The 57,159-nt window shown below is 54.1% G+C and carries 53 protein-coding genes and 6 pseudogenes (1 of these 59 only partly in view); 39 read left to right on the top strand and 20 right to left on the bottom strand.

Annotated features, from left to right (window positions below):
* A protein-coding gene (locus ACR0FE_RS18310) for an SDR family oxidoreductase (RefSeq protein WP_480914461.1) crosses the window boundary here: on the top strand, positions 1-230 show its 3' portion. 463 nt of this gene lie to the left of the window's left edge; the window shows 230 of its 693 coding nt (coding positions 464-693); the start codon falls outside the window, past its left edge; its stop codon occupies positions 228-230.
* A gap of 2 nt (positions 231-232) precedes the next feature.
* Here the strand turns inward: ACR0FE_RS18310 and ACR0FE_RS18305 are convergent, their stop codons facing one another.
* On the bottom strand, positions 233-1,069 hold the full coding sequence (locus ACR0FE_RS18305) for a LysR family transcriptional regulator (RefSeq protein WP_170613871.1): 837 nt from the start codon (positions 1,067-1,069) through the stop codon (positions 233-235).
* Positions 1,070-1,160: 91 nt separating this feature from the next.
* Here ACR0FE_RS18305 and ACR0FE_RS18300 point away from each other — a divergent pair, with 91 nt between their 5' ends.
* Together ACR0FE_RS18300 and ACR0FE_RS18295 are read left to right on the top strand one after the other, a co-directional pair.
* On the top strand, positions 1,161-2,156 hold the full coding sequence (locus ACR0FE_RS18300) for a quinone oxidoreductase family protein (RefSeq protein ID WP_480914459.1): 996 nt from the start codon (positions 1,161-1,163) through the stop codon (positions 2,154-2,156).
* 31 nt (positions 2,157-2,187) lie between these two features.
* Positions 2,188-2,928 carry an SDR family oxidoreductase gene (locus tag ACR0FE_RS18295; protein WP_480914458.1) on the top strand — a complete coding sequence of 247 codons (741 nt, stop codon included), beginning with the start codon at positions 2,188-2,190 and terminating at the stop codon, positions 2,926-2,928.
* A gap of 404 nt (positions 2,929-3,332) precedes the next feature.
* Here the strand turns inward: ACR0FE_RS18295 and ACR0FE_RS18290 are convergent, their stop codons facing one another.
* The 4 genes from ACR0FE_RS18290 to ACR0FE_RS18275 form a co-directional block, all read right to left on the bottom strand.
* Positions 3,333-4,001: a hypothetical protein gene (locus tag ACR0FE_RS18290; RefSeq protein ID WP_480914456.1), complete on the bottom strand. Its 669-nt coding sequence runs from the start codon at positions 3,999-4,001 to the stop codon at positions 3,333-3,335.
* 354 nt (positions 4,002-4,355) lie between these two features.
* Positions 4,356-5,336 carry a CobW family GTP-binding protein gene (locus tag ACR0FE_RS18285; RefSeq protein WP_170381941.1) on the bottom strand — a complete coding sequence of 327 codons (981 nt, stop codon included), beginning with the start codon at positions 5,334-5,336 and terminating at the stop codon, positions 4,356-4,358.
* 4 nt (positions 5,337-5,340) lie between these two features.
* Positions 5,341-6,813 carry a guanitoxin biosynthesis MBL fold metallo-hydrolase GntH gene (gntH, locus tag ACR0FE_RS18280; RefSeq protein ID WP_480914454.1) on the bottom strand — a complete coding sequence of 491 codons (1,473 nt, stop codon included), beginning with the start codon at positions 6,811-6,813 and terminating at the stop codon, positions 5,341-5,343.
* A gap of 10 nt (positions 6,814-6,823) precedes the next feature.
* Positions 6,824-7,057, bottom strand: coding sequence for a hypothetical protein (locus ACR0FE_RS18275; protein ID WP_480914452.1), 234 nt, complete (start codon positions 7,055-7,057; stop codon positions 6,824-6,826).
* 40 nt (positions 7,058-7,097) lie between these two features.
* Here ACR0FE_RS18275 and ACR0FE_RS18270 point away from each other — a divergent pair, with 40 nt between their 5' ends.
* The gene (locus ACR0FE_RS18270; protein ID WP_480914450.1) at positions 7,098-8,492 is read left to right on the top strand and encodes a tetratricopeptide repeat protein; all 1,395 of its coding nucleotides are present in this window, start codon (positions 7,098-7,100) and stop codon (positions 8,490-8,492) included.
* 226 nt (positions 8,493-8,718) lie between these two features.
* Here the strand turns inward: ACR0FE_RS18270 and ACR0FE_RS18265 are convergent, their stop codons facing one another.
* From ACR0FE_RS18265 to ACR0FE_RS18250, 4 genes are read right to left on the bottom strand one after another with little or no spacing between them, the layout of a single operon-like run.
* Positions 8,719-9,468: an Ntn hydrolase family protein gene (locus tag ACR0FE_RS18265; RefSeq protein ID WP_170613863.1), complete on the bottom strand. Its 750-nt coding sequence runs from the start codon at positions 9,466-9,468 to the stop codon at positions 8,719-8,721.
* A gap of 11 nt (positions 9,469-9,479) precedes the next feature.
* Positions 9,480-10,277, bottom strand: coding sequence for a transglutaminase-like domain-containing protein (locus ACR0FE_RS18260; protein WP_170613862.1), 798 nt, complete (start codon positions 10,275-10,277; stop codon positions 9,480-9,482).
* A gap of 3 nt (positions 10,278-10,280) precedes the next feature.
* A complete protein-coding gene (locus tag ACR0FE_RS18255) occupies positions 10,281-11,222 on the bottom strand; it encodes an alpha-E domain-containing protein (protein WP_480490752.1) in 942 nt (313 codons plus the stop codon).
* A gap of 2 nt (positions 11,223-11,224) precedes the next feature.
* Positions 11,225-12,643 (bottom strand): circularly permuted type 2 ATP-grasp protein, encoded by a 1,419-nt coding sequence (locus tag ACR0FE_RS18250; RefSeq protein WP_480914448.1) that lies wholly within the window; start codon positions 12,641-12,643, stop codon positions 11,225-11,227.
* A gap of 792 nt (positions 12,644-13,435) precedes the next feature.
* Between ACR0FE_RS18250 and ACR0FE_RS18245 the strand changes: the two genes are divergently transcribed.
* The 3 genes and pseudogenes from ACR0FE_RS18245 to ACR0FE_RS18235 all read left to right on the top strand — a co-directional run.
* Entirely contained in the window at positions 13,436-14,377 is a 942-nt protein-coding gene (locus ACR0FE_RS18245; protein WP_480914564.1) for a pirin family protein, read from the top strand.
* 299 nt (positions 14,378-14,676) lie between these two features.
* A pseudogene (locus tag ACR0FE_RS18240) lies at positions 14,677-15,034 on the top strand (IS5 family transposase); the annotation flags it as partial.
* A 195-nt stretch (positions 15,035-15,229) separates the two neighbouring features.
* Positions 15,230-15,442: pseudogene (locus ACR0FE_RS18235) on the top strand (IS3 family transposase); the annotation flags it as partial.
* Between the two features lie 185 nt (positions 15,443-15,627).
* On the opposite strand, the gene ACR0FE_RS18230 reads toward ACR0FE_RS18235, so the two are convergent.
* Positions 15,628-16,209, bottom strand: coding sequence for a TetR/AcrR family transcriptional regulator (locus ACR0FE_RS18230; RefSeq protein ID WP_480914446.1), 582 nt, complete (start codon positions 16,207-16,209; stop codon positions 15,628-15,630).
* A 137-nt stretch (positions 16,210-16,346) separates the two neighbouring features.
* Here ACR0FE_RS18230 and gntH (ACR0FE_RS18225) point away from each other — a divergent pair, with 137 nt between their 5' ends.
* From gntH (ACR0FE_RS18225) to ACR0FE_RS18215, 3 genes are read left to right on the top strand one after another with little or no spacing between them, the layout of a single operon-like run.
* Positions 16,347-17,528, top strand: coding sequence for a guanitoxin biosynthesis MBL fold metallo-hydrolase GntH (gntH, locus tag ACR0FE_RS18225; RefSeq protein WP_480914444.1), 1,182 nt, complete (start codon positions 16,347-16,349; stop codon positions 17,526-17,528).
* Between the two features lie 9 nt (positions 17,529-17,537).
* Positions 17,538-19,349: a hypothetical protein gene (locus ACR0FE_RS18220; RefSeq protein WP_480914442.1), complete on the top strand. Its 1,812-nt coding sequence runs from the start codon at positions 17,538-17,540 to the stop codon at positions 19,347-19,349.
* Positions 19,350-19,395: 46 nt separating this feature from the next.
* Positions 19,396-20,625 carry a HupE/UreJ family protein gene (locus ACR0FE_RS18215; protein WP_480593967.1) on the top strand — a complete coding sequence of 410 codons (1,230 nt, stop codon included), beginning with the start codon at positions 19,396-19,398 and terminating at the stop codon, positions 20,623-20,625.
* A 166-nt stretch (positions 20,626-20,791) separates the two neighbouring features.
* Here the strand turns inward: ACR0FE_RS18215 and gntH (ACR0FE_RS18210) are convergent, their stop codons facing one another.
* The 4 genes and pseudogenes from gntH (ACR0FE_RS18210) to ACR0FE_RS18195 all read right to left on the bottom strand — a co-directional run.
* Entirely contained in the window at positions 20,792-21,895 is a 1,104-nt protein-coding gene (gene gntH / locus ACR0FE_RS18210) for a guanitoxin biosynthesis MBL fold metallo-hydrolase GntH (protein WP_480914441.1), read from the bottom strand.
* Positions 21,896-22,190: 295 nt separating this feature from the next.
* Complete coding sequence (locus ACR0FE_RS18205) at positions 22,191-22,775, bottom strand: ferric reductase-like transmembrane domain-containing protein (protein WP_480914439.1); 585 nt, start codon at positions 22,773-22,775, stop codon at positions 22,191-22,193.
* Positions 22,775-23,275, bottom strand: a complete 501-nt coding sequence (locus tag ACR0FE_RS18200) for a twin-arginine translocation pathway signal (protein WP_480914437.1) — start codon at positions 23,273-23,275, stop codon at positions 22,775-22,777. The genes ACR0FE_RS18205 and ACR0FE_RS18200 overlap by 1 nt, the downstream gene beginning before the upstream one ends.
* A gap of 142 nt (positions 23,276-23,417) precedes the next feature.
* Positions 23,418-23,549 (bottom strand): annotated as a pseudogene (locus tag ACR0FE_RS18195) (dienelactone hydrolase family protein); the annotation flags it as partial.
* A 32-nt stretch (positions 23,550-23,581) separates the two neighbouring features.
* On the opposite strand from ACR0FE_RS18195, the pseudogene ACR0FE_RS18190 reads away from it, so the two are divergent.
* From ACR0FE_RS18190 to ACR0FE_RS18180, 3 genes and pseudogenes are all read left to right on the top strand, one after another.
* Positions 23,582-23,887, top strand: a pseudogene (locus tag ACR0FE_RS18190) (IS3 family transposase); the annotation flags it as partial.
* A 10-nt stretch (positions 23,888-23,897) separates the two neighbouring features.
* Positions 23,898-24,089, top strand: a pseudogene (locus ACR0FE_RS18185) (D-glycerate dehydrogenase); the annotation flags it as partial.
* Positions 24,090-24,103: 14 nt separating this feature from the next.
* On the top strand, positions 24,104-24,976 hold the full coding sequence (locus ACR0FE_RS18180) for an NAD(P)-dependent oxidoreductase (RefSeq protein ID WP_480914435.1): 873 nt from the start codon (positions 24,104-24,106) through the stop codon (positions 24,974-24,976).
* A gap of 369 nt (positions 24,977-25,345) precedes the next feature.
* Here the strand turns inward: ACR0FE_RS18180 and ACR0FE_RS18175 are convergent, their stop codons facing one another.
* Both ACR0FE_RS18175 and ACR0FE_RS18170 read right to left on the bottom strand, forming a co-directional pair.
* Entirely contained in the window at positions 25,346-26,563 is a 1,218-nt protein-coding gene (locus ACR0FE_RS18175; protein WP_170613854.1) for an HlyD family secretion protein, read from the bottom strand.
* Positions 26,560-26,940: a hypothetical protein gene (locus ACR0FE_RS18170; protein WP_480914433.1), complete on the bottom strand. Its 381-nt coding sequence runs from the start codon at positions 26,938-26,940 to the stop codon at positions 26,560-26,562. The genes ACR0FE_RS18175 and ACR0FE_RS18170 overlap by 4 nt, the downstream gene beginning before the upstream one ends.
* A gap of 397 nt (positions 26,941-27,337) precedes the next feature.
* On the opposite strand from ACR0FE_RS18170, the gene ACR0FE_RS18165 reads away from it, so the two are divergent.
* From ACR0FE_RS18165 to ACR0FE_RS18145, 5 genes are all read left to right on the top strand, one after another.
* Positions 27,338-28,345, top strand: coding sequence for a helix-turn-helix domain-containing protein (locus ACR0FE_RS18165; RefSeq protein WP_480914431.1), 1,008 nt, complete (start codon positions 27,338-27,340; stop codon positions 28,343-28,345).
* Between the two features lie 143 nt (positions 28,346-28,488).
* Positions 28,489-28,779: a hypothetical protein gene (locus ACR0FE_RS18160; protein ID WP_170613852.1), complete on the top strand. Its 291-nt coding sequence runs from the start codon at positions 28,489-28,491 to the stop codon at positions 28,777-28,779.
* 399 nt (positions 28,780-29,178) lie between these two features.
* Positions 29,179-30,561, top strand: a complete 1,383-nt coding sequence (locus ACR0FE_RS18155; RefSeq protein WP_480914429.1) for a cytochrome ubiquinol oxidase subunit I — start codon at positions 29,179-29,181, stop codon at positions 30,559-30,561.
* Positions 30,561-31,562, top strand: a complete 1,002-nt coding sequence (gene cydB / locus ACR0FE_RS18150; protein WP_480914427.1) for a cytochrome d ubiquinol oxidase subunit II — start codon at positions 30,561-30,563, stop codon at positions 31,560-31,562. Before ACR0FE_RS18155 ends, cydB begins: the two co-directional genes overlap by 1 nt.
* Positions 31,517-31,660, top strand: a complete 144-nt coding sequence (locus ACR0FE_RS18145; protein WP_170613848.1) for a DUF2474 family protein — start codon at positions 31,517-31,519, stop codon at positions 31,658-31,660. The genes cydB and ACR0FE_RS18145 overlap by 46 nt, the downstream gene beginning before the upstream one ends.
* A 1,107-nt stretch (positions 31,661-32,767) precedes the next feature.
* Here ACR0FE_RS18145 and ACR0FE_RS18140 read toward each other — a convergent pair.
* Positions 32,768-33,019: pseudogene (locus ACR0FE_RS18140) on the bottom strand (ABC transporter ATP-binding protein); the annotation flags it as partial.
* Positions 33,020-33,279: 260 nt separating this feature from the next.
* Here ACR0FE_RS18140 and ACR0FE_RS18135 point away from each other — a divergent pair.
* From ACR0FE_RS18135 to ureG, 9 genes are all read left to right on the top strand, one after another.
* The gene (locus ACR0FE_RS18135; RefSeq protein ID WP_480914426.1) at positions 33,280-34,047 is read left to right on the top strand and encodes an urease accessory protein UreD; all 768 of its coding nucleotides are present in this window, start codon (positions 33,280-33,282) and stop codon (positions 34,045-34,047) included.
* Between the two features lies 1 nt (position 34,048).
* On the top strand, positions 34,049-34,351 hold the full coding sequence (locus tag ACR0FE_RS18130) for an urease subunit gamma (RefSeq protein WP_170613846.1): 303 nt from the start codon (positions 34,049-34,051) through the stop codon (positions 34,349-34,351).
* A 17-nt stretch (positions 34,352-34,368) separates the two neighbouring features.
* A complete protein-coding gene (locus ACR0FE_RS18125; RefSeq protein ID WP_170613844.1) occupies positions 34,369-34,530 on the top strand; it encodes a hypothetical protein in 162 nt (53 codons plus the stop codon).
* Positions 34,527-34,859, top strand: a complete 333-nt coding sequence (locus tag ACR0FE_RS18120) for an urease subunit beta (RefSeq protein ID WP_170613842.1) — start codon at positions 34,527-34,529, stop codon at positions 34,857-34,859. The genes ACR0FE_RS18125 and ACR0FE_RS18120 overlap by 4 nt, the downstream gene beginning before the upstream one ends.
* Positions 34,834-36,594 (top strand): urease subunit alpha, encoded by a 1,761-nt coding sequence (ureC, locus tag ACR0FE_RS18115; RefSeq protein ID WP_480914425.1) that lies wholly within the window; start codon positions 34,834-34,836, stop codon positions 36,592-36,594. The genes ACR0FE_RS18120 and ureC overlap by 26 nt, the downstream gene beginning before the upstream one ends.
* Positions 36,595-36,714: 120 nt before the next feature.
* Positions 36,715-36,939 (top strand): DUF1127 domain-containing protein, encoded by a 225-nt coding sequence (locus ACR0FE_RS18110; RefSeq protein ID WP_170613839.1) that lies wholly within the window; start codon positions 36,715-36,717, stop codon positions 36,937-36,939.
* 28 nt (positions 36,940-36,967) lie between these two features.
* The gene (gene ureE, locus ACR0FE_RS18105; protein WP_170613837.1) at positions 36,968-37,420 is read left to right on the top strand and encodes an urease accessory protein UreE; all 453 of its coding nucleotides are present in this window, start codon (positions 36,968-36,970) and stop codon (positions 37,418-37,420) included.
* Complete coding sequence (locus tag ACR0FE_RS18100) at positions 37,404-38,057, top strand: urease accessory protein UreF (RefSeq protein ID WP_480914423.1); 654 nt, start codon at positions 37,404-37,406, stop codon at positions 38,055-38,057. Before ureE ends, ACR0FE_RS18100 begins: the two co-directional genes overlap by 17 nt.
* Positions 38,054-38,683 carry an urease accessory protein UreG gene (gene ureG, locus ACR0FE_RS18095; protein ID WP_170613833.1) on the top strand — a complete coding sequence of 210 codons (630 nt, stop codon included), beginning with the start codon at positions 38,054-38,056 and terminating at the stop codon, positions 38,681-38,683. Before ACR0FE_RS18100 ends, ureG begins: the two co-directional genes overlap by 4 nt.
* 507 nt (positions 38,684-39,190) lie before the next feature.
* Here the strand turns inward: ureG and ACR0FE_RS18090 are convergent.
* Together ACR0FE_RS18090 and ACR0FE_RS18085 are read right to left on the bottom strand one after the other, a co-directional pair.
* Positions 39,191-39,823, bottom strand: a complete 633-nt coding sequence (locus ACR0FE_RS18090; protein ID WP_480914421.1) for a tyrosine-type recombinase/integrase — start codon at positions 39,821-39,823, stop codon at positions 39,191-39,193.
* Between the two features lie 155 nt (positions 39,824-39,978).
* Positions 39,979-40,896: a helix-turn-helix domain-containing protein gene (locus ACR0FE_RS18085; RefSeq protein ID WP_480914419.1), complete on the bottom strand. Its 918-nt coding sequence runs from the start codon at positions 40,894-40,896 to the stop codon at positions 39,979-39,981.
* A gap of 185 nt (positions 40,897-41,081) precedes the next feature.
* Between ACR0FE_RS18085 and ACR0FE_RS18080 the strand changes: the two genes are divergently transcribed.
* From ACR0FE_RS18080 to ACR0FE_RS18050, 7 genes are all read left to right on the top strand, one after another.
* Positions 41,082-42,824: an amidohydrolase gene (locus ACR0FE_RS18080; protein ID WP_480914417.1), complete on the top strand. Its 1,743-nt coding sequence runs from the start codon at positions 41,082-41,084 to the stop codon at positions 42,822-42,824.
* 64 nt (positions 42,825-42,888) lie between these two features.
* A complete protein-coding gene (locus ACR0FE_RS18075; RefSeq protein ID WP_480914415.1) occupies positions 42,889-43,314 on the top strand; it encodes a putative quinol monooxygenase in 426 nt (141 codons plus the stop codon).
* Positions 43,315-43,382: 68 nt separating this feature from the next.
* Positions 43,383-44,210, top strand: coding sequence for a hypothetical protein (locus ACR0FE_RS18070; RefSeq protein WP_480914413.1), 828 nt, complete (start codon positions 43,383-43,385; stop codon positions 44,208-44,210).
* Positions 44,211-44,352: 142 nt separating this feature from the next.
* On the top strand, positions 44,353-45,141 hold the full coding sequence (locus ACR0FE_RS18065) for a DUF3299 domain-containing protein (RefSeq protein ID WP_480914411.1): 789 nt from the start codon (positions 44,353-44,355) through the stop codon (positions 45,139-45,141).
* Positions 45,142-45,536: 395 nt separating this feature from the next.
* Positions 45,537-46,253 carry an ABC transporter ATP-binding protein gene (locus tag ACR0FE_RS18060; protein WP_170613819.1) on the top strand — a complete coding sequence of 239 codons (717 nt, stop codon included), beginning with the start codon at positions 45,537-45,539 and terminating at the stop codon, positions 46,251-46,253.
* A gap of 215 nt (positions 46,254-46,468) precedes the next feature.
* Entirely contained in the window at positions 46,469-48,613 is a 2,145-nt protein-coding gene (locus ACR0FE_RS18055) for an ABC transporter permease (RefSeq protein WP_480914409.1), read from the top strand.
* Positions 48,614-48,618: 5 nt separating this feature from the next.
* On the top strand, positions 48,619-49,839 hold the full coding sequence (locus ACR0FE_RS18050; RefSeq protein ID WP_170613815.1) for a permuted SH3 domain-containing protein: 1,221 nt from the start codon (positions 48,619-48,621) through the stop codon (positions 49,837-49,839).
* Between the two features lie 372 nt (positions 49,840-50,211).
* On the opposite strand, the gene ACR0FE_RS18045 is transcribed toward ACR0FE_RS18050, so the two are convergent.
* Positions 50,212-51,738 carry an alpha/beta hydrolase gene (locus ACR0FE_RS18045; RefSeq protein WP_480914407.1) on the bottom strand — a complete coding sequence of 509 codons (1,527 nt, stop codon included), beginning with the start codon at positions 51,736-51,738 and terminating at the stop codon, positions 50,212-50,214.
* A gap of 602 nt (positions 51,739-52,340) precedes the next feature.
* Between ACR0FE_RS18045 and ACR0FE_RS18040 the strand changes: the two genes are divergently transcribed.
* The 5 genes from ACR0FE_RS18040 (at position 52,341) to ACR0FE_RS18020 (ending at position 56,979) form a co-directional block, all read left to right on the top strand.
* The gene (locus ACR0FE_RS18040) at positions 52,341-52,628 is read left to right on the top strand and encodes a hypothetical protein (RefSeq protein WP_480914405.1); all 288 of its coding nucleotides are present in this window, start codon (positions 52,341-52,343) and stop codon (positions 52,626-52,628) included.
* A gap of 21 nt (positions 52,629-52,649) precedes the next feature.
* Positions 52,650-53,189 carry an ankyrin repeat domain-containing protein gene (locus ACR0FE_RS18035; protein WP_480491721.1) on the top strand — a complete coding sequence of 180 codons (540 nt, stop codon included), beginning with the start codon at positions 52,650-52,652 and terminating at the stop codon, positions 53,187-53,189.
* 257 nt (positions 53,190-53,446) lie between these two features.
* A complete protein-coding gene (locus tag ACR0FE_RS18030) occupies positions 53,447-54,427 on the top strand; it encodes a nuclear transport factor 2 family protein (RefSeq protein WP_480914403.1) in 981 nt (326 codons plus the stop codon).
* A 143-nt stretch (positions 54,428-54,570) separates the two neighbouring features.
* Positions 54,571-55,524, top strand: coding sequence for an ornithine cyclodeaminase family protein (locus tag ACR0FE_RS18025; protein ID WP_480914402.1), 954 nt, complete (start codon positions 54,571-54,573; stop codon positions 55,522-55,524).
* Between the two features lie 441 nt (positions 55,525-55,965).
* Positions 55,966-56,979, top strand: coding sequence for a GlxA family transcriptional regulator (locus ACR0FE_RS18020; RefSeq protein ID WP_480914400.1), 1,014 nt, complete (start codon positions 55,966-55,968; stop codon positions 56,977-56,979).
* Positions 56,980-57,159 lie beyond the last annotated feature (180 nt).

The raw sequence follows: 57,159 nt of genomic DNA, 5'->3' as shown, positions 1-57,159 counted from the left end.
ATGGCGTGTCCAAAGCGGCTTTGAACGCGCTCACCCTCAAGACCGCTGCCGCGTTGAAACCTCAGGGTATTCTCGTCAATGCCGTGTGTCCCGGCTGGGTTGCCACGGATATGGGCGGCGGGGGACGTCCGATTTCCGAGGGCGCCAAGGGCGTTGTCTGGGCAGCGACCTTGCCGAAAGGCGGCCCGACCGGAGGGTTCTTTCGCGATGGCGTCGCAATTGATTGGTAAGTTTAGCCGGGTGTCATGAAATCAATCAGCTTCCTGACCCGCGTGGGCAAAAGGCGGCGACTGGGATAGACGGCGAACATGTCCCGCGTCATCGGTGTAGCGTCTGTGACCTGCAGCCGTTGCAAATCACCGTCCATCATATCCAAAGGCAGCATGGCGACACCCAGGTTTCGACGGGCCGCCTGCGCAATGACATCAAGGTCGGTTAAACTGTGCGCGGTATGTTTAGGGTGTAGTGTCTCCCCGCTCTCAAGCACCCATGGCTGACCAGCTGTCAGGGCGGGCAAGGTTAGGAAGTCCAACCTGGATATCGGTCCATCCAACCAGCACTTCTGAATGAAGCCCTTTCCTGCGCAAAAGCAGTAGGGTACCGACCAAAGCCGTTTCGCGACAAGGCTGGAATCCGTCAGCGGGCCGACCCTAAAGGCCAGGTCGATATTGTCGCGAAAGAAGTCCAGCATGATGTTGGTCGTTGTCATCTCCAGCGCCACATCCGGATTCTGTTCCGCAAAATCCAACAGCCGAGGGCCAATGGTCGTGCGCGCGGCCAACGGTGGTGCCGTGATGCGGATGCTCTGGCGCCTGGTATCGTCGGTAAATCCCGCAACACCTTGCAGCGCCTCAATCGGGTTCTGGCATCGGTCCAGAACGCGACGGCCCTCCTCCGTCAGGCGAACCTGGCGGGTTGTCCGCTCGAACAGTTTGGTGCCCAGGTGGTCTTCCAACTCTGCAATCCTTCTGCTGACCCGGCTGAGCGGTATGCCCAAACGGTCCGCAGCCTTGGAAAAGCTGAGATGGTTGGCGACGACAGTAAACAGGGCAAGGTCGTTATAGATCATTATCCTATTTTTGGGATTATATCTCTCAATATCAACTATTATCATTCGATGCCGTGACTTCTACCTTCTGCGCGACAGAAGGAGACAGCTCATGCCTTTCGCCATTGAAATCACCCAGACCGGCAAACCGGACGATTTATGCAAAACCAAAAGGGCGACGCCGACCCCCGGCGCCGGGGAAATCCTGATCCGCAACAAAGCCGGAGCGGTCAACTTTATCGACACGATCATCCGTCGCGGTGAGATGCCTGAGGGGATGATGCCCGATCTGCCTCATATACCCGGAGTTGAAGGAGCCGGAGTTGTCGAGGCGCTGGGTGCGGGGGTCGAAGGCTTCTCTGTTGGGGACCGCGTGGCGTGGATGGGGCCGATTGGAGCCGGTGGATACGGTACCCATTCGGTGATCGCTGCGCCCTATGTCACCCGGCTGGCCGATACCGTGGAATTCGAAACCGCGGCCGCAATCCCCGTCAACGGGACGACCGCGCATCACATGCTGGTCAATCAGGGCGGCGCTGCGGTGGGCAAATCCGTGCTGGTTCACGCGGCAGCCGGGGGCGTAGGGACCATGGCACTGCACATCGCAAAGCATCTGGGCATGACCGTGATCGCTTCGACCAGCACCGACAAGGTTAGGTATGCCAAAGATCAAGGTGCCGATCATGTCATCGATTATCGCACCGAGGATGTAACCGCACGGGTGATGGAAATCACCAATGGATGCGGCGTGGATCTGACGCTGAACCCAATCTCGGGCGAGTCTCTGAAATCAGATCTCGAAATGCTGGCACCTCTGGGCACTGCAGTTCTGTTCGGGTTCCTTGCCGGTCTGCCAGCAGGCAGTTTTGCCGAAGACTTGGCGAAGCACTTCCAGAAATCCATCTCGATCCGAGTCAGCGACATATACACATATTTTGGTAACCGACCCGATCAGTTTAGCGCGGATATGGCCATAGTGTTTGATTTGCTTGAGACGGGCGTTCTGCGTCCGCAAGTCGCCGCTTTGCCCATCGCTCAAGCCGCCGAGGCACACCGTCGTCTGGAAGCCGGTGAAACCACCGGCAAACTGGTGCTGAGCATCGACTGATCAATCCAACAAAAAAAGAGGAGCAATAGCAATGAGTACGGTTTTCGAGACCGCCCTGAAAGGCAAGCATATTGTCATTGTCGGCGGTAGCAGTGGTATGGGGAAGGCAACGGCAGAGATGGCCACCGCCCTCGGGGCAAAGATCACCATCGCCAGCCGAAGCGCTGCCAAGTTGCATGCGGCGGCAGACGAAATCGACGGCGGAGTGCAGATCGCACCGGTCGATACAACTGATGAGGCCGGCGTGAGATCATGGGTCGGGTCCCTGAGCGCGGTGGATCACTTGGTGATCTCAGCTTCAAGTGCTGCGCATGGTGCGTTCACCGATCTGCCCACAGACGATCTACGCGCCATGTTCGAGGCCAAGTTTATCGGGCCCTATTTGGCTGCGCGCGAAGTGTTACCTGTGTTGGTTGAAGGCGGCTCGATCACGTTCTTTTCCGGTGCGCTCAGCCGTCGCCCATCCGCCGGAGCCACTGGCCTTGGCGCGGTAAATGCCGCAGTCGAGGCACTGGCGAAAGGGTTGGCGCTGGAGTTGGCCGGTCGGGCGCGGGTGAATTGCATCAGCCCTGGCATGGTCGCGACTGAAGCCTATGCCGAAATGTCGGACAAAGCACGTGAAGACATGTATGCGAAGGTTGGTCGCACCCTGCCCGTAGGCCGAGTCGGAGAGGCCGAGGACATCGCGCAAGCAGTGATCGTGGCGATGACAAACGGGTTCGTGACCGGCTCGGTACTGGATGTGGACGGCGGCCATCTTGTACGTGCTTGATGCCTAGCCTAAGTCCTACGTTAAGAGCACATTGCTGCCAACCATTTTAGTGGGTGGAAGAATTACCGATTTCCACATCCTCAGCAAAGCTGCCGTTCACCCCGAGTGCAGCGATAGTCTGCTTCCGACCCTGAGCGACGATTGCTACGTTCGTCATCTATGTCGTCTTTGGGCTCGGTGCAGACGTTCGCAGAGTTTTCACTAATGACTGCTCTGCGGACTTTGCAGACATCCGCAGTATTGCTCCAAAAGGACCGCAGTCAGCCCAAAGCGGACCTTCAACACCGAGTTTGCAATGTCCGAGAGGCGAACAAGTCCGTTCATTCTCATTTACCGCTGCAATACCCGCAACCGGCCCGGCATCTTAGGCTAAGAGTCCAGTCGAACAAGCTTAAAGCAGTTTCTTAATTGGGTTTTGAGACAATTACGCCGGTTTCTGGGTTCAGATCATCATTCGGATCCGTCAAAATGCCAGCTGGAAAGGAAACCGAGATGGGTAGATCCTTTGTATCAAGGCAGAGCATGTGGTTATTGTCCCCGTCACCCAGATCGGCAAGCGCGGCGGGCGTAACTGTGCGTTGAGATCCATCTTCGGCCTCTACGATGATCCTGTACAGATCGCGTTCCACATCGCCAGGTTCCTTGCCGTTCGCCAGCGTAACGCCACCCGCCCAAGTTACCCGGATGGCCTGTACGATGTTGTCACTTGGACAAAGGCTTCCTCTGGTTCGGCGTGGCCCCAAGTTTCCGACCAAAGTCCAATCCTCAACAACTTCGGCCAAGATCAATGACGGCCCGTCTTCCAGCGGAATCACGGCTACCGTGGCACCGCGAAAATCAAGTGTTCCATCGATGGAATGAAGGTGTCCAATAACCTCGACTGCAACCGGTGGATCCACGGAAACGTTCCCAAAATCCCCGATCAGAAGCACAGTGCGCAATTCACCGGGATCGGTAGCAGGCAACACTGACGCGCAGTGCATTGTTCCGATCTGGCCTGATTTTGTTACGACTCTGAAGTCACCTGCCTGCAAAGTTTCCAGATCTACCTCGGTTGAAAAAATAACAGGCATCCCGTCTTTGCCCCTGGAACCTCTGCAAATGAGATTTGCTACGCGGGGCAACGCCTCGAGCCCGTGGAAAGCGGAAAGCAACTCGGCATCTTGTCCTTCAGCTGAACTCGGCAATCCGAGGTTTGGGGTTGTATCTTCAAGTTCTCGACTTGAAACGTCCTGCGCGCACAAAGCCGTCCCCGACAAGGCAAACGCAGTGGCAGGTGCGAGCAATCTGATCGCTTGGCTCCATTTCCTAAGCTGCTTCAGCAATTAGGTTTTTCTCCGTATTTGGTCCGCGGTGCTGCGGGCTTTCGAGCTTTTACGTGCTGGAACTTAAGAAAAACAGGCAAGCAAGTTTTGTCTAACTTGCCGCTATGCGGTCGCCAACAACGCATCGGAAAGCTCGTATTCCGAAAGTGCCCCAGGTGCACCTATTGCAACAAGCCTTGTTTCAGGTTTTCGGTGGCCCCATGCGCCATCCCTTGCGATGTCCATGCGCTTTCCGACTACCTGTACAAGAATGCGATGATCCGGATCCTCTTCGCTAAAAACAAATCCCTTGAGGCGATAAACGTCGCCCGGAAGCTTTCGAATTGCACTCCGAAGAGAAGACAAGCTTATCGGGCGTTCAGCTTTCATCATAGTTGTTGAGAAGCTGTCCGAGTGATCAGAGTGGTGGCAACCACAATCCGGTCCATGTTCGTGATGATCGGGTATTTCTGTTTCGAGCTGTTCGGCGGCAAAGCGGCCAACAGAAAGAAGAATATCCAGTGGGACATCCGCGTTGACGGCTTCGACCAGACGATACCGACGGAAGCGAGACCCGAGCCAATCGTGCACCCTTTGAACAGCCGCCCTGTCGACGAGGTCGACCTTGTTCAAAATAACCATGTCCGAGAACGCGATTTGACGGAGCTTCAGTTCCATTTGTTCCGGCGCTGAAAATAGCTGTTCCGCATCGACCAGGCACATAAGGCTGTCCAAGCGGATCATGTCCCTAAACTTCTGATCGGTAAATGTCATCGCGATTGACGACGGGTCCGACACACCACTTGCTTCAAGGACGATGTATTCCGGTTTCTCAGGTCGGGCGAGAACGGCCTCTACCGTTTCGATCAGGTCATCTCGGATCGAGCAGCAAACGCAGCCATTAGCCAAACTCATCACATCATCTTCGAGACCGACGACCAAGTCGGCGTCTACGTTTATTGATCCAAAGTCATTCACCAGAACCGCAACCCGCAACCCGTGATTGCCGGTAAGGATGCGGTTCAAAAGTGTTGTCTTACCGGCTCCGAGAAAGCCGGTAAGGATCGTTACGGGGATTGCAGAAGTCGAACCGAATTCGATCATGTCGTTACTCTGCCTTCTTCTTGCGGTTCGGGATGACGTCATCGACCTTGACTACGAAATCGCTGGGCCACTCGGGATCGGGAGCACGGAATACGTCAGCTGGATAGTATTCTTTCGGATCAATCTCCATATCGCGGTATTTCTGGTCCTGCTGTTCGGCACGTGATGACCGCGGTGCTGGCGGCTTGATTTCATCCGGCAACGTGATCTTGCCTTCTGCTTCCATCTTGCCCAATTCGCGGAATGGTGCGACTGAACCAGATTTTCCGGGAAGTGTCGCCTTGCGATACCAGATTGCATCTTTGGTGACGTTGACGACGGCGACATCCAAACCCCAAGCGAACAGCCCATCATAGTGGGCACGGATTCCCGCCAGCATTTCGGCATCGATGTCCTCGTCTTGCGTATAGTGGGTTACCATTGCAAGCCGTGGGCGCGCCTCAGCCATCATCTTACCGACCGCATAGTGCGATGTATGATGCGTATCGATTGTGTAGTTAAACAGCTCTTGCGGCAGACCGTATTTGTAGGTCATCAACTGACCGATATCCTGTCCGGACATTTCGGTCACAAACACATCGACGCCTTTTCCGTATTCAAGGCTCAGTTCATCAGGGCGGCCATCGCCTGTCCAAACAAAGCTCAATCCGTTCCAATCCAGCCGATATCCGACTGCGCCGTCCTTGGCATGACTGCGCGGCCACGAGCGCACCGTGACACCGTCCTCGTCATAAACGATGCCACCTTCTTGGCGGAAATCGAATTCATTGACGTCGATCTCGTAGCCGTCCCCAATCGGGAAAACATCGAAGGCCTCAAGATGCCATTTGAGCATCTGCTGCATGCCCTTGACCATTCCGGCTGTACCAAGCTCTGGTGTCCGACCAGAGGGGCCGTGAATGCGCAGCGGCGTGTATCCACCAGACCAAGCCCGGAACGGGTAAATGTAAGGGATGTCTGCATAGTGATCGACATGCAGGTGTGTGATGAAGATGTCGTTGATCAACTGCCCCGGAACCTGCATCCCAATAATGTTGCGGACGCAGCCCGAGCCGAAGTCGAAGAAGAACCTCTTTCCGTTCCCCAACTCGACCATAATGCAGGTTCCAGCCTGATCTTCGCGGGGCGGAAATGGCGTCGAGCCACAGAACGATATCCGCATTTCGTCGGGCCCGAGGTCCTCGGACAGCGGGAAATAGTTCGCATTCGAACCTGTCATGTATTTGGTAGGACGGAAGTACTCCGGCAGAGTGATGCCCCCGGCAGGCCGACCGCCGTAAGGGTTCTTTAGGCTTTCGCCCAGTGGCCCATCACCGGGGTGCGCCTGTGCAGCTCCTGTACCATAGCTGACGGTACCGGTTGCGACCGCACCTGCTGCCAGTCCCTGCATAACGTGTCGCCGGGAAGGGTTTTCGATGTCGTCAGATTTCTGGATTTGTTCGTTCTTAAGTTCTTTGCCGTTGTCTTCTTTTGTCATGGCTGTGCCCTTAGTTGGAAATGCTACGAAGGTTGCGCTTCACCATCCGGCGAAGCTCGTTCACGAGTTCGGATCTGATGTGGGCCCATTCCGCGCGCTCTGTGGCTGTGATCGATGTGTCATCCAACAGCGCAGTAACTTTCTTCAGGTCTTCGATTACCTCGCTGAGTAACGCGTCAGTTTCGATACGCCCGGAAAGCGCACCGGAAAGCTCTGCAAGCTCATCACTCAGTTCCCAAGTCACTGGATAATTCCCGGTTCCCACTATCTATTCTGACATCAAGATGAGTGTGGTTGACGACATACGCCAAGTGAGTCACCGTGAGTTGGGGGGTGAGTTTGCTTTGAACCAAGCTAATGAATTGCCGATAGATCAAGATGTTGCACCGCCTTCTCCGGAGCTTGTCCGACAAGCACTTCAAAGCGTTGTTTCAAGCGTCGTGTTCCAGGCTTCGCCTCGACTCCAGCAATTTCTTACTTACGTGGTCGAAGAGACTCTCGCGGGTCGTGGCGCCCAGATTCGCGGCAAAGCAATCGCTGTCGAAGTCTACGGTCGGAGCATTGATGGCACCGGTGGTCGGAATCTTGTCCGCGTCGAAGCCAGACGGCTGCGTCGACTGCTACATGAGTTTTACGAAGATCAATGGGACGGTGAGGGAGTTCGAATTTTTGTTGATTCCGGCGGATACAAGCCACGGTTTTCGCAAGCAAAAACGACAGGAGGCGATAACCCAAGGGTTCAGGGCAGCGATCTGCTTGGTGGGCATCGACGTCTAAGGCAACTGCTGCCAATTGGGCTGGGTTGCCTAGTGTTGATTGCGGTGACTGGCTTTTGGCTCACTCGGGATAACAAGGTGGTTTTGCCCACAGCTCAATCTATCGAACAGGCTGAGCGAACTGCTCTTGGTGAGCAATCTTTGACAAGGCTTCAGGCGGCTAACCTTGCGGATCAAGCCCGAGGGATGTTTTTTCCTGTTTTTGATATCAAGCGCCAGCAAATAGCGCTGGGAATGTTTCAGCATGCCGTGGAACTCGACCCCGCACTCTCCGACGGTTATGCCGGATCGGCGCAGGTTCTGGCGACTTTGGCCATGCTGTCCCCTAATAAGGCGCAAAGAGACGATCTCTTCAACCAAGCTTCCGAAATGTCGGGAAGAGCAATTGATCTATCTCCCACTGATGCATGGGCAAACGGTGCAAATGGTTGGGTATTGGCCACCCAAAACAAACCAGTCGAAGCTATGAAATACGCAAGAATGTCGGTCGAGCTTGCGCCGAATGATGGTCATATTTTGGATCTTGTCGGTATCACCGCCATCATGGCCAACGCCCCGGATCTTGCGGCCGAGGCTAGCGATCCAGAAAGACTAAGGTCAGGATCGGGTCGCTTTGGCGCACGAAATATTTGGGGTGTATCGCAACTGATGCTCGGGAATTACGAAAAGGTTGTCGAAGCTTTTAAAGGAGCGCCCGCTGCCGGTGCGCCTGTAAGTGCTCCTTCTCTCCTATTCCAAGCCGTTGCTCACGATCAGTTGGGACATACCGAAGAAGCTCAACGACTAGTCACTGAAATGCGTAAAACGTGGCCGGAGTTTCCATCTGAGTTTCTCACCGGCAGGATTTTCCACAATGATGACGCAACACGGCAAGCGATACTGGATACTCTGATCAGATACTGATGAAACGCATCGCATCGTTGCCGATGCAAAATTTTCTAGTTTCAGTCGCAGCGCTTTGCAGCGTTGGAAGCCATCGCAGAATGCAAGAGTTGGCAGATCCAGACACAAAGTCTGCTTACTACGTATTTCTGTAGTTCGGGCAACGCGCGGCATCGGCCAAAGTGGGCTCTGAGCAGCTATTCGCTGCAATCGGCCTGAACGACTGCTTTGCGGACAAAGCGGTCGCTCACTCGTTTGATTTTCGCCCGGATCTGTATTCTGGAAGTTTGGCCAAGGCCGATTTCAACGCGTCACCCCATCCATCGGAAACAATGCGAAAGTACTGGTCGTCGGATTCGAATCTTGACCGCGTACCGCCATCAAGGCTGTCTTCATCGTAGAGAAGCAGGTCAAGCGGAGCCCCGACAGACAGATTGGCCTTAATCGTGGAGTCAAAACTGACCAGCAAGAGTTTTACGGTTTCCGGAAAACTCATTACCGGATCATAGGCTCGCACAAGAATAGGGCGACCATACTTTGTCTCACCGATCTGAAAGAACGGGGTGTCGTCGCCGGCCTCGATAAAATTTCCTTCAGGGTAGATCAAAAACAGACGAGACGGGCCGCCCTTGATCTGGCCTCCAACAATGAGTGTCGCGTGAAAAGCGCTGTCAGCTTGCTGACCAGACCGGGCATGCTCTTCGATGACGTCGTTCAGCGTAGACGCGACCAGTTGCGCAACTTGAAACATTGTCGGTACTTCTAAGATCGATGGTGAACGATCTGCCGGCGCTTTTGTTCGTTCTTCCAGAAGGCTTATCGTGGCCTGCGTAGTGGCCAAGTTTCCGGCCGTTAGGATAGTGATCGACCGGTCCCCTTCGACTGTCCAGTTGAACATCTTGTTGAAGATCGAAACATTGTCCACGCCTGCATTCGTGCGCGTATCAGACATGAACACCAGCCCGCGATTCAGCCGCATGCCCACAGCATAGGTCATCAAATTCTCCGTTACTGCTGTGCGACTTGCAACTGCACTGTCAATTGCTCGCCCGCTGTCCCAATTCTATTCCCTATTACCGGTGCGGCTTGGGCATAGTCCAGCCCGGTTGCGACGCGTACGTATCGATCGTCGGGTGAAATCCCATTTGAAACGTCAAACCCCACCCAGCCAAGCCCGTCCAAATGCACTTCGGCCCAGGCATGGGTCGCGTCCTGCAGCTCTGTTTCGTTCATCATCAAGTAGCCCGAAACGTAGCGTGCTGGCACTCCGAGCTGTCGCGCGCAGGTAATGAAGATGTGCGCGTGGTCCTGACACACACCGCGCTCGGCCTTGAGGGCATCTTCTGCGCTCCAGCCCGGGTGCGAACTTCCAATTTCGTACGAGACCTGAGCTCGAATTTTTTCGGACAGAGCATGCATCTGCTTCAGCGGATCGCTGTTGGGCAACGCGATTATCAGCTCTGCAACTCCTTTCCCTGGCGATGTCTGCGGAGTGCTTCTTTTGAACAGCCACAAGGGCGTCGACCCTTCGTGACGCCCCAGAACACCGTGCGTGTCTTTCACTTCAACAACGCCTTCGGAGATCAACGAGATGCTTTGAGTGTTTGCTTCGAAACTGATCAATTCCACCGTGTTGCGGTGATAGTCTTCAAATGTAAGCTCTTTGCGCCCGCCGGTGATCTGGGTACTCCAACTTACAATGCTCTGATTTCGAAATGACTTTGGTGTTTTTCGCAGCTGTTGCAGTCCGAAAGGAACCGGCGCGTCGAAATCGTATCGTGTCTCGTGTCGAATGTGCAGTTTCATTGGCTACTCGTAGAACCTATAATCAATCTCGATCTGACGGCTTAAGTTGCCGAGATCGGTCAGAAAATCCTGAATGTACTCATGCAGACCGAATTCAAAGATATCGGAAATTTTCTGATCCAGGTATTTCTCGTAGAGAGCATTTGATGCCTCGCACGAAGGCCCGGCAAAGCCGTAGTCTTTCTGTAGGTAGGACAGGTTCTCTTGAATTTTTCTGCAGCAAAAGTGAAGGCTGCGCGGCATTCGCTGATCCAGGATCAAAAATTGGGCAATATCAGACGGCCGGGTTTTCTCACCATGGGTCATTCGATACCCACCACCAGCGCCGACGGAACGCAGGATGCTTTCCCATTGGATGTTGTCTAGCGACGAGCCGACCGAGAAGGCTGTGGGCAGAAGAACGTAGTACTTCACGTCCAAAATGCGCCCGGTATTGTCGGCCCTTTCGACAAACGTCCCGATGCGGGTGAAATCGAAAATGTCGTTGCGCAGCATAGTCCCCAATGTGGCACCACGGACCAGAGCCGCCTGTTGGCGAATGAGTTCCAACGTCGCTGGCAAATCCCTCTCATTCACGCGCCGCTTCATCGCCTCATCGATCTGCATCCAGGTGGAGTTCACCGCACTCCAAACATCGTGGGTCAGCGCGGTCCGAACAAGGCGCGCGTTGTCTCGGGCTTGCTTGATGACCGACTTGATCGAGGATGGGTTATCAGCGTCGCGTAGCACCCAATCGACCGCATTGTCTTTTGAAATCTCATCGTATTTGGCGTGGTATCCATCCAGAACCCCGGCCGTTTTCAGAACCGAACCCCATTCCTCGGCAGAATTCTTCGTACGGGTCAACGCCATTCTCTGACCTGTTTCAAGCAGCCTCGCCGTATTTTCCGCTCGCTCAAGATACCGGGACATCCAGAACAACCCGCCAGCAGTTTTTCCCAGCATGGTCAGTCCTCCAGAACCCAGGTGTCTTTGGTCCCGCCACCTTGGCTTGAGTTCACGACGAGAGATCCCTTCTTAAGCGCCACACGGGTCAAACCGCCGGGTGTGATCTTGATCCCTTCGGGCGATACCAAGACGAACGGCCTTAGGTCAACATGTCTGGGCGCAAGTCCCGAGCGAGCAAAGATCGGAACCGTCGAAAGCGAAAGAGTCGGCTGAGCAATGTAGTTCCCGGGCCGCGATTTGAGCTTGTCGCGGAACACCGAAATCTCTTTCTTGCTGGCGGTCGGTCCGATCAACATTCCGTAGCCGCCAGACCCGTGTACTTCTTTCACGACAAGATCGGACAAGTTGTCCAGCACGTAGGAGAGAGAGACGGGATCACTGCAGCGCCAGGTCGGGACGTTTTGCAGCAAGGGCTTCTCACCCGTGTAGAATTCAACGATTTCAGGCATGTAGGAATAGATCGCCTTATCGTCGGCAATACCGGTCCCTGGCGCGTTGGCGATCGTGATGCCTCCTGCGCGGTAAACGTCCAGGATGCCCGGAACGCCCAAGGCGCTATCGGGGTTGAAATTCAGGGGGTCCAGAAATTCGTCATCTACCCGGCGGTAAAGTACGTCGATGGGCTTATAGCCCCTGGTGGTGCGCATGCAGACGCGCCCATCGACAACGCGTAGGTCGTGGCCTTCGACCAATTCCACAGCCATCTGATCAGCAAGAAACGCATGTTCGTAATAGGCTGAATTATAGATGCCCGGGGTTAATACCGCGACGCTTGGTTCCCCGTCGGCGCAAGCCGGCGCGCAGGCAGCAAGAGATCGTCTCAGATTGCGAGGGTAATCCGAAACATTCCGAACATTAGTCGCGCTGAAGAGCTCGGGGAACATCTTTAGCATCGTTTCCCGGTTCTCCAGCATATAGCTAACCCCGGATGGCGTACGGGCGTTGTCCTCCAGAACGAAAAACTCGTCCGGTCCGGTTCGCACCAGATCGACTCCAACAATGTGTGTATAGACCTGACCAGGGGGCGAGACGCCAAGAATCTGCGGCAGGAACGCTTCGTTCCCGGCAATCATCACAGCGGGCACGCGTCCGGCACGCACGATTTCTTGGCGGTGATAGATATCGTGGAGAAATGCGTTGATTGCCCGAACCCGTTGTTCAATACCGCGTTCCAGCCGCTGCCATTCTCGTGCTGAAATTACACGCGGTACGATATCAAATGGGATTAGGCGTTCCTCAGCCTCGGCTTTTCCATAAACGTTAAAAGTGATGCCCGTTAGCCTAAAGACTTCTTCGGCTTCGCGCTGTTTCGCCCTCAGTCGCGATACGTCTTCAGCATTGAACCAGCGGCCGATCTCTTGGTATGGACCTCTGAGTGATCCATCGCCGTTGAACATTTCATCAAAATACTCACTCATGCTTTAAGTTTTACGCATAGATCAGATTTTTCAAGTCATTCAGGCTTGGTTGGAAGCTGCCTTTGGAAGGAGCGTCTAATTTTCAGGCTAACTGGATATGGATAGTGTGATGATCTTAACAATATGGCGTTTTTTGTGTTTCCAGTTGAAGTCACATTCAATGTGTCCGTTGTCAGAAGATTTGGGACGTGACGGACCAAGAGGCAGGATTCCAGTGGGATTTTTGATCTAACTGGGTGCAATACGGCTACCTATGCACCACCTCTAGAGCAGACATTCGTGCACCGCGCAGCGTCCGGGAGAAGGGGATCGACGCAGTCATCCGACAGCTCTAGTCAAAAGACTGGTTTGCGGATGCGAACAGTCATTTGGACCTCTCCCGGGAAAAATAAAGGTCACCACCTTTGCAGTACAGATCGATGCGTCTTCAAGCTTTACTCCGAGACTCTACTGTCGCCTGAACAGGTCGACGATACACTAAGAGTTTTATTCGGAAGGTTATTTAGGGCCAATCAAATGCCCTCAGATCAGCGGTTGCCAAGGCGACGCACGGCCTTCCCGAGTATCCCGTGGGTACCTTGCAGGTTTTTCCCGAGTGATCCAAGAGGGTAACGGGGGATAGTGAGAAGGATCACGTATTCATATCCCGCTCAGATTTTTACCCCTAAATGCAAATCGTTTGGTTTAAGTGAAAAGGTGTGTAACCCCGCACGAACCCTGAGCGCCCCTTGGGGTTCACTTCAAACTCCCATGCGCCATATTATCGGCAGAGCCAAAGGAGAAAACACCGCCATGTCTTGGAACCCTGCGCTAGATCCCCATTGCCCCGCAGGTGACGCCGTGGATGCCATAGATACCATCATCATCCCACGTGCCCGCGATCTGGGAGGTTTCGAGGTACGCCGCGCCCTGCCCGCTCCAAAGCGCCAAATGGTTGGAAGCTTTATCTTTTTCGATCAAATGGGACCCGCGGAGTTCTTGCCGACAAAAGGCATGGACGTACGCCCTCACCCTCATATCGGCTTAGCTACAATAAGCTACCTCTATCGTGGTCGTATGCACCACCGGGATAGCCTTGGGACGGACTCTTGGATCGAACCGGGCGCAGTCAACTGGATGGTCGCAGGACATGGCATCACGCACTCAGAAAGAACCGACGACGAAACCCAAGTAGACCCAATGCCGTTCTTCGGTATTCAGACTTGGGTTGCCCTCCCAAAGGATCATGAAGACCGTGATCCAATGTTCCAACATGCACCCGCAGATGCTCTGCCGTTCATGGAAGGCGAAGGCAAAGAGGTACGCCTGATACTTGGAAATGCATACGGAGAACGAGCGCCCGTTGAGACGGCCTCAGAGATGTTTTACGCCGATGCGATATTGCAACCGGGTGCCAGCATTCCACTACCTGATGATCACGAGGATCGCGGCGTGTACGTCGTCGAGGGTTCGGTTACCGTCGCCGGGGATACCTTCGAGGCAAGTCAGATGATGGTTTTCCGCCCTGGTGATCGCATTTCGATGAAAGCTGGTGAAAGAGGCGCACGAGTGATGTTGCTGGGCGGTGAGACTCTTGAGGGGCCCCGTCATATCTGGTGGAACTTCGTGGCTTCCTCCAAGAAGCGTATCGAAGAAGCAAAGGAGGCTTGGAGGGCCGAGGCGTGGGATAGCAACCAACGGTTCCACTTGCCGCCTGGTGATGACCAAGAGTTCATCACGTTGCCAAAAAAGTAGTTAATCCATCAAGCAAAAGAACTCTGATCGTTTCTATCGGAAGCTCAAAGGGAATTTGAAGGGCGTTGAGGTCTTTCAACCAAGAGCATCATCTTGTGAGCACCCAAAATGATAGATCAAATACAAAACGCCGTCGGTACCAATTGGGACGCATTTCTTGCTTAAAATTCTTATAGCAAGACAAATGTCATGTTATGGTCAGGACCCATTGATTTCCTCGGAACGGCGTGGTTCACGGTTCGAAAACCGAGCTGTGAATGTGCCTGATCATTTCTGGCTGACGGATGCGCAGATGGCACGTGTTGATCGGCATTATCTTCATCAATCGCAATGGGTTGCGGTGGCGCGACGCCCCCTCCGCCTACGGCCCGCACAAGACGCTATACAACCGCTGGAAGCGATGGAGCGACAAAGGCGTCTTCGCCTGGATGATGGTGAGTCTTGCTGCTGAGCACGGCGAAAAGACGACCGTGATGATTGACGCGACTTACCTCAAGGCGCACAGAACCGCGACCAGCTTGGGCGTGAAAGAGGGGGGGGCGTGGACGCCTGATTGGTCGCACCAAAGGCGGCATGAACACCAAGCTGCACGCCATCTGCGACAGCCAAGGCCGACCGCTCAACCTGTTCGTCACCGCCGGTCAGGTCAGCGACTACGCTAAGGAAGTTCTTTGTTTCGTCAATGGCAACTTTGCTATGACCGAGATAACTCAATTGTCTCAAAATCAATGATTTAGATTTCACTGAAAGGCAAACACGTCTGTTTGTCGCCTGCCAAGTCAGTGAGAGGGAGCTGTTCCCGGATCTAACGGCCAAGGACCGAAAAAGGTTTTTCGATCTGAGACTAAAGCTCTTGACAACGCCGTCCTCGAAAGCTTCTTCGGCGCTCTCAAACGCGAACGTGTAAACCGCGTACGTTACCGCACCAGAGATGAAGCACGTGCCGACCTGTTCGAGTATATTGAAGTGTTCTACAATCGAAAGCGTCGCCATGGATATCTTGGCAACGTAAGTCCAGCTGATTTCGAAGATCGGTCAACCGTGTCCTTTCAAACCGTCCACTGAAACGGGGCAAGACGACAAAGCAGACCTTAACTTGAGTCAGTTGAAAGGCTGCTTTGCGGACGAAGCGGACCTTGATGGTCACATACTGAACGTCGGCATCTGGCATTGTTGCGTGTGATCTTCCTACAGTGCAATTTGAAACTGGCGGTCCGTTTCGAGCAAACTCACAATGCCGGACAATACTTTTATTCTATCTTCTTCTTTCCGACAAGAATTGCATGTTCCCGCTCTATAACCTTTTCCCAATCGCCTCGCGCTTTCAGACCGGTCGAGGAGTCACCCATCAGCGAAGTAACCATCAATCTTCCACGCGCTTTCGCCTCTTCTTTCGAAAACCCGGCCTGTTCAAACATCCAGGCGGCGAACTGGAATCGTTTGCCGATGGTTCTTTGATACGCCTCTCTTACTTTCTCATCGGTATTCGCCCACACTGAGACAGCGTGATCTGGCAAGGCGGCGTTCTCTTCTATGACCTTTTTCATAAGAAGAAGAATGCGGTCTTCCGGGGGACCGCCAAATGTCTTTGCCTGTGCGATCACTTTGTCAGTCAGTTCCTGCTCCCAATATCTGAGAACCTCATCCAAAAGCTCACGGACGTTCTTGAAATGCCAGTAAAAGCTGCCGCTTGTCAGGTTCAGTCGCTTTGCCATTGGCACGACCTTTATTGCGGAAACGCCGCCCTCATTGAGTACGTTGTACGCTAGCAATATCCAGTCTTCTTTGGTCGCGGCGTTTTTTGGTGAGTTGCGAGTGATAGATTCTGACATTCAGATTACAGCATTCTTTATTTGACATAGAGCAGTCTATGGACTTACCGTAGAGATGTCTATGGTGAACGAGAGGCTCACGGTTTCTTGTTCTCTTACGAGGCTTCGCTTTGAAGGGGGGATCAATGAATAACTTAATGAAAACCGCAGCCGGTACATTGATGGCATTAGGCGTGACACTGGCTGGCACTGCCACGGCCCAAAACGCCTTGCCGACGGGTCGGAGTGCCACTGAAATCGAAAACGGTGTATATCCCGCGTCTTACTTTCCTAACACTGAAATCCTCGGCGAGGATGAAATGCGTATCACGGCATTGGGGACGGGTATGCCTAACCAAACCAAGGCAGCCGTTTCGATTTCGTTTTATGTTGAACTGGGGAATGGAGACGTTTTCCTGTTTGACGTGGGCACGGGTGCAACTGGAAACTTGTTTTCGTTGCGACCGGATTTTGCAAAAATCGACAAGGTCTTCTTCAGCCATTTGCATGTCGACCACGTTGGAGATTTCATGGGCCTCCACGTTGGGGGGTGGCTTTCAGGCAGATATACCCCGCTCCGCATCTTCGGCCCGTCCGGATCAGAAGATGAACTGGGCACTAAAGCCTATGTTGATGGCATGTCCAAAGCTTACGCCTGGGACTTGGCCACGCGAACGGGCGCGCTGCCGGATGACGGCGCCAAGCTTGAAGTCACTGAATTCGATTACATGCAGGAAAACGAGATCGTTTTTCAGGAGAACGACGTCACGATCCGGTCTTGGCCTGCTATCCACAGCTTAGATGGCTCGGTAAGTTATTCTCTGGAATGGAATGGACTGAAATACGTCTTTGGCGGAGATACTTACCCAAACAAATGGTATGTAGAATATGCCAAAGGTGCGGACATCGCTTCTCACGAGGCGTTTCTTCCACCTGATGCTTTGGCCCCGTATTTTGGCTGGGACATGAAACAGGCGACGTATGTAGCTACGCGCGTTCATACCGAACCTGCGGCCTTTGGCAAAGTCATGTCTGCGGTCGAGCCGCGTATGGCCCTCGGATATCACTCTGTTCTTTCACCAGAAAATTATCAGGCGATTTTGGAAGGCGTCCGTTCGACTTACGATGGGCCTCTGACGCTCGCGCGAGATCTACAGGTTATCAACGTGACCAAGGACCAGATCGTTGTTCGGGAAGCGAGTGTTGATGACTATGCGTTGCCACCCGCTGTGAGCGATGAGTACATCAATGCCCCGCGTTCAAAAGAAAAAGAGCCGTCCGACAAAGTCAATGCGGGAAAATGGGAGGGTTACACGCCACCGCCAATGCCGGATAACTAACCTTCAGCGGTGAACAAAATTCCGATCTGGCAGTATCTGTACCGAGTATTCCTGACGCTGAGCCTGATGGCCTCAGGTGCACAGGTCGTTTTGGCGGATGTCGTTCTGACAAACGGGTCAGAAGTTGCCCCCAATATTGCTGTCTTTCATGTCAAAGATGATGCCGTCTACGTCGACCTTGAGATCTATGTCGAAGATATTCCGTTGTTTGCGGATATGTTGCCAATAGGATGGTCATCAGATTTCGTCGGGGGTGAGCCGGAGGCTGAACAAGAAACCAATCAAGGTTATGCGCAAGCCGAAAGCCGTGCGCTTTCGATTGTTGGGAGCGACGAACGGACCCTAAACGCTGAAATCAGAAAGATAGAATACCGAACGCGCAAAGATAGGGCCTCGCCGCTTGCAGGTCAGCGCGATCCATTCTCGGGTCAAATAGTTCCCAGCCCGCCAAAAGATTCGCGTGTTCTCTTCGTCGAACTGTTCTTTCCGTTTCAAAACTCAGTTCCCAAGGAGCTGACTATAGTGCCTCCATCGCGGGATGGAGAACCGCTGGTGACTATTGGGATGCAGGTTTTTGACCGTGAGGTTCCGGTCACGGATTTCAGTTTTTTGTCAAAGCCGGCAGAGTTAAAGATTCACTGGCCTGATCCGTGGGATAGCCGCTTTTCTGCTGAAAGCCTGAATCGAAAAGCGCAGGACGGGACGTCCACCTTTCTTTACATCGAACCTCGTGAAGTTCGGCATGAAACGCTGATCCGCTTGCGTGAACTGGCGCCTTGGATTGGTGAAACTTTCGAAGTTGGGCAAACGCTTTCGCCACAGCGTAGCGCCTTGATCGTAAATCAGGCGGCGACCTTCTTGGATTCTCGTAACCCTGTGTCAATTGATGGCAAATTAGTGCAACCGTCAAACGCTACAGCAAAACTCTTGGAGCTCACATCGCAGGGCTTTCAGGTTGTCGAGCCCGGAAAGCAAGTGTCCGTGAACAATGCGTTTATCGGAGCCATCCTGTCTTTCTCTTCGTCGGACCTTCCCGATCAGGTGACGGTCACATGGGATATGTTTGACGAGGAAATTTCCCGCGTTGCGACCATTTCAAACGATATCGCCGGGCCATTCTTTGGAGCTTTGACACCAGCAGACCCTCAGTTTCATTGGCAGAACCACTTGCTCAAATACGAAAGAGCATCTGTTACTCAGATTCCAGTTGAGCATCAGACACGGCAGAACCCGGCAATGACTTTGATCTCCGGGATGATCAGTGCCGCCTCACTTGGCTTTTTCCTGCTGTGCAAGGGCAAAGTTGCAAAGCGTGCCAGTTGCGTGACTATGATTGCCGCTGCTTCGGCAACGTTTGTATTTTCGGGATATTTGCCGGAATTACTCTGGAATAAGCCCGAGCCCCCTGAGCAGCAGGTTGCGGAAGACATACTGCGCTTGATGGTCGAAAACTTGACCACGGTGACGCTGGAAACTTCGCCGGCAGCAAGAAAGGCAGAGCTGGCCCACATTGTAACGGCAGCATCTCTTGGCGACATCGCAACAGAGGTAGAACGTGGCCTCGCAATCCGAACGCCAGGTGGCAGTCTTGCTACGGTTACTGATATAAGAGACCTGAGTTTAGAGCGCGTTGACCCGACCCTCAAACCGGGTGGATTTAGCACTCTGGCCAAATGGACAGTGAAAGCCCAAGGCGGTCATTGGGGGCACGCCCATATGCGCGCCGTTACGTTTCGGGTGCTGGCCGAGGTGATACCTGAGTCAGGGCAATGGAAGCTGGATGGATTGACTGTAATCGAGGCTCGCGATCCAAATGCATAGGTGTTTAAGGCCAAAGTTTTTTGCTTTCGGAGCTCTGTTTGTCGGTGTGTTTTTGTTACTGACGCCGTCAGCCTCGGCCCATTTTCTGCTTAACCTCAACGTTCGAATTTCCCATGTCGAGCATTCCGAAGATGGTCTGCGTGTCTACATCCGTACGCCTATGCCTTATCTGGTTGCAGACAAGGTCGGTGATCAGAATGGTGATGCCTTGCCGAAAGCTGCACCATTCACGACTAATGCCATGAGCGACGATCAGTTGGTCCACTTTGTCGACTTGCAGGCTGTCATGAGCGAACCTAATGGGCTGGGGCAATTCGCTGAAGGTGGGTTGCATCTGTTGGTCGACAATCAGCGCTTAAGAGGAACTGTTAAGTCCGTTCGCTTGCATCGCGTTGGAAATGAGCCCGGATTTGCAACTTTGGCCGAGGCTCAACTGGCAGTAGACACCGAAACGGCCTTAGCGCCACCGCTTTATGTAGGTGACACGATTGTTGATCTTGTCCTGTATTATGACACTATCGGCCCGGTGCAATCGTACAGCATTGCTAGCGTGCTAGACCCCGGCTTGCCGGATCAGGACCAAACGGCCAACCTTATTCTCGACTACGCGTCAGACACACCTCAGATTTTCCGATCTCGGGGTCTGATGACTGAACCATTGGTGATTCAGAAGAAGGGGTATGGAGGATTCCTCAGCTTCGTCTGGGAAGGCATACGACATATCCTCGAAGGGTTGGATCATGTTTTGTTTGTTGTGTGTTTGGTCATTGGAGCGCAGACCCTCAGGGCGCTATTGCTGCGTGCAACCGGTTTTACCGTTGGGCATAGCGTAACGCTGTCGCTGGGGTTTTTCGGGTTTATACCATCGGGCGCGTGGTTTGTTCCTGCCGTAGAAACCGGGATCGCGCTATCTATCATTTTTGCTGCCGTCGCAGCGTTTATGAGTTTTAAGGACAGCGCGCGCTCTGAGGTCACGATGGTGCTTCTGACAACGCTGATTGGCCTCTTGCACGGGCTTGGGTTTAGCTTTGTGTTGCACAAGATTTTGCAGGTTGCATCCCCAAACATCTGGCAGAGCTTGCTTGCATTCAATCTTGGCGTCGAGCTTGGCCAGGTCGCCATTATTCTTGCGCTCTGGCCTGCCTTGATAATGTGTCGACGCGTGAACTCCAGTTTGTGGATGTCCCTACGAGTGGGCTTAGCCGGTGGATGCGCGGCTATCGCCTTCTTCTGGACCTTTCAGCGAGTTGCCGAGGTTTACTCCACGCTGGCTTAAGGTCATTGCGATGGCGCGTGCCGTGATGGCCGCCTGGGAGAAAAGCGCACATTCGGCTGTTCCGTAGCATAAGACAGATTGGGCTTATACCGGTCAGTCAGTGAATTCTGCTCAAAGTCTACTTTGCAGTCAAAGCAGCCGATAGATTCACATAGCACATTGCAGACTAGTCTCCGCTAAGATTTAGGCGACCTGCATTAAGCCAATCTGACAACTCTGTTCTTTCGTTAGGGTCAGGTGGGCCCGCAAGAGTTGGAGGGTCAACAGGCAATGGACTGTCTGATCCAATGATCTCTCGAACACCTACGGCATCTTCCGAAACATTCCAAACAAGCATGTCCTGAGCCAAAGTGAGCGGGCCGTCGTAGGTCTTTCGAATTGCTGCAATTGTGTCGGGAGCAATATCGAAATCGGCAAATGTATGGTATGCAATCGCGTGGCGCGGCTCGATCATCGAGAATAGTTTTCCGCACGCGTCTGGTGGCGTGTGAACCACCGTTGCCACTAGTCTGGCGCGTTCAGGGTCGTAGTTTTTGATATCGATGAATTGTTGGACCGTTAAGTAGCATTCGTGAATGACAAGATCAGCTTCTTTAGCGTTTTCCACGAACCACTTGTTCGGGTTGGTGTCACCAGAATAGACGAATTTAAGTCCTTTCCACTCCAAGCTGTAGGACACTGAACCGTCTATGCCGTGGATTGCTGGCCAAGATCGAATGACAACACCATCGCTTTCATAAACTACTTGTGTCTGAGAGTAGTCGAACTCTGTCACCGACAGGTGTCCACCTGCCGATGGCATATTCCCGCGTCGGCCTGCCACGTCCCAAGCCAACATTTGCTGGAGGCCATCCATGGCCGCAGCGGTCCCGTATTCCGGCTTTAAGCCACTTGGTCCCCAAACCTGCAGCGGAACCGTTCGGTTCGACACCCAGCCACCCACAAAAAGTGCATCGAGGTCTCCAATATGATCTACGTGCAGGTGGCTAATGAACACTTTGTCGAGATAAGTGTATGGGATTTCCAATGCGGCTAAATTTGCTAACGAACCGGTTCCGACATCGAAGAGGAACTTGTCGCCATTGCCAAGTTCAACCAACCACGACGCTGACGCTTGGGAATGTCGAAAATTAGGTGTTCCAGTTCCCAGCGAGATAACTCGCATCTCCGCTTCGCCGAGCGGCTCTGTGTTTGGATAATAGAACTTTCTCTCTCCGGATGAACCAGCTGAAGCAGCGCCGCAGCAAACCGATGCAAATATAAAACTCAATGCCGGTAGTAATCTTAGACGCACAGCTTCCTCCGACTTGCTGACGCATTCCATCGTACAACTAAATCACTTCATTCCAAAGTCGGACGTCTGCTTTAGGCTCGGGGCAGACGTTCACGAATTTGTCGCGAGTGACTGATAGGCGGACGAAATGCGCTTTTGTCGCGCCGAACATTAACTTTCGTTTGAGACATGCATTTAAAGGAATTGCGCAGCTACCTAAATGTTGTTTGCACCGGCTTTCTTGAAGCTGGAGGACGAACGGCCCGCTACGCACGATCTGTTATCGCCGCGGTTAGCGAAGCATTCGCCATACGCGGCGGCGACACAGGGCCCATGCTCCTGCCCCCAAAACAATCACGCAGAGTACCCCTTTCGTCACGTCCTCCATCGCACCCTGAATTAGCCACGCGTGTACGACAGTGCCCGTGACGATCACGACCGCCGCCACGCTATGGCCGAGGCGCCAGATGCGCAGTCCCAGTTGCTTTCTCGCGGCAGCAAGAATGGCGGTTGCGAAGAGGGCCCACATTGCCACCGCACCCCAGACGGAAAACGGAGTCGGAGAGCGGAACAGCAAGACATCCACCACGTCCGGCGGGCTCGTGACCCAAAGACCCGCCACGTGTAAAACTACCGCGAAAACCAGCGCCGTTCCGGTCCAGATATGGATGCGCCGCGCCGGGATCCCCGGAAGTACGCCGGTGATTAGAAGAGGCTGAACAAGCAAAAGCGCCAGTCCGACGATCCCAGAAAATCCGGCAATGACATAGAGCGGCTCGCGCCATTGCAGAAGCGGGCTTTGCGCTGCGGCGATCAAGGGCACGGCAATTGCCAAGGCTAGAGCCCCCCATGCGACCACGCCGCGCAACAAGGTCATCAGACAGGACGCAGAACGAACTCAACATGCAGGCTCGTGTCCGATGCCCGCTCCATCACAGGCCGCAAAAAAACCGTCTCGAATCCGCCATCATCGTATTCGGCATCGTAAGCCAGATGCCCATGCGGCTGACCGAAGGCGGGTACAATCTGTGGCATCTCGATGCGGAATACGCCGTCGGCGTCGGTGAGCGTCGCGCCATGAGACCGCGCGTCCCGTTCGTGACCTTCGGTCGTATGGGCCCACACCTGAATGCGCCGGCCGGAAAGGGGCGCACCGTCGCCCGCGCGTCGCACGGTTCCAGTGGTCCAAAAGCCGCCATCGCCGATCCTTTCCACGATCGGGGCGCCAGGGCGGTAATTGTTGGCTCCTCCCCGCATCGTCGGAGTGGCCGCAACGGACTGCCCGCGTGCTGGCAAGATCAGGCCGGAGGCACCAATGAGAAGCGCGGCCCCCGCGGTTGAAACGATAGCTCTTCGGGTCAGGTATGGGGTTGTCATGTCGATCTCTCCCAACTGCAGTTTCAAATACGTACTTCTGCAATCTCTCATATGTATACAGGTGGAGGGGCCATTCAAGCACAGCACACGGGGAATTCACCGCGATTTCTGCGCGATCTGGCTGGCCAGCGAGGTACGTACGGAACCAGGCCACCATGCGCTCTTCGGCAAGACGAGCGGCCTGCTCATGGTAACGCGGCGTAGCGTCTTTGTGAAAGCCGTGGTTCACGCCGGTGTAGATATGTGCTTCGTACTGCTTGTCGTTTTCCTCCAGCGATTTCTGGTAGTCCGGCTACATGGCATTTACCCGCTGGTCGTCGCGCCTGCATTGATCATTTCCAGAGCCGGCTCAAAGTATCTGAGCGCAGAGCCTGCCGAGTACTGGGGCAACATCGTTCGACCCAGAGGTATGTCCCGAAAGGGCGTTCGGATGAGGAGCATCTGGTTGCCGACATGATTTCACTGGCCAGGCAGTTCGGTCGCTATGGCTATCGGCGGATCGCGGCTTTGTTGAGAGACGCAGGCTGGTCTGTCAGCGATGGTCGGGTTGAACGTCTGTGGCGACGAGAGGGGCTGAAGGTTCCGCAAAAGCAGCCAAAGAAGGGGCGGCTCTGTGTCTTAGCTTTCCGCCGCGGGCCTTGATTGTTTCAAGACCGAGCCGCGGGGCAACCCAAAGTTCGCCGCATACGAGAACATCTTCATGTTGCCGCATATCGGAAGCGCAACGACGAAAACCCGCGACGCAATGGGCTTTCGCGCCTTGGATAATTTAGACGCCTTCTTTGCTGGCAAAACACCGCGAGACCTTTTGTAGAAGAGGACACTTTAATGGCAAAACTAGCTTTCCTCGGATTAGGCGTAATGGGTTACCCAATGGCCGGTCACCTAAAGGCAGCGGGGCACGACGTTACGGTTTACAATCGAACGACCGCCAAAGCCGATGCGTGGGTGGCGGACCATGGTGGCTCTGCGCGCGCTACACCCCGCGAAGCTGCCGAAGGTGCAGAGTTCGTCATGACATGCGTCGGGAATGACGATGATCTTCGGAACGTTTGCATTGGGCCAGACGGCGCATTCGGTGGCATGTCACAGAGCGCAACGCTAGTCGACCACACAACTGTCTCTGCCAAGGTCACGCGCGAGCTTTACACTGCGGCGAAAGAACAAAGCCTGGGTTTTTTGGATGCGCCAATCTCCGGCGGTCAGGCCGGGGCAGAAAACGGCGTTCTTTCGATTATGTGTGGAGGCGATCAGCCCGTATACGACGCTGCCGAACCTATCATGCAAGTATACTCAAAAATCTGTCGACGTATCGGCGAGAGCGGTGCTGGGCAATTAACAAAAATGAGCAACCAAATCGCAATCGCAGGATTGGTTCAGGGATTGAGCGAAGCGCTGCACTTCGCCGAGAAAGCGGGCCTTGATGGACGTTCTGTTGTAGAAGTTATCAGCCAAGGCGCGGCCGGTAGTTGGCAGATGGACAACAGACACGAAACAATGCTCGAAGATCATTTCGACTACGGGTTTGCAGTTGACTGGATGCGCAAGGATCTAGGTATCTGTCTTGATACTGCCAACGAAACCGGCGCAAGTCTGCCAGTAACCGCGCTGGTTGATCAATTCTATAAGGATATTCAAAAGCTAGGAGGCGGTCGATGGGATACCTCTTCGCTTCTAAAACGCCTGCGCGCACTTGACTAAACAAAGAGAATGCAGCCGCTGAGATACCAAAAACCTATTCTTGGTGCATTCACTCGGAATTTGGCCGAATAGAAAAGTCGCTAAATGATAACTTGGATTACGGACGTCCATATTGGGCTCCGAGCGGACGCTCGACAAATTTGACTGATCGGCTGCTCTGCGGGCGAAACGGACATTCCGGGCTACTGTATGTGGTTGTCATTTTCCTGCATGAGATCACCTGAGCGGACGATCAAATCGTTAGCCGTGTAGCAGAAAGCCGTCACATAACTCGCATTTATTTGACGTGCGATCTGTCTGCAAATTGTCGAAACGGCTCCCAACATTTGTTGGGAGCCCCAATTTTTGAAAATGGATGGAGTTGGAAAGTCAGGCGTGACCACCACCGATCAAGCCGATACCCGAAGTCAGACCGAACCAAGCTTTAACCCGTAGACCGACCGCCTTGATGATACCCATGGCCTGAATCCCGTGGGCGACAAGTGTTCCTTCCATTTCGCCTTCAAAATTGGTGGTGTAGGATTGTACAATGCAACCGCTACCTGGAACCAAAAGTTCGCGGTGCTCTGGGTGCACCAGATCGAGATGCACAACGATCTGACCCCGTTTCGCCTTTTCACTGGGCTCAATCAGGCGACCGCTAGGCGCTAGCTGACCGGAAGAAATCTGCTCCTGAATACGTACGATCCTTGCAGGAAGAACGGTATTGCGCATCGAGATGTTGAAGTTGCTTTCGCACGCCACCTCTGCGGCCATTCCCTCGTACAGTTCGGTGCGAGAAACCTGCGAGAAACCAGCAACGATGCGTCCTTTCTCTGCATCTTTCCGATCCGGTACAATCAGCATTGCGGGGCTCATCGCTGCTTGCGCTGCGCGCGAACCGACATTCAGGGTGACTTGTTCAACAACGCCGTCGACAGTGCTGTGTGTCAAAGTCTTGGACAGCTCGACCTGGGCCTGCTTCAGCGACGCGCGTGCTGATGCAAGCTGGGCCGGAAAAACGGCAGTCGCCTGCACCTGAGCCACACCAAGTTGCGTTTCCGCAGCCTCAACCTCTGCTTCCCGAGTGCTCAAGGTAGCTTGGGCGCGTTCCAACTGGCTCACTTGAAATGCTGCAGAGCCCTTTGCTTGAAGTGCCTCGTGATCCATCAGCACCAGCTCAGCCTGTTCTCTGGCGGTAACTGCGGCATCCACCACGGCCTGAGCAGTTTGGACCTGCAATTCAGCTGCCAGTTTCGCGCTTTCTATCTCCTCAACTTTACTGGTTGCAAAATCTACTGCTGCTTGTTCCGACGCATTCTCGACTGCAAACAGCGGATCGCCCGGTTCTACACGATCACCGCCCTTTACGTAGATATCTGTTACTGTTCCACCGTTCTCGGCAACGACCGGAACAGTTCTGAATGGCACAAGACCAGTGTAAGATTTGGGGTAGTAGTAGAAAACTGCGAAGAACACGATCAGTGCCAGGACGAACCACATGAAAAGCGCTCGGTGAACGTTGTACAGAGTGACCGGTAGCCCGCGCCACTTCAGATAGATCACGCGCAGTACAAACGGAAAGGATGTGACGAGCAGTTCGATCATTTCACCATCTCCTCATTCGACGGGCGCAACCACAACATAAAGTCGCGGGCGATTGCGGTCAGGATTAGGGCGCCCGGCAGTAGATTGCTGAAGTGGCTGAGGGCCGGCATCAGCTCATACGCCAAAGCTACTGTAAGCATCGTCGGAATAGTTGTACGCAGCGGAGTGCCGATTGATTTGTGTTCGGTGTAACGTTCAAAGCGCGCATAGAGGTGAACGACCAGCAGGATCGCAAGGGCGAGAACGACCAAGCCGACCCATGCATAGGTGTCGGTTTGATTGGGCGCGACCCACCATCTGGGATCGCCACCAGCGGCAAAGGCCGGAGTTGAAATGACGCCAACTAAGGGCGCCATCAGGAACGCGGGTGGTTTCATGTTTCAGGTCCTTTTGTTGCGCAGCCAAGCTGCGCGTGTAGGTTTCAAGTGTCTTGAGAACGTCAATTCTCGGTTGGTTGTTGTGTGGTTTCTGAGGGCTGTTCCTGCGGGGCGTAGGGTGGATCCCAACGACGTCCGTTCGGTGTTTTCTCGCCAAGTGGCGCACTGTGTAGACCGTGGATATTTCCCCCGGACCACTCTTGCTTGGCGGAATTTTGGATTGCCTTCAGTACGCGGTAGTACCTTGCGAAGTAGATCATGGTCGTTTCCTTTCCGATGACCGGGACCTAACCGTCATCGCGCCTGCGATCCTGAGGGTTCTGGACATTTGTTATTGGCTTCTGGACAATTCCAGTAACTGCAGGGAGTTGCGTGCAAGTCAGGGGAGGACGTAAGAATGCCACGCATCAGCGCTTACAGACTGCAAAACGTTGGGCTGCGTTATTCGCAAGAACCCGGAGCGCGCATTCCGTTTCCTGAGGTCTTGGAGATGGCTGGGGTGCCCGTTGATATCGGCAGCAGCCCAGACGCCACCGTCGAGCTGCTTCATGAGGCGGGTACAGTCGAAACTGCGTGCCGGGTTCTGGAAGACAAAACCTTTGCAGCTCGCGTGGGGCTGTCGGCACAGGGTCCTGGTACCCTTCTGGCTTACATCGTGCGGGCGGCCGAAACGGTGGAAGACGCGCTGGCTTTGACGCAGCGCTTTTATGCAATGCAAGACCCTGATCTGCGCCTGGACGTCGTGGGCGCACCTAATGAGCCAAAGATCACTCTGGAGAGCAGTGTTATCCCGGCGCATCAATACCCTCGCCACCGCGAAATGCTGATTTTTGGCCTGTATAAGCGCGTTCAACAAATCACCTCTGGCGGGCTTGCCCCGATCTCTATCGAGTTAGAAACGGACGATGCCGAGCACTGCCGGCTGCTGGCCGAATTGGCCGGATGTGAAGTCTTAGGCTTCAAGTCCGGATACGCCTTGGCTTTGCCCCCAAACGGCATGAGTTTTCGGATACCAACGGCAGACCCCACCTTATTGGGACATTTACGAAGGCACGGAGAAGAGCAATTAAAGGCTCAACCCGATGCGGTTCGAAGCTTGTCTGACCGCATTGTGGACATGCTCAGCGAGCGCCTTCCCGGGCCAATCCCCAACGGCGACGATATTGCTGCCGAGCTTGGACTGACGCGGCGCACTATGACCCGGCACCTGACCACCGAGGGAACAAGCTTCAAAGCACTCTTGGAAGGAGTGTTGTGCGACTTGTCCAAGCGGATGCTGCGTAGTGGAGAGGGTGTTGCCCGGGTTGCCTTCATGCTTGGATTTGCAGATCAGGCCGCCTTTTCGGTTGCGTTTAAGCGCTGGACAGGTGAAACGCCTGCCAGATTCCGAAAAGCTGGCCGCTAGAGGGACTGGCGCCGGGGGTCGAAAGATGTCCAATATCCACAAAACCTTGTCCCGCTTCCAAAAGAAAGCGTGCCATAGGGTCACCTAGTTCACTGGCACACAGCAGCCGCAGTAGTTGCTAACCCAGAACAAGGATGAACCCTATGAAGACCTCGAAAAAACTCTTTATCGCTCCGATCTCAGGCGCGCTTCTGATCACCATGGCAGCCTCAGCTCAAGCTGATTACGTCACCGACAAAGCCATCAAAGGCGCAGTTGTCGGCGCCACCGTGGCCGGTATTGCCGGTGAAAGCATCGTAGGTGGCGCGGCAGCCGGTGCTGCGGTTGGCGCCGTTGGCGGCGCGATCCAGAAGGACAATTTCGAAGATGCGCGGGACGAAGCACAAGAGCGCCGTGACGATTTCAAAGAAGACCGCAGAGACTGGAAAGACTGAAGCTCGACCGCCAACGAAACAGAAATAGGAGAAACACAGCCGAACAGACCTGACTGGTCAGCATGCGCTGCTAGCATCCAGACGCAGTTTGACTGACCATCCCGCACAGAACTCGCACAGTTTCTGATAGGTTGCCATTCGGCTCGAGAAACGAGCCGGGTGGCAACTTTGTTTTGGACCCTCAAATGTCGCAAGTTTGCGGAAGCAGCGGTTCCGAACTTCAGTCGCCAATCTCGCCCCCGGTTTTGTCCAAAACCCAAAAACAACCGTCCAGAACCCAAACGAACTGAAACCGGCACCAACCCAAGTCTGGCTCACCTGAATGACATCGACGAGCCGGCAGTCTAGGTACTTCTGTTCACTGCCGCACTTTGCAACCCAATGCCAAAGGACACGGCAATGAACCTGTTGACAAACTTCGACGCGGAGACCCTGGCACGTATCCAGTTTGCCTTCACTGTGTCGTTCCACATCATCTTCCCGGCCTTTTCCATTGGCCTCGCAAGTTACCTGGCCGTCCTAAACGGTCTCTGGCTTTGGCGCAAAGAGCGCGCCTACCTCAACCTTTTCAACTACTGGAAAAAGATCTTCGCCGTTGGCTTTGCGATGGGTGTCGTGTCCGGCATCGTGATGTCGTACCAGTTCGGCACGAACTGGAGCGCATTCTCGGATATCGCAGGCCCTGTAATCGGGCCCTTGATGGCTTACGAGGTCATGACAGCCTTTTTCCTCGAGGCGGGCTTCCTCGGCATTATGCTCTTTGGTCGTGAACGCGTCGGTCCCAGCTTGCACATGATGGCCACGGCGATGGTCGCCCTCGGCACTCTGATTTCGGCTACGTGGATCCTTTCGGTCAACTCCTGGATGCAGACCCCGGCCGGGTTCGACATCAACGAACTGGGGCAGTTCATTCCCGTTGACTGGTCGTCGATTGTCTTCAATCCGTCTTTTCCCTACCGCCTGACACACATGGTTCTTGCCGCCTATCTCACCACTGCTTTTGTGGTAGCCGGGGTTGCGGCCTGGCACCTGCTAAGCGGCAATCGCACGGCCGAGGTCACTCGAATGTTCTCGATGGCAATGTGGATGGCCGTTCTGGTCACCCCTCTGCAGATCGTCGCCGGCGACCTTCATGGTCTGAACACACTGGAGCATCAGCCGCAGAAAGTGATGGCGATGGAGGGTCACTTCGACAGCCATCCCGAAGGTGCCCCACTGATCCTTTTTGGTATTCCAAACGAGGATGAGAAGCGCGTGGACTATGCCATCGCTATTCCGAAACTCTCGTCGCTGATTCTGAAACATGACCCCAATGCCCCGCTTGAAGGGCTGGACACTATCCCCGACGACGAGGAACCACCGGTCGCGATCGTCTTCTACAGCTTCCGCGTGATGCTCGCTATCGGCTTTGCCATGTTGGGCGTTGGCCTGTGGTCGCTTGTTCAACGGGTTCGCGGCCGCCTCAACGACGATCGCTGGCTGCACCGGACTTCCGTTCTATTGGCGCCCAGCGGGTTCGTGGCGGTACTGGCCGGTTGGATCACTACCGAAGTGGGGCGCCAGCCGTACACGGTATACGGGCTGATGCGGACGTCGGACTCACTGTCACAAGTGGATGCACCTACAGTTGCCGCGTCTCTGATAGCCTTCATCGTCGTGTATTTCGCCGTTTTCGGAGCAGGCACGTTCTACATGCTGCGCCTAATGGGGAAACCACCTGTCGAAGATATCCAGAAAAGTCACAAACCCATTGAAATCTCTAATTTGGCGGAGGCAGCGTAATGCTTGAACTTTCGACAATCTGGGCAGGTATCATCGCCTTTGCTGTTCTGACTTATGTGATCTTGGACGGGTTCGATCTTGGAATTGGAATCCTCTTCCCATTCGCGAAAACCGACAAAGATCGCGATGTCATGATGAACTCGGTCACGCCTGTATGGGACGGGAACGAGACCTGGCTGGTCATGGGCGGCGGAGGGTTGTTTGCTGTTTTCCCGATGGCTTATTCCGTGGTGATGCCCGCTATCTATTTGCCCGTTATCGTGATGCTTCTTGCGCTTGTCTTCCGCGGTGTTGCCTTCGAATACCGCTGGCGAACCGTGCGCGGGCGCTGGCTGTGGGATGTTGCGTTTCATGGGGGGTCAACCGTAGCCGCCCTCTGCCAAGGCATCGCGCTTGGCGCTCTGGTTCAGGGTATCCCTGTCGAGGATCGGCTGTACGCAGGTGGACAGTGGGATTGGCTGACGCCGTTCTCTGTCTTGACGGGTGTGGCCTTGGTGATCGGGTATGCCTTGCTGGGCGCGACCTGGCTCAATATGAATACAACGGGCGGAATACAGCACCAGATGCGTTCCTATGCACGTCCACTGATGCTCATGACGCTCGGGTTGATTGGCCTCGTTAGTCTTTTGACCCCGTTCCAAGATCCAATCTACCTGATCAGATGGTTTTCGTGGCCAGGTATTGTTTTCGCTGTGTGTGTGCCGGCTGTTGTTGCTCTCATTGCTTGGATGCTTGATCGCAGCCTGAGGGAACAGCGAGACTATCAACCCTTCTTCTGCGCGATTGTCTTGTTCGTCGTCTGCTTCATTGGCATTGGGATCAGTTTCTATCCCTATATGCTACCTCCACGCCTCTCGATTGCTGAAGCCGCCGCGCCGGACAGCAGTTTGGCCTTTGCTCTGGTCGGAGCCGTCGTTCTGTTGCCCATAATCCTGGCCTACACCGCCTACACGTATTGGGTTTTCCGCGGAAAGGTCGATCCAGAGGAGAGCTACCATTGAAACTGTTAAAGCAAGTTTTCTGGTTCAGCGCGATCTGGTTCGGCAGCGTCTTTTGCCTGGGGACTGTCGCTTACGTGATCAGGTTGCTCATCACCTGAAATGGCGAAGATACCAATGCGCGCGTCGGCATGTCCAACTCGCGCAAACATTAGTCCAAGAGCCGAAAGAAACCCCGTTCCAGCTTACCAGATTCCCAATAACACGCGGCTTGCTGGGTCGTCTCATATCTAACAATTCAAAGGGGCTATGATGCTCTCTCGTCCAAAATCAATGTCCTTGCAGTGGGATCAGATCGATCCGGCTCTGCCCGCTCCACCTAAGCAAAAGAAACGTGGCGCTAGCCGCTCGTCTGGCATGTTGCAAAAGTTGCTAACTGGTCTCCTTGCTGCAGGGCTTGCGACCTTCGTTCTGATGCCCTTCACCTCAGCCCTTACAGGAACTGTCACGAAAGACCTGTCCCCCATTGTGGACATGTTACTCGTCCTGCTCTCTGCGCTTGTCGTTTTTGCTTCCACAGCCGCAATAGTACTGAAAGGATCAACGCTTCGGGCCGTCTTCGGCCGAGGATTGACCTCTCTCGGCGCAGCGCTAATAATTTCGCCTGTGGGGCTATCGGTCCTGTTCACACTATACCTTCAAGAATGGATATCTATCGTAGCAGACACATCTATCGAACAGGCGGGAAGAACAGCGATATCCCTGTTTGGCGGAGTATTCGTTGCCAATGCCCTCGCAATGGGATTGGCGTCTGGATGTTTATCTCTTCTACTTGGGACTAGGCTAATGCAAAATCGTCCAAAACCACTCTTTTCACCTTAGGCGAGTGAACTTCCGCTTTGGGCTCAGAGCGGTCATTCGGGGCAATAGTCAAAAGACTGGTTAGCGGTTGCGAGCAGTCATTTGGACCGCTCGCGGGATCGATATAGGTGACCACCTTTGAAACACAGTTTGATGCGTCTTCAAGCTTTACTCCGGGACTCTGCCGTCGTTTGAACCTCTCGCGATTGCGCTCCTGGAGTTCGATGTTGATCTGGTGATCTCGACCCAGAGCCCGGTAGAGTCCCTGTCCCTTGGACCAGTTCAGAAAATGGGCAAAGCTGTCGACTTGAACGTCGTTGCCTCCGCGTGGCAAGGAATGCAGCTCCCGTTTGAAAACTGCCAGCCAAGGAGCATCGTATGCCTTTGACCATGACTTCTCCACGTCACAACACGACAATCTTTTTAGCAAGGTCATACTTGAAGTCGAAATACTGCTCGACTACGACAATTTCTGTTCCACTCGTCGTTCTAGGGTGCCAGATCACTTCGCCAATCTGCTGGACTAACTTCGGCTGAATGCCTTCGGTTGGCTCATTCAGCAGCAGTCGCAGCCTCGTGATCAGCGCTCGCGCGATGGCCAGCTGTTGCTGCTTACCGCCAGGAAGGTCGCTCCTGCGCCGGCTCTGCATCGCAGCAAGTTCGGCAACTTACCTTTGACCCAAATTAGAAAGTCGGCAAGGTTTGCCTGTTTTTTCATCTAGGACTGACGTCTCTGTCTAATATTTAGCCACACGATATGGAAATAGGCAGTTTGAGACGCTGCAGATTAGCGTTCCGACCCTACAATAGAGAAACAAGTGGCACCAAAACGACGCTTTAAAGGTGCCCGATTACCCAAGCTGCTGCCATATTGCCGACGTACAGTGCGCTGCCGCCCCGTGCTGCAGGCACCGTCTACTTGAGCACCAAGAAATTGGGCCAAAGGACCGTGCTCGACAAGTTGCGCCAGTCCGGGTCTTTGAAATGCCTGTTTCCCAGAACCCCGACGCCTGATCTTGATGCGGTTCTTCTGAACACTGCAGGTGGTGTGACAGGCGGCGATTCATTCCGGTTTTCAGGCAAGGCAGCGGAAGGCACCGCGCTGACACTGACGACACAAGCCTGCGAGCGTGCCTACAAGGCCCAACCTGAAGAACGTGCCCAGGTTATCAATCATCTGACGGTTGAAGCAGGAGCCCGCCTGAATTGGTTGCCGCAAGAGAGCATTTTGTTCAACGGCAGTGCTTTGGAACGACGCCTGAAGATCGACAAGCAACCGGGTGCCGAGGTTTTGATGGTAGAGCCGCTGGTCTTTGGGCGCGCCGCCATGGGCGAGACGTTGACCGATATCCGCTTAAGCGATCGGATCGAGATACGACACGAAGGAAAGCTGGTGTTCCTGGATGCGATGCGGTTCTCCGGTAATTGGCACTCTCACCTATCCAAGCCGCATATTGCAAACGGCGCAGGGGCGATGGCACTGATCGTCTTTGCATCGGAGGCTGCCGAAGGTCATTTGGATTCTATTCGCGGAATGCTGCCCGACGACGCAGGTGCAACACTACTCCAAAATGACCTGCTGGCTATCCGTGTTCTAGCCCACAACAGCTTGGCCCTTCGCCGCACTCTGGTCCCGGTTCTGCGCAGGCTGAACAAAGACACATTACCCCGTTGCTGGATTCTCTGAGATGAACCTGACCCCTCGTGAAAAAGACAAACTACTGGTTGCCATGGCTGCTGAGGTCGCCCGCAAACGGCTGGCCCGCGGTGTCAAGTTGAACCACCCCGAGGCCATTGCCCTGATTACCGACGCCGTGGTCGAAGGCGCACGCGATGGCTGTTCAGTCGCCGATATGATGCAAGCCGGCGCCGAAGTGATCACCCGCGACCAATGCATGCAAGGCGTGCCCGAGATGATCCACGAGGTGCAGGTCGAAGCTACTTTCCCAGACGGCACTAAGCTTGTCACTGTTCACAACCCAATCCGCTAATTTCCAAGGAGTTCCAAATGAACCGAATGTTGTTTCCCGCTTTTATTTTGGCTGGTCCTGCTTTGGCCCATACGGATACCCATATTCATGCCCATGGCAGTGATTTCGCCCTGCTCGCAGCTGGGCTGGCATTGATCGCGGTCATCGCCATCACGGTCATATTGAATCTGCCTAAATGATCCCGGGTGAGATCATACCTGCCGAGGGTTCACTGACACTCAACGCAGGACGCAGCAGTCGTCTTGTTGTTGTCGCCAATACCGGTGATCGACCGGTGCAGGTCGGCAGCCATTACCATTTTGCCGAAGCCAACTCTGCCTTGGATTTTGATCGCTACGCGGCCTTGGGGATGCGGTTGGACATCCCGGCAGGCACGGCTGTGAGATTTGAGCCGGGCCAGACTCGCGAAGTCATACTGGTGCCAGTTGACGGGCGCCGGCACATCTACGGTTTCAATATGCATATCATGGGGGCTCTGAAAGATGCCGGGCAAGATCAGCCGAAGTGACTATGCGTCAATGTTCGGCCCCACGGTCGGTGACAAAGTACGATTGGCAGATACCGAACTGATCATCGAGGTTGAGAAGGACCTGATCGTTGAGCGCGCAACGGCTGCGCGTTTCAGCGAAACCGGGCACCGCGAAGATGTCTATGGGGAAGAGGTCAAGTTCGGTGGTGGCAAAGTCATTCGCGACGGGATGGGGCAATCTCAGGCCACCCGCGCCGAAGGGGCCGTGGATACGGTGATCACCAACGCACTGATCGTCGATTATTCCGGTATCTACAAAGCGGACGTTGGGTTGACGGGCGGGCGTATCGCCAAGATTGGGAAAGCCGGCAACCCCGATACGCAACCTGGCGTGGACATCATCATAGGCCCTGGTACTGAGGCAATTGCAGGAGAGGGTCGCATCCTGACGGCGGGCGGGTTCGACAGCCATATCCACTTTATTTGCCCGCAACAAATCGAGGACGCGCTGCATTCCGGCCTGACCACAATGCTGGGCGGCGGCACAGGGCCTGCGCATGGTACGCTGGCGACCACATGCACCCCTGGACCTTGGCATATCGGGCGGATGTTGCAGGCCGCTGATGCGTTTCCAATGAATCTAGCCTTTGCAGGTAAGGGCAATGCCTCTCTACCCGCTGGACTGGAGGAACAGGTCAAAGCCGGAGCGTGTGCCCTGAAACTGCACGAAGACTGGGGAACAACCCCCGCCGCCATCGACTGCTGCCTGTCGACAGCCGATGCAATGGACGTGCAGGTGATGATCCACACTGACACGCTGAATGAATCAGGCTTTGTGGAAAACACCTTGGCGGCCATAAAAGGTCGCACGATTCACGCCTTCCACACTGAAGGCGCAGGCGGTGGACACGCCCCGGACATCATCAAGATCTGCGGCGAGAACTACGTTCTGCCGTCCTCGACCAATCCCACGCGGCCCTTCACAGTGAATACGGTCGAAGAGCATTTGGACATGCTGATGGTCTGTCATCACCTCGACAAGTCCATCCCCGAGGACGTGGCCTTTGCCGAAAGCCGCATCCGGCGCGAGACCATCGCAGCCGAAGATATCCTGCACGACATGGGCGCGTTCTCGATCATCGCGTCTGACAGCCAGGCCATGGGTCGGGTCGGAGAGGTTTTGATCCGCACTTGGCAAACCGCCGATAAGATGAAGAAACAGCGCGGTCGTCTACCCGAAGAAACCGGTGAGAACGACAACTTTCGCGTCCGCCGCTACATCGCGAAATACACCATCAACCCAGCCATTGCCCACGGCCTCAGCCATGAGATTGGTAGCATCGAAGAAGGCAAGCGCGCCGACTTAGTCCTATGGAACCCTGCCTTTTTCGGAGTGAAGCCCGAGATGGTTCTGCTGGGCGGCACGATTGCGTGTGCGCAGATGGGCGATCCCAACGCGTCTATCCCCACTCCGCAGCCTGTCTATAGCCGCCCCATGTTTGGCGCATATGGTCGGTCGGTAGAAAACTCGGCGATCACATTTGTCTCGCAAGCCGCCTATGCAGACGGGATCGGTGATGCACTGGGATTGGCAAAACAGACCGTCGCCGTCCAAAACACGCGTGAGATCGGCAAGCAGGATCTTCTGCTGAACAACGCGACGCCGCAAGTCGAAGTTGATCCGGAAACCTACGAAGTCCGGGCGGATGGCGAGTTGCTGACCTGCCAACCCGCCGAAGTCCTGCCAATGGCGCAACGATACTTTTTGTTCTGATCAAAAATGTGCTGAGTTGCGGCCCGCGCAAGGCTGAAATGACCAAACACGCTCTTCTAAATGAGGCCACTATGACAAATATTAAATCCAATGGGAGGACCAACATTTACGAGGGTCCAAATGGCACACTCAACAGCACAAACACACGCACGCTTTTCGCTGCCAAATTTGATCGCATCCATCGGATCGTCAATCTACTCGGCCCTGATCAGCGTGGCCGAAGCTCAATCACGCGTCCGGCAAGTCGAATTCCTGCAATCACTGAGCGACGAAGAGTTGAAAAAGCGCGGCCTGGCGCGCGAACGGATCGTGCATCGGGTATTTTCGGACTCAATCTGGCTCTGACCATTCCCCCTGCAGAGGAGGCGACGGTATGACCGCCCTGCTCTGTATTGCACGTAAGTATTCGGATCACACGCATAGCGATCCAGCAGACTGTCTGTCATTAACCTATGACGACCGCTTTTTGCGGCGCAAGGTTTTGACCTGCGAAAGTGGCGAACAGATTCTCATCGATCTGGCACAAACGACTTCGTTGAACCACGGTGGCGCTTTGGTTCTGGATGACGGTCGCGAAGTGGAAATACAGGCTGCACCCGAAGCGTTGCTGGAGGTTAAAGCCCCGGACCTGACGCGCATTGCTTGGCATATCGGCAATCGCCACACGCCCTGCCAAATCGAAAAGGATCGGCTTCTGATTCAGGTCGATCATGTGATCCGAGACATGCTTCTGAAAATCGGAGCCTCGGTTCGGGAGGTTCACGAACCGTTCACCCCCGAAGGTGGGGCCTATGGCCACGGCAGGACTCATGGCCACGCCCACTGACGCTGATATCCTTACGCTAACCCAGTGGTTGTCTCCGGCATATCCCGTAGGGGGCTTTGCCTATTCTCATGGGCTGGAAGCTGCAATTGACGAGGGAGCTGTCTCCAGTTCACAAGATACCCAATCCTGGGTTTCACATGCGCTGGAACATGGATCTGGATGGAATGACGCTCTGTTCGTAGTGTCCGCATACAACGCTCAGGATAAAGATGAACTTATCAGTGTCGATGCCAAAGCGCGGGCCATCTGCGCGTCATTTGAAAGAAAAATGGAAACCGAATTGCTGGGACAAGCATTCGGAACGGTCACAGGAGACGTCTGGGAACTAGATATCCAACAATATGCTTACCCAGTTTCAGTAGGCCACGCCGCACGTCTGCAGGGCCTCCCCATGTTACTGGCGACAAAGATGTATTTACAAGCATTTGCAAGCAACTTGGTCGCCTGCGCAACGCGCCTAGTGCCGCTGGGCCAAACCGATTCTCAGAGACTGATACGTAATTTGACACCGCTATGCGCTCACATCGCCGAAAAAGCGCAAATGGCAGGCTTAGAAGAACTGAGTTCGACTGCGTTCCTGACGGACATAGCGTCGATGAAACACGAAACACAGTATTCAAGGATATTCCGTACATGAACAATATGAACGGCCCTCTTCGCGTTGGCATCGGTGGTCCGGTTGGAGCCGGAAAGACCACTTTGACTGCTGCCTTATCTGAAGCTCTGCGCGACGTCTGTTCGGTGAGTGTCATCACCAATGACATTTATACTCAGGAGGACGCTGAAGCATTGATGCGTATGCAAATTCTTCCCCAAGATAGAATTATCGGCGTCGAAACCGGCGGTTGTCCACATACAGCGATCCGCGAGGATGCATCGATCAACCTAGCAGCGGTCGCTGAAATGCAGGAACGCCATCCCGATCTCGATATTGTTCTTATCGAAAGCGGCGGCGACAACCTGTCGGCTACTTTCAGCCCGGAGCTCGCGGACCTCACAATCTATGTGATTGACGTCGCCGCTGGTGAGGAAATCCCACGAAAGGGCGGACCGGCCATAACAAAATCCGACATCCTGGTCATAAACAAAACGGATCTGGCGCCGCATGTTGGCGCTTCACTGGAGGTCATGGAAAGAGACGCAGCCAGAATGCGCAAAGGACGGCCTTTTTTGTTTTCGTCCCTTCGTCACAAAAAAGGGGTTGCCGCAATTGTTGACCTCTTGGTGAAGCGGGGTGGGTTAACAATTTCAGAAGCGAATTAGCACCCAGAGCGAAAATGCCAAATTGTCGGCACCTGAAGTCGATTGGAGAGGCCGAAAGTACAGTCTTTCATTTCCTCGTTCGTCTGGACGTTATCTTTTTTCTTCACCTAGCTGTTGTCTGTACAGGAAGAGCAATAAGCTCAGCCATACAACTACACACAACCAAGCCATTTTTCGAGGCCGGTTTCTTGCGCGCTCTGCGAGTTTCACCCTCCGATATTTCTCCGCTGAGGGGCACGCACGGCGCGAAATTGCGACGCCCGCTTTTCGCTCTCGAAGAGGACGTTCGCCGAAATATTCTAGAGTGACTGCTTACTTCCCGCAAGCATTCACATGGCAATGATGACAACCCAGCTACTGACCTGAGCCCCGGCGATCCGGGCGAGAAATTCGACTCAATCAACGACGGTGGCGCTCGTCTCGGCTCGGAAGTCCAGTGGAAGGTCAGCACTGATGCGACAATTGCCAGTCACGAAAAGCGGGCGACTCTTGCCGCCCGCTCAATCTTCACACGTCGATCTTTTCTGCGATACTCAGCGCGTCTTCCAGTTCAACGCCAAGATATCGAACTGTGCTGTCAACCTTGGTGTGGCCAAGCAAGAGCTGCACCGCGCGTAGATTGCCTGTTTTCCGGTAGATCAGTGCCGCTTTTGTGCGTCTTAGCGAATGCGTGCCGTAACCGTTTGGCTCCAAACCAATCGCCGACACCCAATCGCGGACCAAACGCGCGTACTGTCGCGTCGATATATGCGGCCTTTCGTGGAAGCGGCTTGGGAAAAGGAAATTGCGTCCAAGCATCTCCGGGCGACATACCCAGGTCCAGATGGACTGGCGGGTATTTTCCGAAACCTCGAATTTGACTGGCCGCTTTGTTTTGCTCTGGACAACTGTCACGCGTTCGCGGACACGATCACCAGCAACAAGATCGGCTACGTTCAAACGAACGAGATCGCAGCCTCGCAGCTTGCTATCGATCGCAAGATTGAAGAGTGCCAAGTCCCTGAGATTGTCCGAGAGTTCAAGCCGGGCGTGGATGGCCCAGACCTGCTTCGCGAGAAGCGGGCGTTTCTGGCCTATATGGCGACCTTTGTTCCACGGCGGGCGTTTCGGTGTGATGGCAGGAAGTTGAAAAATGGACATCAATTGTCCTCCATCCTTCCTTCCCTCTCCATGCACCGACACCGTGTCGACCAACTGAATCTATCAAGGAGCCAAATGGCAGGTTTCATCAGCATATCCAACGTTCGTGAGCAGCGCAGCGTGTGACCGCAGGGAGCCCAAAGTGGACTTTCGTCTTAAGAAGCTCCTGCACCTGAACCAATTTTTGGTCGGGTCGCGGTTTCTATAGGGGTTTCGCCGAAGAATTGGCGGTAGGCAACTGATGTCCGGCCTAGGTGACTAAAACCTGCCTCGCCGATGAGCTTCGAAACGACACCTTTCTCATAGGTGCTTTCCTGCAGAAGCGACCTTAGTCGATGCAGTTGGACGATCGATTGGAACTTGCTTGGGCCAACACCAAGCTGTTTTTCAAAGGCCAGAAAGAGTGTCCGCCTGGATACCCCGAGTTCGCGACACAGTTCTTGAACCGTTAGTTTCGTGCCAGCCGGGTTTTCTGAAAAAAACTCTTCTGCCGCCAAAACGATCTTCCATTGACTATGGCTCGCCTTCTCTTCAGCCATTTGTGGTTCAGCACAGTAAAATAAATCTCCTGCCAATTTTTCGAGGCTTTCGAATATGCCATTCAACATGCAAGCCTTTGGCATGCCCCTGCCACTTTGTTTGTGGCAAAGGCACATTTCAATGGTCTGGACATAAGCATTCAGACGGCCAGATTTGGACAGGCGGATTGGGGCTTCAAATGTTGACCACCCCCGCTTTTCAACTTGGTGTCGTGGGACTTCCAGCATGTAAATCTGGGTGCCAGATTCAGCAACGTAGTCATATTCTGTCTGCTTTTGTCCCTGCCAACACACTAAAAACGGATCCTCATACAAGATTCCCTGAAATCGGACCGGATCACCATTTGGCAGGAACAGACCGTAGAAGACCGTACCGCTATGTTGAACCTCTTGATAACGTATACGCGAATAAACTTCTTCAGAGTGAACGCCAAAACCATTGTATTGGGCACTGCGCCAATTCAGCTTTGGTCCTTGGGGAGATAGCAGTAGCGCTTCGTATTGAACGTCATTGTAATAGGGCAGATTTTCCACTGAACGTATTTTTTTGGAAAAGAACATTGCGCCTCAGTCAACTTAATTCGCGTCCGGCTCTAACCGCACCATAATGAAATTCAATTATTCATAATAGTTTGCACGATTCGGATAGCCAATCACAAACTCAGGTTACACTATCGATCTCGAACACAGAAAACCTGTCAATGTCCTCGGAGTGCCTCATGAAGAAGCTATCACTTTCCATTGCTGCGCTATTGGTATCATCAACGTCTCTCTGTGCGCAGGCCGCCGATCTGGTCTTTACCAATGCCTCTGTTCTTACCATGAACGACGATGCGCCGACCGCGCAGGCCGTTGCGGTCACGGGTAACCAGATAAGCTATGTTGGCGATGTCGCGGGGGCAGAGGCGCTGGTTGGCGAAAACACCGAAGTTTTGGACTTGGGCGGGGATACCCTGCTGCCGGGCTTTGTGTCAGGCCACGATCACATCGTTGCCTCGGGTTGGACGTCGCGCGGTGTAAGTTTGTTTGGAATTGAAACGCTTGAGGAGTCCTTGGCGGCCATCAAGGAATATGCCGATGCAAACCCCGACGAAGAGTTGATCCTCGGCTATGGGTTCAATCAGGTAGCTTATGGCGGGTGGCCCACAAAAGAAGATCTGGATTCGGTGGTTTCTGACCGTCCGGCCTTTATCCTCGACTTCACAATTCATGACGTTTGGATGAACTCCAAGGCCTTTGAAGTGGGTCAAGTCAGCCCTGATGAAGAGGATCAGGTGCCGGGCGTTATGTTCTGGCAGCGTGACGCGGAAGGCAACCAGACCGGAATCGGAATTGAGTTCCAGTGGGCTGCGGCATTTAGAAATGCGGGGGCTTGGGACCCAGCAGGTGAAATTCCTGATATCCAGAAAAACCTCTACGATCAGGCGGCCAAAACCGGAATCACAGCAGTGCACGTGCCTTTGATGGCTATGCCGACAGTTACCGATCTGTCGCTTGTGAAAGATGACGAGAAACTCGCACTGGCCCATCTACACGAACTGGAAAAGAATGGAGAACTGACGATCCGCACTTTTGTTGCGACGGGTTTCAAGGACCCAACTGCCACTGCTGACGAAATCGTGGAACACACACTAGAGTTGCGCGAGCAGTACGACAGCGACATGCTGCGCATCTGGGGCATTAAGATCCATCCGGAAGGGAACTGGAGTTCAAAAACCGCCTGGATGCTGGACGACTACGCGGACGGGTCCGCGACGCGCGGTGCGGCTGCCATTGAAGGCCCAATGATAACTTCGGTCTATCTACATGCCAATCAGAACGGGCTTCCGGTGGGCACTCACGTCGATGGATCACAAACAGTACGCAACACGGTGGACGCGATCATGACCGCGCGGGGCGCTGGTTATAACGTTCCCAACAACCTGCTACACCATTATTTCTGGGTGTCCGATCAGGACCATGAAACAGTCATTGAGAATGGCATCATGGTAAATACGACGCCTATTTTCCACGTTGATTGGGAAAACCAGGATGTTAACGCATTGGACTTGTTGGGTCGTGCAAAGGTCGAGGCGATTTTTGCCCGCTATTCCTCGCTGATGGCCTTAGGGCACAACGTATCGATATCTTCGGACGTGCCATCCTCGCCGATTGATCTGATTGGTCCGCTCCTCAATGTTGAGATTGCGATGACTTTGCAGGACCCACTGAATCCGGACAGCAAGCCGTTCCCGTTGTCCCGCAAACCGGCCTCATTGGAAGAGTCTTTGAAAGCAGTCACGATCTATCCTGCCGCGCAGCAAGCGATGGAGGACAAAATAGGCTCCATCGAAGTGGGAAAATATGCCGACCTTGTTGTTCTCGATCAGGACATAACTGCAGTCGAACCGCGTGAAATCTCGGACATAAGGGTGTTGGGCACGCTTATGGATGGGCGCTTCACGCATCGGGACGGTATTTGACTTCAGAGGCCGTTTCCGCTGGGGGCACACAATGCCCCTCGCCGCTTCAGGAAGGAAACCAGAATTGAAACGACTGATCTGTTGCAAAGCCGCTTTGATAGCGACATCCCTTTTTGCGCCGGCGTATGCGCACGCGGAGGAAGTCGCATTTATCGCCATACTGAGCGTTCCGGCTGAAAACGCACAGGCTTTTGATACATTGGCCAGAGACATGGTTGAGGCATCGACCTCCGATGACGGGCTTTTAGTTTACGAATTCGCCCGAGTTGGCGAAACGGTTTATGGCTATGAACGTTACATGGATGCGGCTGCCCACGCCCGGCACGAAGCGTTGATAGAGCCCTTCATTCCGCAGTTGGTTGAGTTGGCGCAGTTCGAGAAGATTGTCACCCTATCGCGGCTTACGGATGACCATCAGGAACTGTTCCGAGGCATTGGGGCAGAGATTGGCCAACCAATTGCAGCGGCAGCGCGAAGGATATCCGAATAATTCCGCGATTGCGACGAATGTATTAGGACAGCCTAACGACAATTCAAAACGGAGCACTATAGCAAAATATGAAAAGCCTTCTTTACACTAATGCACTGCTCTTCGCCGGGTTGATCGGTGTTCAAGCCAATGAAGCCCATGCTTGTGACGCGGCTTGTCAGGCAGCGCGGAAGGCTGCGAACCCGCTTGCGGACACAAAAGCACTAATCACGGATAATACAATCGCCTTCAGGACCGGGACGAATGATGAAGAAAGCTACAACTTTCAGCTACAGCCCGTCTATTCTGTTCCACTGACAGACGCCACATTGGTGCTTCGGGGCATTGTGCCGATCCAAGGTGTCCAGCCCGGAGCCGTATTGCCACCCGGAATTGTCGATCCCTCGACAGAAAATGATCTGACCTGGGGCATCGGTGATTCAACTGTACAGGCATTTTATTCACCTACGCCGGGAGAAAGCGGAATCGCGCTTGGCTATGGCCTGCAAGTTTCCCTGCCAACGCACACGAATGACGCCTTGCAAGGTGCCGGTTGGGGCGCTGGCCCTGCCTTTGTCATGTTTGGGCAAACCGGTGATCTGTCATGGGGTGGCGTCATCGCTCATATGTGGGGTGAGAACGATTTCAACGTAACCATCCTGCAACCCATTCTGAACTACGGTTTGGGAGAGGGCTGGTACGTTGGGTACAACAACGTCCTTTCGTACAACTGGAATGCCGCAAGCAATGACGAAGCATGGGCAATTCCACTGGGTTTGACCGCCGGTAAGACGTCGATCATCAATGAGACTAAGGGCACCGCTATGGATGTCAGTGTCGGATATTACACTTTAGAGCGCAGACCTGACGGCGGGCCGGAAAGACAACTGAAACTGGGTCTGTCGTTCTTTTTTTGACCGGCGCTTTGGAAGAATGATTCAAGAGACTGCTTTCAACGACTGGGAGCAAAAAACACGAGAGTGAAAGATCCCTTGCAAATTAAAACTTGGCCGAAAAATTTGACCCGTCGCGACTTGGAGTGAGAACTGGAGCTCTGAAATGACAAGTAACCTGATTGCTCTGATAATTTCTGTTTTTGCGTTCGCATACATTCAAGCTGCTCAGGCAGAGATTGTCCAAGTCCCGCAAAAACCTGCTGCCCAAACTTCTCCTTCAGGGGCAAAGCATTTTGACATGTCTGAGCGCATGCTTGATTTGGCCATTGCCGCAAGCTCCACAGCGCTAGATGATCCTATTCAGGAGCATGTTGCGGTTAGCTGGCGTGATTTGAAAACAACCCTAAAGTCTCTGGAAACCCCATTTGAAACACTGCCAGATCCGTTGTTGAACGCTATGCGAACGCAAGTTCGTTGGCGAACATCCAGTGCCAGTGAGCGCACTGATCCGGATCTAATTCAAGAGTATAAGGCGGCCAATGGTATTCTGTCCGCCCATGATGTCGACGTAGAAAATCTCATGCTAGAGCGCCGAAAAATCATTGCGCAAAACAACTCCATCGGGCGCGGTCCAAATTTAGAAAAACTGGGCAAGACAATCAGGCTACCCGGTTACATAGTACCACTGACAATCGATGGAGCAATTGTAACCGAATTCCTGTTTGTTCCGGTTGCAGGTTCTTGCGTTCATACACCTTCGCCGCCACCGAACCAGATCATTCATGTAGATTACCCTAAGGGCATCGAGTTCAAGTCGATTTTCGATGCATATTGGATCGAAGGCGAACTGCTAGCTGAACGCCGAGTCAGCGACGTTACATTCTACGACGGCGCTACAAACGTGGAATCCATTTATGAACTCAACGCGCATATTGTTGAAGCATTCACCTAGTGATTTCGAAGAAGCTCATCCGCCAAAAAGCCGAGAGTTAATGTCGCGCTTCATTCGTTTCGCCTATTTGGATGGCAATACACTCAGGACGCGCTAGACGGCGTAACAAAGGCTCACATCAGCGCAGAGTGCAGCCAATGTGTTCAGAGTTAAGAACGGCGGCTTTGTCCGCGTTGCTGTCATTGGTTCCCGCTGCAGCGAAAGACTGCTCTGAGTCCCAATGCGTACTATCAATCCCAGTCGCCAACGGGCGATGCATAGCACAGCTCAAAGATAAAGTTGGGTTAAGGCCCGGCATTTTGCGTTCGACATAAATAGAAAGCATGGACCAAAGGACAAGTTGCCGTATTTGCCAATGTGTTGACCCGCCGCCCCCGCTATTACAGTGTGTCGTCATGAAACACCTGCCTGGTTATACCTTTCGTACGGAAGCTCTATCCAAGGTGTACGGGGAAGGGGAAGCCGCCGTCCACGCTCTGCGGGGCGTCGACCTTGAAATCCCGAAAGGTGAGATGGTCGTACTGCTCGGTGCATCAGGCAGCGGGAAGTCCACTTTACTAAATATACTCGGAGGCCTCGATCGCGCATCGGGCGGGCAAGCGTGGTTTGGAGGTACAGAGCTGACAAGCCTTTCGGATCGCGACTTGACGCTATACCGGCGCCATCATGTCGGGTTCGTGTTTCAGTTCTACAATCTCATGCCCAGCCTTACAGCCGAAGAGAATGTGGAATTGGTCACCGAAATTGCACAGAACCCGATGCGACCCGCGGACGCACTGGACCTTGTCGGGCTGGACGCAAGGAAAGATCACTTTCCAGCGCAGCTTTCAGGGGGTGAGCAGCAACGCGTAGCCATCGCGCGTGCCATTGCGAAAACACCCACTGTTTTGTTCTGCGACGAGCCGACCGGAGCGCTCGACAGCCAGACAGGTCGGGCCGTGCTTCGGGTGCTGAAAGACGTCAATGAACGACTGAACACCACTGTTCTCATTGTAACACATGCGGCTGCAACAGCAGATATGGCTGACCGGGTAATAAAGTTTGCAGACGGCATGATCCAAGATGTTCAGGCCAATTCCGAAAAGCTCACACCTGACGAGATCAACTGGTGAGTCCGCTTGACAAGAAAATAGTTCGGACTTTGCGCCGCTTGAAAGGGCAAGCCGTCGCGATAGCCAGTGTTATCGCATTGGCTGTAATGACCCTCGTGATGATGACCGGTTTGGTTGGTACGCTTTCCGAGACACGCAGTACGTATTACGAACGCTACCGCCTTGCGGATGTCTTTGCTCCAGCCGCGCGCGCGCCGCAAACGGTGCTTCAGCATTTGGCCAATCTGCCCGGCGTTACGGCGGTTGAAGGGCGGGTGACTGGCGGGGCTCTGATTACGCTGGAAGAGGCTGGCAGACCCGTGCGCGCCACGGCACTTTCAATACCGCGGGATGCTCGTCCGCTCATCAACAACTACATGCTTACAAGCGGTCGCGCGCCCCGTGTCGGGCGCAATGACGAAGTCTTGCTATTGCAGAGCTTTGCCGACGCCGTTGGTCTGGCACCTGGTGATAGTCTGTCTGCGACGATGAACGGCGCTCGAAGAACCTTTGTTGTTGTCGGATTGGCGCAAAGCCCGGAGTTCATCTACATCGCTGCTCCGGGAGAAATTGTGCCGGACGACACACGCTTTGCCGTTTTGTGGATGTTGGAGGATGCCATGGCAGCAGCCTTCGACATGAAGGGGGCTTTCAACGAAGCGCTGCTCTTGCTCTCAAGAAATGCCAATACGCAGGAGGTGATCGCCGGGGCAAACCGCCTACTCGACAAATATGGAGGTTTGGGCGCTTACGGTTTGGAAGATCAAGCGTCCAACAGGTTCGTGACAGAAGAAATCGCTGGTCTTCGCGCAACAGTAGGGGTGGTGCCGCCGATCTTTCTGGCTATCGCGGCGTTCCTGCTCAATATCGTGATTGCCCGAATGATCCAATCCGAACGAGAACAAATAGGAATACTAAAAGCCTTCGGGTACACCAGCCTTGAAATAGGTGTTCACTATTTCAAGCTTGTTTTGGTGATCGCATTGTGCGGTGCCGTTTTCGGCGGGGCGCTTGGGATTCTGTTGGGGCGCCTCTTGTCGGGTGTTTACCAGACGTACTACAAGTTTCCGTTCCTCGTTTTCCAGATCAGTGCAGGTGCCTTTGCTCTTGGAGTCTCAGTCAGTGTCTTGGCGGCATCCGCAGGCGCAATTCTCGTTCTGAGATCGGTATTCAGTCTGACACCCGCGATCGCTATGCGACCTCCCGCGCCGGTAGATTATAGCAGGACTGGGGCCTTCGGTCCGCGCATAAAAAGGCTTTTGGACCAGCCAACCCGAATGGTGATGCGTCGCATTGTGAGGCAACCCGGCCGTATCCTCGGCGCGATTGTCGGGATTGCCTGCGGGATGGCACTGTCTGTTGGTATGGTTAGCATTCTGGCCGGCTTCGACAAGACCATTGATATGACGTTTTCCGTCATTGACCGCAGTGATGCCATGGTCAGTTTTACACATCCGCTGTCCGATACGGTTCAGTATGAGCTTGCATCGCTCGACGGCGTTCATACCGTTGAGCCCGTTCGTGTGGTGCCTGTGTTGTTTCGGCATGGACTGCGCCAGTATCGTGGTGCGGTAAACGGGCTGCAACAAGACGCGCGTCTGAACCGCGCTTTGAAGTCAGACTTGGAACCGGTAGAACTTCACACGAATGGCATTGTGCTTTCGACTGCTTTGGCAAAAGTTTTGAGTGCGGAAATCGGAAATACCATTGAAATTGACGTGCTGGAGGGGCGGCGTCCGAAATTGACTGTACAAGTTACAGGTGTGGCGGAAACTTTGCTTGGATCTCCTGCGTATATGTCCCTCGACGGGCTTAACCGCATACTCAAAGAACCGGGGCGTGTCTCGGCAGTCTACCTGTCGGCGGAATCCGATCGGCTTGAGGCCTTGCAGCTTTACTTTGCAGAACTGCCGCGGGTGGCCGGGATCTCGGTCAAGCGTGATGCGGAGCAAGCGATGCAAAAGATCATGAACGAAGGCGCAGGGTCCACCCGTTATTTGATGGCGCTCATCGCGGCTGTGATCACCTTTGGGATCATCTATAACACCGCGCGCATTTCATTTTCTGAAAGCATGCGTGATCTGGCAAGCCTGCGCGTCATCGGGTTCACGAAGGGCGAAGCATCTTATGTGCTTTTGGGGGAGTTGGCGGTTGTCGTACTCGTTGCTTTGCCTCTCGGAGCACTCATGGGCTACTTTTTGTCGTTTGCGATATCGGCAGGTTTTAGCACCGACATTTATCAGGTCCCAAGCGTGTTTAATCCCAGCGGGTATGGCACTGCGGTGCTGGTGGTTCTGGCTGCTTCAATAGTTTCTGGGTGGATTGTAAAGCGAGATGTGGACCGGGTTGACCTGGTCGAAGCGTTGAAAATTAAGGAGTAGTCCTGATGGCGCAAAAAAAATCACGGTGGGTGCTTTCGATTGTCACCATTGTGATAATTGCGATCGTGTTGCTTGTAGCGTTCTGGCCTCGAGCGGTGGCGGTGGATCTGGCTCAGGTTGAAGTTGGGGACCTAATCGTCACGGTTGATGAAGAGGGGCGCACGCGTGTGCACGATTCATATGTTGTGGCGACACCAGTTGCCGGACGACTGCTCCGCGTTGGTGTGGAGCCGGGTGATCCGGTTGTTGCGGATCAAACGGTCATCGCACGCATGTTGCCCACCAATCCCTCCATGCTTGATGTACGGACGCGCGAACAGGCCCGCGCGGCGGTCACTGCTGCAGAAGCTGCTCTCCGCGTGGCCCGCGCCGATCTAAACAAAGCGGTCGCAGATCTGGCGCTGGCGGAAGAAGATCTGGAACGCGCGGAGTCGCTGATGAAGAACGGCCGCATCAGTGAGGCGGCGTTGGCCCGCGCCGAGCGCGAAGGCCGAGTCGCCCAGGCCGTAGTCGACAGTGCCGAGGCTGCTATTTCGGTTCGAACCGCAGAACTGGCGAATGCGCGTGCTCAGCTGATCGGATTTGATGACCGTGGCATTGCATCGGCACTTACATCACACTCGGACGAAGTGATCCCGCTGCTGGCGCCTGCAACTGGGCGGGTTCTGCAAGTGATACAGCAAAACGAAATTACGCTGCCTGCGGGGGCTCCCATCCTGGAAATCGGCGACATCGACGGAGACCTTGAGGTTGTTGCCGAACTTTTGTCTTCTGACGCTGTTCAGGTGTCCGTGGGCGATCGTGTTATTATTGACGAATGGGGCGGGGGGAAGCCGATTAACGGAGCGGTAGAGCGCATCGATCCGCTTGGATTTACAAAGTTCTCGGCCTTGGGGGTCGAGGAACAGCGCGTAAACGTTGTGATTTCAATGGAAACACCCGATGTATCCACCGGCCGATTGGGCCACGGGTACCGGGTAGAAGTACGGATCGTCATTCAGGAAGATCCGGAAGCGTTGATTATTCCTGCTAGTGCAATGTTCCGGGCGCAGCAAGGCTTGTTTGTGTTTCTGGTCGAGGATGGAAAAATCTTCGAACAACCAATCGAAGTCGCCGCGACCAATGGCGTGCACGCCAGCGTCGCCAGTGGTTTGAACGCGGATGATTTAATTGTTCTCTACCCATCTTCAGGATTGGTTGACGGAACGCGGATCACAAAACGGTAGACATGTCACTAACCCAACCCACTCAGCTTATGTAAAGACGATGATCATGTCACCAAATTGAGGTTCACAGGTCTTTGAACATTATTGGGAATCTACTGCCTTGGCATGAAGAAAGTTTGAGTTGGGCGTTTCTTGTGGTAAGCAGTGAATGGCTCAGATTGTCTCCTGTCCACAAGGGGTCTGGAGGTGTTGAGCGCTCTATGAATGACGCGCAAATCCAAAGATTGGGAGTTTGTTGTCGAACGGTTGGTTTGTCCGCATAGCGGTCGTTCGCCTTGCACGCCGCTTCTCAGGAATGTGGAATAATCTCTCAACTTCTATCGACGGCGTGTGCCGAGCTCGCAAGACAGATTAAGGAACGTCGACACTGGTTCACCGGTTCCGGCATCCAAGCTGGTACCCGATATCGCAATGCGCTTTCAGCCGTTTGGTGTCTGTAGCAGTCCAGTCCGCAGGGGCCGTGACCTCGACCCAGGGCGAGATGTAATCCTGCGCAAAATAGGCGTGTCCATGTCCTGGTGGCGTACCAAAAGATAACGCCATATCGAGGGCCAACTGAAACTGCGTGACTACCGGGATGAAGACGAGTTGCTTTGAAACATCTTCGGCTGGAGGTTCGTTCATCCAGGGCGGTGCCCGCCAAAGGGAACTCGGATCGTAGAAAACGATCGGATCGCTGGAATACTGCAGGAATACGATCCGCATCTCCCCCCAGTCAGCGATGGCTTGAGAGGCATCCGAGAAGTGAGACGCAAATCGGACGAACGATCCGTTCCCAATGATGGGGAGCACCCATGGACTGCCAGGATCGCGCGCGTTTTGCGCTTGCTGCCAGAACCGTGACGGAAACGGCGGGCCGGCCCAGAAGGCTCCATCGATCGGGTCGTCGGCAAGGCGGAAGAGGTTGGTGGCGTACATCGACGACCAGGCACCAAGGCTCAGACCATGCACGTAAAATCTTGGGCGGCGATCCTTTGGCAGCGTCCGCCAATAGGAGTGCACCACGTCGAGAAGCGCGGTCGCCTGATCGAGTCCGGTCCGGGTTTCTAGAACCAGTGCCAGAGGCGATTGTAGGTAGGAATACTGGGCGCTAACCGTCGCGATATCGCCATTGTGCATGTATTCCACCGGATCGTGAGAACCCGGGTCCATCCAACCGGTTCCTGTGGGGCTAGTAACGATCAGAACTTCCCGATCAAAAGCCCTCAGCCGTTTTAGCTCGGCAAGTGCCAGTTCGGCCCGCTCTTGCGGTGACTCGCCGTTTGCCCGGCCGACATAAACCCGAATAGGGTCCTGCGCGGGTTTGCCTGTGAAGGCGGAAATCGCTTCGGCATCCGGTCCATCCAGGACGAAATCTCGACCAGGTTGACCCATCGCCGCCCAGTCAATCAGAGACGCTTCGGAACCAGCCTGATCCGGTCTTTCGGGCAGGTCAGGCGCGATATCAAAAAGCATCTGAGCGGCCTCGAAGCTTTCATCCAGGCCCGTGACCACCCGGTCGAAAATGCCGTCGCGGGTGACGACGAAGAGCAGCAGGGCGACCGTCACAACGCCCAGAACATTGGCTCGGCGCGGCGGCATGAAGCGATAGAAGCGGTCCCTGACCCATCGGAACAGGGCCGCCACGAACGCGCCGATCAGAAAAAAAAGCGCAAAGGTTCCGGTCCCTGCCAAGAGGATCTGCGCCAGGTGCTTTGCATCTGCAAGCTCCATCCCCATTTTTGCGCGTAACTCATTCTGCCATTCAAAGCTGAAAGTCAGCGTCCATATTGAAAGTCCGGCAACAAGAGCTGCAAAGACAATGTTGCCAACAAGCGCTAGACGTCCGCGCATGCGAGGCAGATCGGCGGCCTGCCAAATCAGTTCGAGCACACGTCCCAGAAGATAGCCAAGCGCCACCAAGATCCCGCCTAATAATCCCTGAACCATTGGCTCGCGTGGAATGAGGGAGGGGGTCAGCGAGGCTGCAAAGAACAGAAGACCTAAAAGCAGGCACGGTAGGGATACTCCGGCAATCAGTGGTCTTATCCACCACACAATCGTTCCTCCACGATCCAGGACAACTCAGCCAGCTTAGTGAAACGCAGCGCGATGGGCCATGTTTATTGTGTGAGTTCCGGGGTATCGCAAGCACCGAAGCTTTTGCGGTCCCTCTCCCTGAGGACGCACATAATATGTGGAACGGACATGTCCGCTTTGGCTCGGAGCGGTCGTTCGCTATGCAGCCAATCATTGACCGCGTTGCGGACTAAGCCGCCTCTTGCCAATGCGGCGAATTTGGCGGTCGCGAGCCCACCAAAACGTGGAACGAGTCGCGGCGTTGCAGTGCGATTTCCCGAAAGCGGACATTCAAATCAAACAAATCCGCTGAAATCCAATCCGGACATTCGCTGCGACCCTGTTCTACGTCTCACATGCGGACAAAGCGGCCACTCTTTGCAAGAAATGAAATTGACGACTAGTTGTGGTATTAAGGCTCCCACAACCGGGGGGATGCCGCAATGAACAGAACTTGGAAAACATTCCTCGCGGGCGTGGCTGCGCTATGCGCCACCATGTCGACAGGTTCCGCTGAAATGATCCACTTGATGGCTCGAAAAGGCGATGTCGCAAAAGTTATGTCAGAAATCGAAAAAGGAGTGCCGGTGGATCTGCCGAGCACCACAGGCGCTCGTTTTGAAGGTTCGTCACCACTCGTAGTCGCATCTCGGTTCGGTCGTACCGACGTGGTCGCGGCCCTGTTGGAGGCTGGGGCCGACCCAAACTACTCTCTTCCCAATGCGGAGTAAGAAAAAACTTTTGCATACCCAATCCATGCTGCGTCAAGCAACGGACACACAGAAGTTGTTCGATTGCTTTTGGAAGCCGGCGCTGATCCAACTGTCGTGGATCCTTGGCTTGGGACAGCACTGCATTTCGCCTCGTTGCGTGGGCACGACGAAATCGTGACCATGCTATTGGATGCTGGCGTACCTACAAGTGCCAGTATCCCTAGTGTGAAGCACTTGATTGGTAATGCCGATAGGGGCCGAGGAGAAACTCTGGCAGGTGCCTGCAAAGCCTGTCACAGCTTGGAGAACCATGGGCAATTTCAAGCCAATGAAGGTCCGCCACTTTGGGGAGTTCTCGGGCGCACCATTGGCTCGTACGATGGCTACGAGTACTCGACGGCTTTCTCAGCGACTTCAGGTGTCTGGGACTACGACAATCTCAACTCGCTTCTTGGGCGTCCACGAGAATACATTCCGGGAACAAAGATGGACTTAGATGGAGTTTGGTTTGATCAGGATCGCGCAGACTTGATTTCTTACCTCCGGACACTCGATGAAAACCCGGTCGCATTGCCTTAACAACCAATCGAAATTGAGCGTAGGATACGCGTTGGTGAGGTAAGAAGCAGCCATCAGAAAGAGCTCGTTGGGCGTCTGCTTTGCGGACAAAGCTGACTATGTCTTTATAGCCGCTCCGGCTTGGCCTACACTGACAGGACCTCAGAAATGAAGATCTCGGGAAAAGGTTATGCCATGACACGCTTCAAAAGGAACTGGACGTGCGAAGGTCATGTTTTTCGAAGTAGTTTTCTGGCCGTCGACGCGACGGTTTTGGCATGAGAGATACGATCAGCCCCTCTTCGGAACTCGCCGCTATAGTGGCACGATGGATCAACGCCTACGGTCGGGGCGATGGAGAGACGGTGGCACATCTTTTTTCTGATGACGCTGCCCTGTCATACTTTGGCTCAGCACACGGCGAGGCTTGGAAAGGCGATGCGCTGCGTCGCGGTATGGAGCAATACATCGGTGAGGTTCCACGGTTCAAGTGGCACCCAAAAGACCTGAGAGGATTTGAATGCGGATCACTCGGTTGGGTCGAATGGGAAGCAAGCATTGAGGGTATTGAAACAGGACAGATCGCGCACCTACGTTCTACGGTCATTCTGAAACTCGACAAAGGATCCTGGAAGATTGTGCACGTTCACAATTCCCTACCGGTCAACAACGTAGAGGGATTTGGGTATGAGGCCAGAGGCTTTGAGGAACTGCTTGATGCCGCCCTCTCTACACCCCATGAACTCGGCCAAAGTGGTATAGCGACCATCATGTTCACCGATATCGCGGACAGCACAAAAATCGCTGAGGCTATAGGTGATACGCTTTGGAGCGACGCCCTCGGAAGACATCTGCGACTTGTCGAAACGCAGATCGTCGGGAGTGGTGGACGTACGGTGAAATCACTGGGAGACGGGGTGATGTCGTCTTTTGCTTCCGCAAGGGCAGCATTGCTGGCAGCTCAAAATATTCAACAGGCGAACGCGGCGGAATCAAACGAGCCAAAGTTGCGGGTTCGCATCGGCTTGCATACCGGCGAAGTGATAACTTCTGATGCTGATCACTTCGGGACTGTTGTCAACAAAGCAGCACGTATAGCCGCCCTGGCAGCACCAAGTGACATTCGCGTCTCGGATGCCACACGGATCATGGTGGGCGGATCACAGGAGTTTCAATTTGCCGAGCAAATGACTGTTCCGCTTAAAGGTCTCGAAGGAGAGCATACAATTTTCAAACTCAACTGGCTTGAGACAACTTGAGACCGTAAGCATGAAAACAGAAATCCCAATGCAACGAATAATGTACTCGAGTGAAGTCCCAATCTAGACACCCAAAGCTTATGTTAACACGCAACTTAATAGCCTAATCGGGAAGCCGGGTTGTAAAGCGGAGCGGCGCCAACATGACTTCTGAAAGCAAAATAACTTATCTTTCTGACAAAGACTTGGAAGGTTTAGGTATCCAACCTTCGGAAGTTGCCGACGCGATTGAATCTGCGCTGATAGCCAAGGCAAGTAAGCAGCTTCATACGTCCCCCAAGATAGCCATTTTGCCCGGGGATGGACGGTACGCAATGTCGACCTTGGCAGTAGGAGATGATGGGTTCATCGTGACCAAACAGGTAACGGTGTGTCCGAACAATCCGGCAAAGGGGCTCCCTGCGATTAACGGCGCTATCATGGTAATGGACGGGCAAACCGGGGTTCTCCGGGCAGTCTTAGGGGCAAATTGGGTAACGGCTGTTAGAACAGCGGCACTGTCAGTCGTCGCCGCGCGTCGACTTGCTGATCCAAATGCTGAGACAGTGGCTTTTGTTGGGGCCGGCGTGCAAGCTCACTCCCATTTGGTTGCGTTTTCCGAGGTTTTCCCCTTGAAAAGCATTCGTGTGTTCGGACGTGGCAAAGCGAATGTCGACAAGCTTTGTCGTCGGGCTCGGGACATGGACCTCGACGCCCAAACAGCCACCAGTGCCAAGGACGCCTTGCGTGATGCCGATCTGGTAGTGACATCAATAACTTTGGACTATTCCATCGAACCTTTTCTGGATGCCCGATGGCTAAAGCCGACTGCCTTCGCCGCCATTACGGATGCCTGCATTCCGTGGCTTCCTGGGGGTATGACCGCTTTCAAAACTGTTATTGTTGACGACCGAAAACAGGAATCTGAAAGCGACAAACCAATGCTGCCATATAAACGAGTAACAGGGGACTTGACGGAAATTGTCTCGGGAGCAGTCGATACCACTTTAAGCGAGAAACCGGCTGCATTCGCTTTCAGAGGGATTTCTTTGGGAGATTACGCAACAGCGGTACTCGCAGTTCGTCGGGCCGCCGAGGTACGAGCTCGGCAAAAGTAGGAATCTTTAGGCTTTCGGCTCAGCGCTGCCATTTTCTGCGATGAGCATGATTGAACGCTCGCAGCCCATAGCGGACATCCAAAACTAGTCTTTGCAGTTTCCGAGATGCGGAAAAGCGGACATCGAAATTGCTCAAACTAACGGTCTCTCACCAGTGAACAGCCTGGTCCAATATAGATCACCGAATTCCACATCTCTTCTGTAACTTTGTAGTTGCCGGTTCCTCTTTCTTGGTCGTCTGTTGGGCTGAGTCCTACTGAGGCGGATCTCTTCGGAAAAATCAGCATTTTAGTGTCGAAAAATAAATCCCAAACTGCGTTCATCTTCACTAATACCTCCAGAGGGCTGCGTGCCTTTGAAGATTGCGCGACATTTTTCGTTGGGCTTGAGTGGTGGAACAGCTAAAAAAGGGGTAAATTCACCATTTTGGGAATTTTGCCTATGCCATTTTCGGTTCAGATCATTGCCACCCCAGAAACCAGCGCCTCCAGCGTGTTTGGCCTGTATGACACTTTGGTGGCCGCAGGGCGGGACTGGGAACATCTGGTGAGCGGCGAGGAGCCAGTGCCGGTGTTTGACGTTAGCCTCGTTGGCCCAGACACCAAGGGATTTCGTTGCGGAAGTGGCGTATGGACCGCTCCAGACCAGACATTTAACAACGCAGACGACGCTGATATTGTGGTCGTACCTGGACTGACACTTTCTCCCCACGACCGGCTCGACCCCAAACAACATCCTTGCTTGGGGTGGCTTGCCAAGCGCGACTTGGCCAAGACACGCATAGTGTCAGCCTGTACAGGGGCGGTCTATTTGGCGGAAATAGGTATTTTGGATGGGGTTGAAGCGACCACACATTGGGCTTGGGAAGGCCTTTTTCGGAGGTTTGATCCGAATGTACGGCTTCGCATCGACCGCGGCCTTTGCTTTGCTGATGCGTCTCGCGGACCCGTAACGTCGGGTGGGACAACCGGATGGCAGGAACTCGCTACGTTCCTGATCGCGCATTACGGCGGCACGCAAAGGGCGGTGCGGGCAGCAAAAGTTTGGCTTATGGCCAACCGCGGAGAACTTCAGTCACCATTTAGTTCAATGATCACTACGGCACCTCATGCTGACGCCATTATCTCACGGGCTCAGTTGTGGATTTCCGACAATTACGTCATCGACAACCCAGTCGCAGAAATGGCTAAACGTTCCGGGTTGCCGCCAACTACGTTTGCACGACGCTTCCGCCAAGCCACGAGCAAGTCACCGCAAGATTACGTTTTGGCGCTGCGAATTGAAGAGGCCCGACAGTTGCTTGAAACTACCGCCTGCCCCGTCGCGGAGGTTGGAGAAGCAGTCGGCTATGCCGACGCGCCTTCGTTTAGGAGATTGTTCAAGAGAAAGACAGGAATGACACCTAGCGAAAATCGCAAAATGTTCGGTCTGTCTCGGTTTTCTAGCTACTCCTGATGGACGGTGTTCAAGATTGGCATACTATTGACCGCATAGGGCTCGGTGTCGCCTTTCACTGCCTTACACATCGGTGACTACCGGACAACAAGCCCCACTCATCAAAGTCTACAAGACGCCAACCTGCGGCTGTTGTGCCGCATGGGTGGATCACCTGATTTCCGCAGGATTTCGCGCCGA

The sequence above is a fragment of the Ruegeria sp. K7 genome, assembly GCF_056531785.1.
The sequence above is the reverse complement of the archived record's forward strand: the minus strand, read 5'-3'. Positions and strand labels throughout refer to the sequence as shown.

Coding starts and splice junctions, on each gene's coding strand:
- ACR0FE_RS18305 (WP_170613871.1), bottom strand. CDS start 1,069: ATGATCTATAACGACCTTGCCCTGTTTACTGTCGTCGCCAACCATCTC.
- ACR0FE_RS18300 (WP_480914459.1), top strand. CDS start 1,161: ATGCCTTTCGCCATTGAAATCACCCAGACCGGCAAACCGGACGATTTA.
- ACR0FE_RS18295 (WP_480914458.1), top strand. CDS start 2,188: ATGAGTACGGTTTTCGAGACCGCCCTGAAAGGCAAGCATATTGTCATT.
- ACR0FE_RS18290 (WP_480914456.1), bottom strand. CDS start 4,001: ATGCCTGTTATTTTTTCAACCGAGGTAGATCTGGAAACTTTGCAGGCA.
- ACR0FE_RS18285 (WP_170381941.1), bottom strand. CDS start 5,336: ATGATCGAATTCGGTTCGACTTCTGCAATCCCCGTAACGATCCTTACC.
- gntH (WP_480914454.1), bottom strand. CDS start 6,813: ATGACAAAAGAAGACAACGGCAAAGAACTTAAGAACGAACAAATCCAG.
- ACR0FE_RS18270 (WP_480914450.1), top strand. CDS start 7,098: ATGAGTGTGGTTGACGACATACGCCAAGTGAGTCACCGTGAGTTGGGG.
- ACR0FE_RS18265 (WP_170613863.1), bottom strand. CDS start 9,468: ATGACCTATGCTGTGGGCATGCGGCTGAATCGCGGGCTGGTGTTCATG.
- ACR0FE_RS18260 (WP_170613862.1), bottom strand. CDS start 10,277: ATGAAACTGCACATTCGACACGAGACACGATACGATTTCGACGCGCCG.
- ACR0FE_RS18255 (WP_480490752.1), bottom strand. CDS start 11,222: ATGCTGGGAAAAACTGCTGGCGGGTTGTTCTGGATGTCCCGGTATCTT.
- ACR0FE_RS18250 (WP_480914448.1), bottom strand. CDS start 12,643: ATGAGTGAGTATTTTGATGAAATGTTCAACGGCGATGGATCACTCAGA.
- ACR0FE_RS18245 (WP_480914564.1), top strand. CDS start 13,436: ATGTCTTGGAACCCTGCGCTAGATCCCCATTGCCCCGCAGGTGACGCC.
- ACR0FE_RS18230 (WP_480914446.1), bottom strand. CDS start 16,209: ATGTCAGAATCTATCACTCGCAACTCACCAAAAAACGCCGCGACCAAA.
- gntH (WP_480914444.1), top strand. CDS start 16,347: ATGAAAACCGCAGCCGGTACATTGATGGCATTAGGCGTGACACTGGCT.
- ACR0FE_RS18205 (WP_480914439.1), bottom strand. CDS start 22,775: ATGACCTTGTTGCGCGGCGTGGTCGCATGGGGGGCTCTAGCCTTGGCA.
- ACR0FE_RS18200 (WP_480914437.1), bottom strand. CDS start 23,275: ATGACAACCCCATACCTGACCCGAAGAGCTATCGTTTCAACCGCGGGG.
- ACR0FE_RS18180 (WP_480914435.1), top strand. CDS start 24,104: ATGGCAAAACTAGCTTTCCTCGGATTAGGCGTAATGGGTTACCCAATG.
- ACR0FE_RS18175 (WP_170613854.1), bottom strand. CDS start 26,563: ATGATCGAACTGCTCGTCACATCCTTTCCGTTTGTACTGCGCGTGATC.
- ACR0FE_RS18170 (WP_480914433.1), bottom strand. CDS start 26,940: ATGAAACCACCCGCGTTCCTGATGGCGCCCTTAGTTGGCGTCATTTCA.
- ACR0FE_RS18165 (WP_480914431.1), top strand. CDS start 27,338: ATGCCACGCATCAGCGCTTACAGACTGCAAAACGTTGGGCTGCGTTAT.
- ACR0FE_RS18160 (WP_170613852.1), top strand. CDS start 28,489: ATGAAGACCTCGAAAAAACTCTTTATCGCTCCGATCTCAGGCGCGCTT.
- ACR0FE_RS18155 (WP_480914429.1), top strand. CDS start 29,179: ATGAACCTGTTGACAAACTTCGACGCGGAGACCCTGGCACGTATCCAG.
- cydB (WP_480914427.1), top strand. CDS start 30,561: ATGCTTGAACTTTCGACAATCTGGGCAGGTATCATCGCCTTTGCTGTT.
- ACR0FE_RS18130 (WP_170613846.1), top strand. CDS start 34,049: ATGAACCTGACCCCTCGTGAAAAAGACAAACTACTGGTTGCCATGGCT.
- ACR0FE_RS18125 (WP_170613844.1), top strand. CDS start 34,369: ATGAACCGAATGTTGTTTCCCGCTTTTATTTTGGCTGGTCCTGCTTTG.
- ACR0FE_RS18120 (WP_170613842.1), top strand. CDS start 34,527: ATGATCCCGGGTGAGATCATACCTGCCGAGGGTTCACTGACACTCAAC.
- ureC (WP_480914425.1), top strand. CDS start 34,834: ATGCCGGGCAAGATCAGCCGAAGTGACTATGCGTCAATGTTCGGCCCC.
- ACR0FE_RS18110 (WP_170613839.1), top strand. CDS start 36,715: ATGGCACACTCAACAGCACAAACACACGCACGCTTTTCGCTGCCAAAT.
- ureE (WP_170613837.1), top strand. CDS start 36,968: ATGACCGCCCTGCTCTGTATTGCACGTAAGTATTCGGATCACACGCAT.
- ACR0FE_RS18100 (WP_480914423.1), top strand. CDS start 37,404: ATGGCCACGCCCACTGACGCTGATATCCTTACGCTAACCCAGTGGTTG.
- ureG (WP_170613833.1), top strand. CDS start 38,054: ATGAACAATATGAACGGCCCTCTTCGCGTTGGCATCGGTGGTCCGGTT.
- ACR0FE_RS18090 (WP_480914421.1), bottom strand. CDS start 39,823: ATGTCCATTTTTCAACTTCCTGCCATCACACCGAAACGCCCGCCGTGG.
- ACR0FE_RS18080 (WP_480914417.1), top strand. CDS start 41,082: ATGAAGAAGCTATCACTTTCCATTGCTGCGCTATTGGTATCATCAACG.
- ACR0FE_RS18070 (WP_480914413.1), top strand. CDS start 43,383: ATGAAAAGCCTTCTTTACACTAATGCACTGCTCTTCGCCGGGTTGATC.
- ACR0FE_RS18065 (WP_480914411.1), top strand. CDS start 44,353: ATGACAAGTAACCTGATTGCTCTGATAATTTCTGTTTTTGCGTTCGCA.
- ACR0FE_RS18060 (WP_170613819.1), top strand. CDS start 45,537: ATGAAACACCTGCCTGGTTATACCTTTCGTACGGAAGCTCTATCCAAG.
- ACR0FE_RS18050 (WP_170613815.1), top strand. CDS start 48,619: ATGGCGCAAAAAAAATCACGGTGGGTGCTTTCGATTGTCACCATTGTG.
- ACR0FE_RS18040 (WP_480914405.1), top strand. CDS start 52,341: ATGAACAGAACTTGGAAAACATTCCTCGCGGGCGTGGCTGCGCTATGC.
- ACR0FE_RS18030 (WP_480914403.1), top strand. CDS start 53,447: ATGAGAGATACGATCAGCCCCTCTTCGGAACTCGCCGCTATAGTGGCA.
- ACR0FE_RS18025 (WP_480914402.1), top strand. CDS start 54,571: ATGACTTCTGAAAGCAAAATAACTTATCTTTCTGACAAAGACTTGGAA.
- ACR0FE_RS18020 (WP_480914400.1), top strand. CDS start 55,966: ATGCCATTTTCGGTTCAGATCATTGCCACCCCAGAAACCAGCGCCTCC.